A 56,240-nucleotide genomic window follows, 5' to 3' on the forward strand; every position below is an offset into this window, starting at 1 on the left:
AGGGCTTCATGGTTTTTGCTCCCCGGCCAGCCGATAACCGACGCTGCGCACCGAGACCAGATAACCGCAGGCGCCATGATCCGTCAGTTTCTTGCGCAGATTGGCGATATGTGTGTCGATGGTGCGCGCCAGCGCATCGCTTTCCGGCAGGCAGGCGTCGAGAATGTCGGCGCGCTGAAAGGCGTGAGTGGGACGGCGCGTCATATGGGCGAGGATCCGGAACTCGCTCAGCGTCAGGGGCAGAACGGCCCGCTCTCCACCATGGCAGACGGCCGCAACATAAGCTTCGGTGTCCACTTCGATGGCCCCGAAGCGCAAAACCCCGCCGGAGCCTGGCTGTCGCGTGCGTTTCAGCACGGCATTCACCCGGGCGATCAACTCATGCGGGTTGAAAGGTTTGACGATGTAATCGTCAGCGCCGAGGCGAAGGCCGGTCAGCTTGTCCATATCCTCCGCAAGAGAGGTGACCATGATGACGGGCGTTTCCCGTTCCCGCCGGATGCGGTTCAACACCTCGATGCCATCGAATTTCGGCAGGCGGATGTCGAGGAGAACCAGATCCGGCCTCAACATGGAGAAATGGGTCAGCGCCGTTTCTCCATCGCTGGCTCTGACGGTTCTGTATCCTTCGCGAATGAGATAGGCGTCCAGAATCTGAATGATATCAGGGTCGTCTTCGACGATCAGAATAAGCCCTTTGTCCATGCTGAACCCGCAAATTTATTCATATATAGGCTGTGGTGGTGGCGGGACGCTAAGCGGATGCGAAACGTCGGGCAAGAGCCTCTATCCTCTAATAAAGCCAATGCGCACCGCTTTCCTTGCAGTCTTGTGTCTTTCTCCGCAATGCCTTGACATTTCTGCGGAAGAGAACTGGTCATGCACCAGTCTCTCGCCAGTAAAACCCACCAAAAGAAGCGGAATTGGACCCGGCGGTCGAAATTTCGCGCAAACGCCGTCTTTGTCGTCCGTCAGGCATTTGCGAGTGCTTCCGGCAGCCCCTCTCTGCAGGCTCTGCTGGTCGCCTTTGCGATGATGATCGTCTTTACGATCAGGCCGGATATCGATCTTGAAGTGAGCCGGCAATTCTGGGCGGGCGGTTTCACCCTCGGTGAGGACGAGTTCCTGATTGCCGTCCGTGATCTGAACCGCATGCTTCCGGCGGTCTTGTTATCAGGACTTGCGGGCATGCTTTTCGCCATGCCATTTTCGCGCGGCTTGCCGCGGCTTTTACCGCCACATAAGCTACTGTTTATTATGGTCTTTTTTGCTGTTGGACCAGGAGCCACGGTGCATGCCCTGAAAAACCTGTTCGGCAGGGCAAGGCCGCGGCATCTCGCAGAGTTCGGGGGAGAGCTGGTTTTTACGCCGGTTCTTTCCCTCAATGGCAGCTGCGCCCGAAACTGCTCTTTTCCTTCCGGTGAAAGTGCTTCCGCAGTCGCCCTCCTGGCCTTCATCATCCTCCTGCCAGAGAAATTTCGCCTGATAGGCACCGCAATACTGGCGCCGTTTATCGTGATTGTCTCCCTGAACAGGGTGGCGATGGGGGCTCACTTCCTCTCCGATGTCCTGATTGCATGGCCCTTGATGCTCGTGGTGTTCCTTCTGCTCCAACGGCCGTTCATGAACAATCGGCAGGCGATAGACGCGGCCTTCTCGCCCAAGGTCGGCGGGTCGCGGCCCGCCGCAGGACCAAGGCCATTTGCCGAACACTAGAGTTCGCAGGACGTCCTGACACCAATACAGAAAGGGCAGCGGAAAACCGCTGCCCTTTCTGTTTCTTTTGGACCGGTTGCTGAGGCCTTATTTCACCTGTGCGACGACAAGCTTGCCTTCGGCGCGTTCTGCAATGAACTCGATATTGGCGCCTTCCTTGAGCCTGGCGAGGAGCGCATCGTCCTTGACGCGGAACACCATCGTCATGGCCGGCATGTCGAGGTTCTTCAGTTCTTCATGGATGATGGTGACCTTTTTGGCCGCAGCATCAACCTTCTTGACCGTTCCCTTGGTGAATTCCTCTGCGAATGCACTGAGGGGAGCGGTGAGCAGGAGTGCTGCTGCGACGGTGATTTTAACGATGGTCTTCATGGTCATATTCCTTTGTTGCTGGATTATTTTGCAGAAACTTTGAGATCGCCGCGCATGCCGGCCTCGTAATGTCCGGGTTTCAGGCAGGCGAATTCGAACATGCCGTCATTGGTGAATTTCCAGACGATTTCGCCGCTCTCGCCCGGCGCGAGGCTGATCGCGTTCGGATTGTCGTGTTCCATCTCCGGCGCCTTCTCCATGGCGGCCTTGTGCTCCAGATTGGCCTTCTGTTCATCGAGAATGAATTCATGGTCCAGTTCGCCGACATTCTTCACGACAAAGCGAACCGTCTTACCCTTCTTGAATTCGAACTTGGCGGGCGTGAACAGCATCTTGCCGTCGGGCGTTTCCTTCATCGTCACCTGAATGGTCTGGGTCACCTTGGCCTTGTCGCCGGGTTCGCCGATCGCCATCGCTGCATGGCCGCCGCCGTGGGTGCCCGATGCCAGGGCTGGCGTGGCGAGAGCGGTGAGAAGCAGTGCAAGTTTCAATTTGGTCATTCTGTATGTTCCTTGATTTTGATGGGGTCGTTGGTCTGCGCAATCAGCCGTGTTTCATCGGTTGCGGCGTGATCTGCGTTTTGGGGTCGGTGTTTTTCTGTGTATCCGGCAACTCGCCGGTCCATTCCCAGGCCTGGGTTCCGGGCGGGTTTTCGTACCAGCCGGGATCGGCGTAATCGCCCGCGGAGATGCCTTCACGAACCTTCACCACGGAGAACATGCCGCCCATCTCGATGGGGCCGTGCGGACCCCATCCCGTCATCATCGGAACGGTGTTCTCAGGGATCTCCATTTCCATCGCGCCCATATCGGCCATGCCGGCGGTGCCCATCGGCATATATTCCGGCCGGACCTTGCGGATCTTTTCGGTGACGGTCTTCTTGTCGACGCCGATGAAGGTCGGGACGTCATGGCCCATCGCGTTCATCGTGTGGTGCGACTTGTGGCAATGGATTGCCCAGTCACCGACATATTTGGCGTCGAATTCATAGGCGCGCATCGCACCCACGGGGATGTCGATGCTGATCTCCGGCCATCGCGCCTCGGGCCGCACCCAGCCGCCATCCGTGCAGGTCACTTCGAAATCGTAACCGTGCATGTGGATCGGGTGGTTGGTCATGGTCAGGTTGCCGACGCGCACGCGCACCCGGTCGTCCTTGGAAACCACCAGTGGATCGATGCCCGGAAACACCCGGCTGTTCCATGACCACAGATTGAAGTCGGTCATGGTCATGATCTTCGGCACATAGGAGCCGGGATCGATGTCGAAGGCATTGATGAGGAACACGAAGTCGCGATCCACGGGCATGAATGCCGGGTCCTTCGGGTGGATCACGAAAAAGCCCATCATGCCCATCGCCATCTGCACCATCTCGTCCGAATGCGGGTGGTACATGAAGGTGCCCGACTTCACGAGATCGAACTCGTAGACGAAGGTCTTGCCGACAGGGATATGCGGCTGCGACAGGCCGCCGACGCCGTCCATGCCCGACGGCAGGATCATGCCGTGCCAGTGGATCGTTGTATGTTCCGGCAGCTTGTTGGTGACGAAAATACGCACCCGGTCGCCTTCGACGGCTTCGATGGTCGGGCCCGGCGACTGGCCGTTATAGCCCCACAGCCGGGCGGTCATGCCCTCCGCCATTTCGCGCTCCACCGGCTCGGCGACAAGGTGGAATTCCTTGACGCCATTGTTCATCCGGAAGGGCAGGGTCCAGCCGTTGAGGGTAACGACCGGGTTGTAATCGGGGCCGGTGGTGGGCTTGACCGGAGCCTGGGTCGCGGCCGTTTCCATCACGGCTGCTTCCGGCAGGCTGCTATTCGATGTTTTCGCCCAGGCCGCCGTGGAGACCATAGCGGCGCCGACACCCAGAAAGTTTCTTCTATTGAACATGGTGATTTCCTTTCTCAATGTCCGCCACCGCCGCCAGCGGCGGCAACCTCGGTCTCCGCACCTGCCGCAGCACCTGTACCTCCGCCGTAGATGGCGGGAGCGAGGCCGGCCTCCGCGAGCCAGAAGTCGCGTTTGGCATTGATGGCCAGCAGGCTTGAATTGACCTTTTCCCGGCTGTCGGCGAGCAGTTCGAAGGTGTTGGTGATCATGCCGTTATAGGTCAGCAGCGACTGCTCCTCGATCTTGGTGCGCAGCGGCACCACGCTGTTGCGATAGTGCCGGGCGATGTCGTAATTCGAGCGATAGGCCTGATAGGCCGAGCGGGCTTCCGAGCGGACATTGACCGCCTTTTCCGCCAGCAGGTTTGCCGCGCGCATATAGGCAAGTTCGGATTCCCGCATGCGCGCCTGACCGGAATCGAAGATCGGAATGACGAATTCCAGCTCGGCATTGCCGGTCGTCTGTTTGTGTTTTTCGCCGTCTTCCAGCTCGCGTTCGGTCTCGAAGCCCGAGCGGATTTCGAGATCGGTCACGTATCGGGTGGCCTCGGTGAGCTTGAACGATCGTGCGGTGGCCTCCAGATCGAGCCTGGCCATTTGTAGGTCCACACGGCGCTGCAGCGCCTCGGCCTCGATCATGTCCCGTTTGTTAAGCGCCTTCGGAAGCGGGGGCAGGCGGTTGGGAATGGTATATTCGATATCCGCTCCCCACAGTCCCATCAGCCGTGTCAATTCCTCCTTGGCAAGACGGGCCTCAAGCCGTGCCTTGGCGATCTGGCCGGTCAGTTCGGCATAAAAGACCTGCTCGCGGGCCTGACCTTCCTTGTTGAGCGAGCCGGCTTCTCCAAGCTTGACGGCAAGTTCCGAGGCGGCATCCGCCGCGGTCTGTGCCTGCGCCAGCTGGCCGACATTTTCCCATGCTGCCACTGCGGTGATCCAGGCGCGGCGGGTATCCGACGCCAGTTGCAGCGTCTTCAGCGCGGCCGCGAGCTGCGCCTTGCGGAAACCGGTATCGGCGATCTCGACATTTTCCTTGAGGGTAGCGAGCGCCAGAATATTGGTGACGACGACACCTTCGATCGCCTTGTAGGCCCTGAGCCCCGGGGTGCCGATCCCCGTCAGCCCAATGCCGACCCGCGGATTGACCAGCATGGTGGATTGCCATGCGGTGGCGGCGGATTCGCCGAGATCGGCATAGGCCGCCTGAAGGCCCTTGTTGTTCAGGAGCGCAACCTGCACCGCCGTCTCGACATCAAGGGTCTTGCTGGTTGTCATCAGCGATTTGACGCGGGCCTGCGTCGCCTGCGCCTCGGCCCGGTTCTGCACCCAGACCGCCTGCTTGCCTGTTGCTTCGGATGTTCGGGCCGAAACATTGGTGAAACCGGCGTCGCGCGACGCATATTGGGCGGCTGTGACGCAGCCGCCGAGAAGAAACGGCAGGCAAAGGGTGGCCGCGAGTTTAGCGCCGAGCTTGAATGTGCGTGATGTCATGATGCATCTCCTTTCGGAGCCTGTGCATCGTTCTGGTTACGCCAGGGCTTCGGGTCCACCGGCGCGCGGTGCGTGTAACCCGCAACCGGGGTTTGATAGCGGATGGGCCCCGCGCCAAGCGTGGGGTTTGCCGCATCGTCATAGGAAGCGGCGTCGTTCATCAGGGATGTGGCTGTGCAGCCGCCCAGAAGCAGGGGCGCTGCAACCACAATATGAATCGGGTTCATGGATATTTTCCGAACAGGAGATGCAACGGCGCGACGGCGCTAAAGCCGCTCACGCACGGTCATTGCCCAAAGGCGGGCTTTGCCTGTTCAGATATTCGGGGGGCGGTGAAGCAGCGGGGTCTGGCCGAGCGCCTTGCTGTCGTCAAGGAAGGAACGGATGCTGTTGACGACGGGTCTGCCAGTGGTGTCGTGGCTGATCAGGACCGCCATGCCGAGACAGAAATCGCCGCAGCATTGGGGCTTTGCGGTTTTTTGGGCGCCGCTATCATGCTCGGCGGCCATATCTTTGTGATCATGACTGTCGGACATCATGGCTGAACCGCCATGGTCCATCATCGCGCCGTGATCCATCATGGCGGACTGATCGTGCTGCATTCCACCGGCTTCGGCAGGATGCATTGCGGCATTGACAGTGGAAACGCTATAGCCCGCCAGTGACAGGATCATCACCAGTCTGAACAACAGGGCCATCAATTTCGATGCTCGCAACATCTCACGCATGCTGGATAGAAAAGCTGCAGTCCTGTGATTTGTCAATGGATATCCCTCATAACCATCAACGAAAGCCTTTATGTCGCGCTTGATGCGGAGCCAAACCTTCCAGTCGAATGGCAGGGCGTGCAGTTTGTCCGCAGCTCACACGAAGTCGATGAAGGCATCATCGAGAATGAGAAGCTTGCGGGCCTGTGTGCGGGCATATTCCTCGTAAAAGCCCTGCGAGATCCAGAGCGCGGAACGGCCGCGCCGTCCGCTCCAGCCTATGCCGCCGATCAGTTCGGCCGCGGCAAGCTTGCGGCCGACATGGATGCGTGACACGGAGAGGGAGGTCGCCAGCTGTGTCACGGTTTCCACATCGGTCACACGTCTGCCCTGTTCGGGCGGTCTTTCCCAGTCGATCCCGGCGATAAGGCGGTCCATCAGCAGGCCGCCCGCATCGAACCAGTTGAAAATGATGGAAAGCGGGCCGGGGGAGCGCACCTCCGGATGTGACAGAAACGCCTGTGATACACGGGGGTGGATATGGGGAAGCAGGGCTTCCGATCGCCTGATGAAGCGCGATGCCCTGAAGCCCTCATCGAGCAGATCCAGCGCCTGAAAATGCACGTCGTACCATTGCGCGAGCATCGCCAGCGCAGGGGTTGAAGGCACCACCCCAGTGCCCGGCCCGTTGCCGGATTGGTCGACTGGGCGTGTCATTCCGCGTTTCAGCGCCTCTTTGAAGAAGGCATAGGCAACGCTGTGGCTGGCGAGCCCGTGCCGGAGCGCCAGATGGCCGAAATCTTCCCGTGTCAGGGCTGCTTCTCCCGTTGCCGTTTCACAGTCCCCGCATTTCTGAAAATAGAGCGCCAGAAGCGCATAGCAAAGAAGCCGGTTCTGGCGTGTTGCGAAGAGCGCGGTCATCTCGGGCGAGCCTTCGTAGAGGGCGATAAAGCTGCCCGATAGAAGCCGCAGCGCGGCCGCGAAGGGCTCTTTCTGCAGCATCGCCTCTATTTCGCAGGGTGCCGGACCGCGGCCATCGGCGACGACGGCCGGTAGTCGGGAAATCGCAAAGTCGAAAAAATTGGTCATGGGCCGCGCTCTGGAATGGGATGGTCTAGCGGCCTTACAGGAGCTGAAATGGCGCGTCTTCTCATTGCGCGCAGAGGTGAAATTTTAAGCCGACGGCATATCCGCAGCGCGGGCGTCACCGGGCGTCATGCCATAGGTGCTGGCGAACACGCGGTAAAATGTTGCAAGGCTGTCGAAGCCGCAGCCATAGGCGATCTGCGTGACCGGCAGAGCGGGGAATGCCAGCAGCAACCGCTTCGCTTCCTCGATCCGCATGGAGGAGAGCGTGCGGGAAAACGACAGTTCCGCACCCTCGAAAACCACATGCAATTGCCGCAGCGAAATGCCCAGTTCCTTCGCGACCGCGGCAGGGGTGAGGTTCTGCCGGGATTTTTTGCGCATCATGATGTCCTGGGCCGCATAACAGAGCCCGGTCCTGAGCGCGGCGCGCACCTCCGGCATGGCGGGTGAAAGCCGCCCGCGCGCCGTCATGGCAAGCCGGGCGATATGCGTGACATCGCGGGCGGGATCGATGAGCCTGCCGTGGTCAGCATTCAGCGCGTTGAAAAGGGCCCGGAAGGGCAGGGAGAAACTATTGTTTTCCGAATAACGCGTCGCAAACAGGTCATCGGTGGCCTGACCGAGCATGACCTCGTAGTCCACGGGGATTTTCAGCATCTTATAGTGAAAATCGGCCTCGTTTCCCGGTATCGCATCATAGGGCAAGTCGGAATAGTTGATGGTGATATCGCCGCCGCCGACGGCGTGAACCTGATCCCTGCCGGCATGCAGAAACCCCGAACCCTTGACCTGCAGGCCGATGCAGAGGCTGTTGCCGGCAATGCGGGCAATATCGGCTTCCGTGCGGTTTACCCGGTAAGAGGAAGCGCGCATTTCTGTTGCCACGGCGCCGGCGACGGCGCGCGCCTGAAACGAACCCTTGAAACTGTGGCGAAGATCCCGTGCAAGCTCGATCGTCACGCCAAACAGGCTTTTGCCGCGCACTTCGCGCCATTGGTCGAAGCGGTGTTCGGGCAAAAAATCGTCGGTTGCGAAGCGGACTATGGTGTTCGTGGCTTGATCCTCCCCGACGATCTCGGCGGCCTATTTTTCCGTTGCGCGAAATCGAAGATGAACGAGTGGATAGGGTCGCCCCTGTCCGTCCAGATCGGAGCGTCCGGTCGGTTCGAATCCCAGCCGACGATAAAAACCCATGGCCTCGCCGTTCTGTTCGTTGACGTCAGTGGTCAGCGCGGGATGAAGCGCAAGCGCCCTCTGCACCAGTGCCTTGCCGATGCCTTGGCCATGATGGTCCGGATCGATGAAAAGCGCCTCCATATGCCCTTCATGCAGAAACATGAAACCGAGGACATGGTCAGAAGCATCGACGGCCAGCGTCAGCGGCGCCTGTGGCAGGAAAGATTCGACTTCCTTCCCGATCGCGGCGCGATCCGCCGGCAGGAGGAACTGGTGGGTGGCGTCGACTGCTTTGCTCCATATGTCGAGGATGCGGGCAGCGTCGCGGCTCTCGGAGGGACGAAGTGCGATCATGTCTCACCCTTAGCAAGTGCGGAGTTTTCACGCCATTGGCCGATCCGATCTTTTCCGTGAGTGCGTGCGTATTCAATGAATTTCAGCATTGAAACCCGGCGATTCTGATCCCGCATGTGCCGCCCATCTCTCCTCTCGGAAATTTTTCTCGAAAAAAGTGCTTGCAAAAAGCAGCCCGAAAAAAATAGATAAAAAGAACTTCTATCTATTTATTTTGAGGGAACGATCGACAGATGGACCAGATTTTCACGCAAATCGACAGAAACCCAGCTCCGATTCCAGGTATTGGCAGCAGCTTGTCACTCGAAGAAGCAAAAATTATCTATAATTTGCCGTTTAACGATCTCCTGTTCCGCGCCCAGCAGGTGCATCGCTGTCATTTCGATCCCAATGCCATCCAGATGAGCCGGCTTTTATCCATCAAGACCGGCGGCTGCCCGGAGGATTGTGGTTATTGCAGCCAGTCCGCCCGCAACCCCACCGGCCTCAAGGCCTCCAAACTGATGGAAGTGGAGCGGGTGCTGACTGAGGCGCGCAAGGCGAAGGAAGGCGGGGCGACGCGCTATTGCATGGGGGCTGCCTGGCGTAATCCCAAGGAGCGCGACATGGAGGCGGTGGTGGCCATGGTCGAAGGCGTGAAGGCGCTCGGCATGGAAACCTGCATGACGCTCGGCATGCTGACCCCGGAACAATCCGAACGGCTGGCCGATGCCGGTCTCGACTACTACAATCACAACGTCGACACGTCCGAGCGGTTTTATTCGCAGATCATTACCACCCGTACCTTCGAGGACCGGCTGGAAACGCTTGCCAATGTCCGCGATGCCGGCATCAAGGTCTGCGCCGGCGGTATTCTCGGCATGGGGGAAACGGTGGAAGACCGAATTTCGATGCTGGTGACGCTCGCCAACCTGCCGGTTCCGCCGGAAAGCGTGCCGATCAACATGCTGATCCCGATCCCCGGCTCGAAGCTCGCCAATGCCGATCCCGTTGATCCCATCGATTTCATCCGCACCATCGCGCTGGCGCGTATCCTGATGCCGCGTTCGCATGTGCGGCTTTCGGCCGGGCGTACGGAGATGAGCGATGAGACACAGGCGCTCTGTTTCCTGGCCGGTGCCAATTCCATCTTCATCGGCGAGACGCTGCTGACAGCGGATAATCCGGGTGAGGACCACGATACGGCGCTTTTCCGCCGTCTGGGCCTGAAGCCGATGGAACTGCAGCGCACGGAATTGCAGTCTGGGGAGACGGGAGGGTGCCGGTGAATCTCACGGCGCTCTCCCCCTATGAGGCAAAGCTCGCCGGCCTGCAGCGCAAGTCGCGGCTGCGCGTGCTCGCTCCCCAGGAGGGGATCGATTTCACCTCCAACGACTATCTTGGCCTTGCCGATTCACCCCGGCTGAAGGAGGCATTTGCCGATGCCATCGGAAGGGGCGTGCCGGCAGGGGCCGGCGGCTCGCGGCTGCTGCGCGGCAACCACCGCGAACATGAGGCGCTGGAAGCGGAAGCAGCGGGGCTGTTCGGGGCTGAAAAAGCAATCTATTTCGGCAGCGGTTTTGCCGCCAATGTCGCGCTGTTCTCCACATTGCCGCTGCGGGAAGACCTCGTCCTTCACGACGCCCTGATCCATGCCAGCGTCCATGATGGTATCGCCGCCGGCAAGGCGAAGGTGATCGCCGTGCCGCATAATCAGGTCGAGGCATTCGAACGGGAAATAATCCGCTGGCGGCAGGAGGGTGGCCGGGGCCGCCCGTGGATCGCCGTCGAAAGCCTTTATTCCATGGATGGGGACCGTGCACCGCTTGCGGCCCTGGCTGATCTTGCCGAGAAACACGAAGGCTTCCTTGTCGTCGATGAGGCGCATGCGACCGGCGTGTTCGGCCCCGGCGGGCGCGGCCTTGCCGCGGAGCTGGAAGGCCACGGCAATGTGGTGGCGTTGCACACCTGCGGCAAGGCGCTCGGCCTTTCCGGCGCGCTTTTGAGCCTGCCTGCGGTTCTTGCCGATTACCTCGTCAACCGCGCCCGCGGTTTCATCTATTCGACCGCGCCTTCGCCGCTGATGGCGGCGGCGGTGCGGGAAGCCCTGCGTATCATCGTCGATGAGCCGTGGCGGCGTGTGCGGCTGGCGGAGCTGGTAAACTTTGCCGGCGAAGAGCTTCGCTCCCGGCTTGGCGTTGCCCCCGGCGGCTCGCAGATATTACCGGTGATGATCGGTGACAATGCCCGTTCGCTTCGTATCGCCGCGCATCTGCGGGAAGGCGGTTTCGATGTGCGCGCGATCCGCCCGCCGACGGTGCCGGAAGGCACGGCGCGCCTGCGCATCGCCATCACGCTCAACGTGGATGAGAGACAGATCGCCGATATGGTAGGGCTACTTGCCGTTTCGCTGGCGGAGGAGCGGAAATGAGCCCTCGTTTCGTCATTTCAGGCACCGACACGGGCATCGGCAAGACGGTTTTTTCCGCGGCGCTGACCCACGCCCTGCAGGCATATTACTGGAAGCCCGTGCAATCCGGGCTGGAGGAAGAAACAGACAGTGAGACGGTGGAACGGCTGGGGGGTGTGCCGCAGGCCCGTATCGTGCCGGAGGCCTATCGCCTGAAAATGCCGGCCTCGCCACATCTGTCGGCCCACCTTGAGAATGTAACGATCGATCCCGCGCTTCTGATGCCGCCGCAAACGGATGGACCTCTTGTCATCGAGGGGGCGGGCGGGCTTCTGGTGCCGCTGACAGACACATTACTGTTCGCCGATATTTTTGCCCGCTGGCAAATTCCGCTTGTGCTGTGCGCAAGGACCTCGCTCGGCACCATCAACCACACGCTGCTCTCGCTCGAGGCGTTGCGGCGCCGCGCCATTCCGGTGCAGGGCGTAGTCTTCATCGGCGACGAGAACCGGGAAAATGAGCGCGTCATCGCCAATGTCGGCGCTGTTCGCCTGCTTGGCCGTCTGCCGCGCCTGCCGGAGATGACATCAGAGGCGCTGCATCAGGCATTTGTCCGACACTTCAATCTCGCTGATTTTCTGGAGGCGCCGGCATGAGCCGTTCCCCTGTCTGGCATCCTTTCACCCAGCATGGGCTGGAACCGCCGATGAAACGCGTCGTATCAGCGGAAGGCGCATTTCTCATCGATGAGGACGGCAATCGCCTGTTCGACGGCATTTCCTCCTGGTGGGTCATCACCCACGGGCACCGGCACCCGGCGATCATGGCGGCCATCCGCGCCGCGACCGAGGCCTTCGACCAGGTCATTTTCGCCGAGTTCTCCCATGAACCCGCCGAAACGCTGGCGCGCGGGCTGATCGGGCTTGCACCCAACGGGCTAAGCCACGTGTTTTATTCCGATAGTGGCTCGACTGCGGTTGAGGTGGCGCTGAAAATGGCGCTCGGCTATTTCCACAATCGCGGGGAAAAGCGCGACCGTATCGTGGTGATGGAGCATGGTTATCACGGCGATACCATCGGCACCATGTCAACAGGTGAGCGCGGCGTATTCAATGCCGCTTACGAACCGTTACTCTTCGGCGTCGACCGGCTGGCTTTTCCGCAAGCGGGCGGTGAACAGCAGACATTGGACATGTTCGAGAGTTTCTGCCGTTCGGGCCGTATCGGCGCCTTGCTGATCGAGCCGCTGGTGCTCGGAGCCGGCGGAATGAAGATGTACGGTGCGGATATATTGGCCGGGCTGAAACAGATCGCCGAGCGCCATGGCTGTCTCGTCATCGCAGACGAAGTGATGACGGGCTGGGGCAGAACGGGAACCCTGTTCGCCTGCGAACAGGCAGGTATTTCGCTGGATATTCTGTGCACATCCAAAGGGCTTACGGGCGGCTCGCTGCCGCTCGCCGCAACGCTGTGCAGCGCGGAAATCTTCGATGCGCATTTTTCGACGGATCGCCGCAAGACCTTTTTCCATTCCAGTTCCTATACGGCCAATCCGATTGCCTGCGCTGCCGCTGTCGCCAATCTTCAGGTCTGGCGGGATGAGCCCGTGCTTCAGCGCATCGGGCAATTGCAACAGATGTTGCGCGACAATCTCCGGCGATTTGCGGATGACCGGCGTTTCACCGGCATCCGGCAAATGGGGACCATCGCGGCGCTCGACCTCGTGGTGCCTGCCGGTGGTTATCTCGCCGAGGCGGGCCCGCGCATGCGGCAATTGTTCCGCGAGCGCGGGTTCGTCATCCGCCCGCTCGGCAATGTGCTTTATCTGATGCCGCCCTATTGTTCGACGGGGGAAGATCTGACCAGCGCCTTTGACGCCATCGACGAGGTGGCCGGGATCGTCACCGAAACCGCATCGTTAAAATCGCATGCGGCCGGCATCGCGTGAAAACAGCGTACGGCCATGTTCAGCCTGTTCCAGAACCGTCTCCGAAAGCCCTGACAATGCAGACCCGTTCTTCCCGCATGGCCGGTTTTGGTCATGCCGTTCCGTCAAGATGTGTCGATAATGCCGAGATAGAGGCCAGCCTCGGGCTGGAGGCCGGCTGGATCGAGCGGCGCACCGGCATCCGCACGCGTTATTGGGCGCAAGAGGGTGACACGTTGAGCGGCCTTGCCGCAAGAGCCGGCCGCATGGCGCTGGAAGATGCGGAAATTGGCTCCGCCGAGATCGCGCTGACGCTGCTTGCAACTTCTACACCGGATCATCTTCTGCCACCCTCGGCGCCGCTGCTCGCACACCGGCTGGGCCTCGTCCGATCCGGCGCGATCGATCTCGCCGGAGCCTGTTCCGGCTTTCTTTATGCGCTCACCCTTGCCGATGGCTTTGTCCGCACCCACGGCCGCGCCGTCCTCGTCGTTGCCGCCAATATATTGAGCCGCCGTATCAATCCGGCGGAAAGGGCAAGTGCGGTCCTGTTCGCTGATGCCGCCGGCGCCGTTGTACTCAAGCCCTGCCGCGAGGCGCAACGCGGGCTTTTGTCAGCCGATCTTGTTGCGGATGGCGGCGGTTATGATCTGATCCAGATAGCGGCGGGAGGCAGTAGCCAGCCCTTCTCTGCCGATACATCCGCCGAAGAGGTGCTAATGACAATGCGCGATGGCCGCGAGGTCTTCTCCCGCGCCGTGATGCTGATGACAGAGACCTCGAAAAGGGTGCTGAACGAGGCCGGAATGACGGCAGCCGACATCGACCGTTTTGTACCCCATCAGGCCAATGCCCGCATGTTTGACGCCGTCTGCGGCAATCTCGGTATCAACAGGCAAAAGACGGTTCGCACCATAGAAAGCTTCGGCAATTCCTCCGCCGCAACCATTCCGCTTTCGCTGTCCATTACCAATGCCGAACGGCCCTTTGTGCAAGGCGAAACCCTGCTTTTAACGGCTGCGGGCGCGGGCATGTCTGGTGGAGCGGTCGTTTATCGCGTTTGAACAAGGCATCGCCATGACGCGTACCATTCCAAACTCAAGAACCTGATTTTACTTGGAGAAATTTGGCTGGGGAACCTGGATTCGAACCAAGATTAACGGAGTCAGAGTCCGTCGTTCTACCATTGAACTATTCCCCAAAAGCCTGAAGCAAGTTGCCGCGTTCGCTTTGGTGGGTCGTCATATAGATGATTTATTGCGGGGCGCAAGTCGAAAAAATCGAAAAATGCGTTTTATCCCTGTTTTGCGTTTCGTCTCAGGGGTCAGAGCCGTGCGCGGGTGGAGCGCGGGGTGGAGAGCAGGAGGCTGGTCTCGCTGCCGGTGATGCCGGGCACCAGGCGGATGCGGCGGAGCACCGCGTCGAAATCGCTGAGTGTGGCGGCGTTGAGTTCCACGATCAGGTCCCAGCGGCCGTTGGTGCTGTGGATTTCGGATATTTCCGGAAAACCGCCAAGGGTGCGGATGACACGATCAGTCACATGGCCTTCAATCTCGATCATCATGATGCCGCGGATCGCCGCCTCCACCGCGTCGGCGCGTAGAATGACGGTGTAACCGATGATGGTGCCGTCGTTCTCCATTCTTTCGATGCGCGAGCGCACCGTCGCGCGCGAGGTTTCCGTCTCGATTGCGAGATCAGAAATGCTGCGCCTGCCATTATGCCGCAAAAGGGTGATGAGCCGTTCGTCGAGATTATCCATGATGACCAGTTTGATAAATTAATTTTAGCAGATCGATAGCTTATTTCGATAATATTGCCAATATTTGATGTTCATTTCGCCAGGTCATTGTGTTGAACTGGGCTTGTTGGCAGGAAAGCGAGGACGGGAATGGATATCAGGTTGATCGGTGCGCCGCTGCAGATCGGGGCCGGGCAATTGGGATGCGAGATGGCCCCCAGCGCCTATCGCGTCGCGGGACTGGCTCACGCTCTCGAAGAACTGGGGCACCGCGTCGTTGATACCGGCAATGTGACGCCCGCGCCGTTGCGAGAATTCCACCATCCCAACCCGGCGGTGCATCATCTGGCTGAAACCGTGGCCTGGACGGAGGCGCTGACAGAGGCTGCCTATCGTGAAAGCGCCGGCGCCGTGCCGATCTTCCTCGGCGGCGATCATGCGATTTCTGCGGGGACGGTCGCCGGCATGGCGCGCCGGGTGGCCGAGACCGGCCGGCCGTTTTTTGTGCTCTGGCTTGATGCCCATACCGATTACCATACGCTGGAGACGACGCGCAGCGGCAATCTGCACGGCACGCCGGTTGCCTATTTCAGCGGGCGAAAGGGGTTTGCCGGTTATTTCCCGCCGCTTTCCCATGCGGTGCCTGAAGACAATATCGGCATGATTGGCATCCGCAGCGTTGATCCGGCCGAAAGGGCCGCACTGGAAGAGAGCGGCATCACCGTTCACGACATGCGTTCGATAGACGAGCACGGCGTTGCCGTTCTCCTGCGTCAATTTTTGGCGCGGGTTCAGGCGGCAAACGGGCTTTTGCATGTCAGTCTCGATGTCGATTTTCTTGAGCCGTCCATCGCGCCGGCCGTCGGCACCACGGTTCCGGGTGGCGCGACGTTCCGCGAGGCGCATCTCGTCATGGAAATGCTGCATGATAGCGGGCTGGTCTGCAGTCTTGATCTCGTGGAGCTCAACCCGTTTCTCGACGAGCGCGGCAGAACCGCGACCCTGATGGTCGATCTTGCCGCCAGCCTGCTGGGCAAGCGGGTCATGGACCGCCCGACACGGGCTGGCTGAAAGGGGTGATGTGATGACCGTGATACCGAACCTCAATATCGTGCCCTTCGTCAGCGTCGATCATATGATGAAGCTCGTGCTGCGCGTGGGTATCGATACCTTCCTGCGCGAGCTTGCCGATGTGGTGGAAGAGGATTTCCGCCGCTGGGAAAGCTTCGACAAGACTCCGCGCATCGCCTCGCATTCGAAGGAAGGTGTCATCGAACTGATGCCGACTAGCGATGGCACGCTTTACGGCTTCAAATATGTCAACGGCCATCCGAAGAACATGAAGGAAGGCCGCCAGACCGTGACGGCTTTCGGCGTGCTTTCCGATGTCGGCAATGGTTATCCGCTGCTCCTGACCGAGATGACGATCCTGACGGCGCTGCGCACCGCCGCAACATCAGCCGTCGCGGCGAAATATCTCGCCCGCAAAAATTCCCGCTCCATGGCCATCATCGGCAATGGCGCGCAGAGCGAATTCCAGGCGCGCGCCTTCAAGGCCATTCTCGGCATCGACACGTTGCGTCTTTTCGATATCGACCGGTCCGCCAGTGAAAAATGCGCCCGTAATCTCGCCGGGCAGGGTTTTGCCATCAAGAACTGCGAGAGCGCGCAGGAAGCGGTCGAAGGGGCTGACATCATCACAACAGTTACCGCTGACAAGCAATATGCGACGATCCTGACCGACAACATGGTCGGGCCCGGCATTCACATCAACGCCGTCGGCGGCGATTGCCCCGGTAAGACGGAGTTGCACCGGGATATTCTGTTGCGATCGGATATTTTCGTCGAATATCCGCCGCAGACGCGCATCGAAGGCGAAATCCAGCAATTGCCGGCGGACTATCCCGTTACCGAGCTCTGGCAGGTCACTACCGGGGAAAAGCAGGGGCGGGGGAACGACAGGCAGATCACGCTGTTCGACAGCGTCGGTTTCGCGACGGAAGATTTTTCGGCGCTGCGTTATGTGCGCTCGAAACTGCCATCCACCGGGCTTTATACGGAGCTTGATCTGCTGGCCGATCCGGATGAGCCGCGTGATCTGTTTGGGATGCTTCTGCGTTGCGAAGCGGCTCTCGTCTAGAGCATCTCCAGCGCCGGCAGGCCTAATTCGGTTCCTTCTTCACCATCTGGCGGTTCTTGCGGGCAACCACATGTTCCCGCCAGATGGTGAAGAGGCCGGCGGCAATAACGATTGTCGCACCGATGACCATGTTTGATGTCAAGACCTCGCCATAGACGGTGACGCCGATGATGGAGACGAGCACCAGCTGGTAATAGGAAAAGGGTTGCACGGAGGCGGCATCCGCCAGTTCGAACGCCTTTATCAGGCAATAGTGGCCGCTCATGCCGGTAATGCAGAGCGCCAGCATCCATCCCCAATCCTGCGGCGCGATGCTGACCCAATAAAACGGACCGACCAGCGTCAGGGCCGCCGCACCGGCCACGCCGGTGTAGAAGAAGCTTGTCATCGCCGAATCGCTTTTGCTGCCGAGGCGGGTCAGGACGCTGTAAAGCGCCAGCATGAAGGTCGCCGCGAAGGTGATCATCAGCCGGTTGTCGAAACCGTCGCCCTCTGGCTTGAGGATGACGAGAACGCCGATGAAGCCGACAAAAATGGCGCTCCAGCGCCGCCAGCCCACATGTTCTCCCAGCAAAGGCATGGACAGCGCCGCAACGATCAGCGGTGCGGAGGCAAGGATGGAATGGCTGTGCGCTAGCCCGACGACGGCGAAGGAGAAGATCGAAATGACGATCTGCACGGCGAGAAGCACGCCGCGGCCGATCTGCAGCCAGGGACGGTTGGCCATGACGGCGCCCCTGATGCCGCCCGCCGACCTTGCGGCCATCAAAAGAACGAAGACGGCAAAGGCCCAGTATCGCAGCATGGCGATAAAAACCGGCGGATAAGCGCTGCCCAGATGCTTCGAAATGCCATCCTGCGCCGCAAAGATCGTGAAAGCGACAAGCGCATAAACAAAGCCGGTCCTGGGTGATGGCATGAAAAAACCGCTATCCGACTGCCGCCGGCAAAAGAGTATTCGGGGTGAATGAGGTGGGTAACAGCCATATGTTATGACAGCACCTTGTCAGACAACCTTATTTTCCGAATAGCTGCCATGCAAGTCCGGAAGCTGCCTTCTCCAAGGTTGATTGCCGGAACGTGCTTTGCGGTGCTCTCCCCTCATCGGCGCGCTTGCCACAGGGATTTCAGCCAGCCCAAGTCATTGACCGAAAGGGATGCGTCCCGCGGCGTCGACGCGCATCGGCTGGATTCCCGTGACGAGCACAGGAGGACGGTGGGTGCGCTGGCCTGTTGTCAGATCTGAGAGGTGCGGCGCGATGCAGATCGACGTGGAGCCTGGATGATGTGGCCTGCTGCCGAGGGGCTTGGCACAGGCACGGCTGTCCGCCGTCAACAAGTGCGCGGCGGACAGAGGGTTCGGCAAGGCGCAGAGCGTCCCGATTGTGGCTTCAGCCGATCTTTACGGCCGCCTTCGAGGCGGTGGATTTCAGCGCAGCGTCGGCCAGCTTCAGCGCAACCAGCCCGTCCTTGATGGAAGGCGAGGGCGCGACATTGTTTTCGATGCTGTCGATGAAGGCGGTGATTTCCGCAGCATAGGCCGCCGTATAACGCGTCATGAAGAAGTCATGCAGCGGCGGTCGGGTGTAACCTTCCGCATTGGCGATTTCGATGGAAACCGGGCGCTGGTTTTCGGCTGCTGCCGAACCGAGCGAGCCGTGCACTTCGATGCGCTGGTCGTAACCATAGGTCGCGCGGCGAGAGTTCGAAATGACCGCCTGCCTGCCGCTTTTCGTCGTCAGGATGATGCTGGCGCTGTCAAAATCACCCAGCGCACCGATCTCCGGATTGACGAGAACCGAACCGGTTGCAAACACGCTTTCCACTTCCTCGCCGAGCAGGAAGCGGGCCATATCGAAATCATGAATGGTCATGTCGCGGAAGATGCCGCCGGAGACCTTGATATATTCGGCCGGCGGCGGGCCGGGGTCGCGGCTGGTGATGGTCACCATTTCCACCTTGCCGATGCGGCCATCTTCAATGGCCTTGTGCACGGCCTGGAAATGCGGGTCGAAACGGCGGTTGAAACCGAGCATCACCTTCGCACCGGTTTCCTCAACCACCTTCGCGCAGGCTTCCGCGCGGGCAACATCGAGATCGACGGGCTTTTCGCAGAAGATCGCCTTGCCGGCCCGGGCGAAACGCTCGATCAGGTCGGCATGGGTGTTGGTCGGCGTGCAGATGATGACGGCATCGATCGTCTTGTCGGCCAGAACCTCATCAATCGTGCTGACCTTGCACTGCGCTTCGCGGGCGATTGCTTCCGCAGCACCGGCCATGGCGTCCACAACGGCCACCAGCTGCGCACGGCTGTCGGTGGTGATCGCCTTGGCGTGGACCTTGCCGATCCGTCCAGCGCCGAGCAGTGCCAATTTCGTAACCATCTTTCCTCCGGTTTCTCACACCCGTCCCTCACTCCCGGAAAGACAGAATATGAATGCAAGCAATGTTTCGATATGGAATATATGTTCTATTTTGCTAGATCGACATCGCAGATGTGTCAAGCGTTTTGAGAGGGGACGGAACAGCGGAAACGGCATCGCCGAAAAGGCGCCCGCAACAAAGCGTCACCTCCGTCAGAAGGAGCCGTGCGGGGTGGAGCAAGGTGGGTGAAGGCGACCCGTTCAGTCGGAGATTATGTTCGTCTCTGGCGGAAGCGCGTAAACCTCGACCGGGGTTTCCAGTCCGCGCAGCAGCCATGGGCCGAGATTTTCGAGCTTTTCCTGATGTCCTGCCATGCGGACGAATTCTTCGGAGAAAAGCACGTTGCGCCCGGTCTCCTTGGTCAGTGTTTCCAGCCGCGAGGCGATGTTGACGGCGGGGCCGATGACGGTGAAATCGAGGCGGGTTTTCGAACCGATATTGCCGTACATGACATCACCGACATGTACGCCGATGCCGTAACCCAGGGAATCGTGGCCCTTCCGGCGATTGATTTCATTGAGCGCAACGAGGCTCTTCTGCGCGCTGGCGATGGCTTTCAACAGGTTTTCGCAGGCCTTGGGATCGCTGAGCGGGAAAATCGCCAGCAGCCCGTCGCCCATGAATTTCAGGATTTCGCCGCCGAATTCCTCGATGGGATCGCACATGGCGTCGAAATAACCGTTCAGAAGCTCGATGACATCGTCGCGCGGCCAGAGGTCGGAAATATGGGTGAAATTGCGCAGGTCGCAGATCAGGATCGCCGCGCCCACCGTCATGCCGCTGCCGCGCGTCGTTGCGCCATTGAGGATCTTTTCACCCGCATGCGGCCCCACATAGGTCTCCAGCAGGGTGCGCGTCATGCGGTTTTTCAGGCGTATTTCGCTGACCAGCGCGAGCGCCGGTAGCAGGTTTTTCAAGGCGAGGATTTCACTGTCGGAAAAACCGCCGGGCCGGTCACTGGAGAATGTGGCGACATGGCGCTTGCCGAAGGTGTGTTCGATCGGCCAGGCGCAATAATCCGTCAGCCCCTCGGCCCGCAGATCTTCGTAGATCGTATAGCCGGGTTCATCGATCTCCTCTCCGTTCAGTCGGTGGCGAACTTCGGTGGCGCCCTGATGAATGTCGTTGATGGGGCTGTTGAGATATTCGGGCGTATTTTCCGACCCGTAGCCATAGGTGGCGATCTCGGCGGAGGACAGGCCGGCTTTCCACAGAATGCGCGCGCCAAGCCATTGCGGATGGCGAATGCGGAAAGCGAGCACGCCCCGCGCCACGGAAATTCCGCTCGCCCGCAGCCTGCTGCAGAGCTCGACGAATATTTCGTCGATAAAGCGTTCGTCCTTGGTGCCGGTGATGAGCCAGTCGAGAATTTCCGTCTTTTCCGCTGGCCACAATTCATCCAGTGCTGAAGAAACGCGTTCTTCGGTGTCGAGACTTAGTGTCATGGCAGGATTCCGGAGGTTGTTGCTGCTCTCGCACGGGCAGGGCACATGTCGAACTCGGCCGAACATGGTCGCTCGTGAACCCCATGTGGTGCCGGATAACGAAAATGTTAAGAGAGGCGCGCGGAAAATGTTCCGGAAGGGATTGGCGGCATCGGGCCACGCGCGCCGCCCGGATGTTCCCGGGAACATTGTCCCCCGGCGGCGCTGAGATTTTTGGTGATCGCTAGAAGGATCAGATAACGGTTTCGACGGGAATATGCAGTGCGGCGGCAACGCGCCTGATGCGCAGCGGATCGCTGTCCGTGCCGTCTTCCAGGGCGCGTATTTCGCTGGCGGTCAGGCCGCAGGTCACGGCAAGCTGTTCGACCGTATATCCGGCGAGATTGCGAGCGGTGAGGACTTTTTTGGCGAAAGGAGCATCGGTTTCGTGATCGGAATCGGGTTGTGAGACTGAAATTGTCATTTGCATCTCCCTGATGGTGGACACTTAAATGCGGGCGGCAAAGAAAAGTTGCCGGGCCGAATGCGACCGCGTTGCCGGAGAAGAAATCGGTGTTGCAACGCAGCGAGGAACATAGCGGCTTCATCCACCTACGCAATAGTTAAATTTTGTTAAGATTCGTGATCGCTGCATTCTTGCGGCGCGTCTTGCCGGGAAAAGGCCGAAAAAATGCCGTTTTTCCGGGTTTCCGCGGGGTTAGGGCGGCTTTCGCTACAGCATGCCCCAGGCGCGAAACCGGCCACGACCCGTCACTTCCCGCAATTCCAGCTGGTTGGCGAGGCCGATCGCGCCCTGCGGCGTGGTGCCGAGTTCCTTGACGATCATCGCCGCCGAGACCACCGGCCGGGAGACGACAAGCTCCACGAGTTCAGGCAAACGCGAGGAGGAACGCCGGCCGGCCAGCTTGCGCATCATGCGCTCGCGCGCGTGAGTCAGCCGGTCATGTTCCTTCATGCCGGCCTGTGCCGCTTCGTAGAAGCTGTCGAGAAGGGCGATAAGGCGCTGCGTCTGGTGTCTCGCGTGCCGGCGCTCGCGTGGGATCGCGCGAAGACCGGCGCTCAGCGCCGGCAGATGATCGGGCGTGACGGCGCCGTCGCGCAGAAAAGCGGAGGCCAGAAGCCGGCCGAGCCAGGGGCTGCGTTGCAGCACCTCGATCATGTTCCAGGCGTCGAGCAGGATGGCGGTGCGAAGAATTGCGGGTAATTCCTCTGTGCGTGCATGCACCTCCCACCATTCTTTCAGTCTTTCATCCTCGTCCCAGTCGGGTTCGTTGATGATCGCATGGCTTTCCTCCCGGTGCATCGTCGGAAGCGCGTTGCCGGTGGTAATCGCATCGAGCGTTGCGGCGCTGCGTGCCAGAAGCGCGTCCAGCTCGGAAAAAGCGCCATCCAGCGATGTTTCCCCCTCCACGTCGGCTTCTTCATCAAGGGAGTGATCGAGCGTTTGTCCGGGGGGCGCTGCCTCTTCGGCAAGCGCGGCCCTGCCGCGGAGCCTCGAAAGACCCGGTGCGGTAAAGGCCCAGCCGGCGGCATTGGAAAAGATCAGCCGTCTTGAACGGAGAATCCGGTGTGCCGCCGTCATTTCATGGGTCGGCGCGCGCACATCCATATGCGCGTCATGCAGCACCAGATCTTCCATATGGACGAGTTCGCCATCCACCCACATGGAGGAAATGGCGTCGGTGAAATCCTGCCTTTCGATGAAGCCGTGTTTCATCGGTGACCGGTCGATCCGCTCGTCCAGCCGCGCCAGCGCCTCGCCGGCACGGGCGGCGGCAATGAGGAGCTTTTCGATCTGGATGTCCGATATATCGTAAATCATTGATATTTTTTAGTTTGAGCGCGGGCGGCTTACAAGGCGGATCACAGTCGCGGCGCTTTTTACTTTCTCGGTGTCTACCCAAAATCCCGACGAGAAGACTGGTGGTTAAAGGTCGGGAGCCACGAGGGTCTTGGAAGCCCTGACTGTTTCCTCGGCAATATTGCGATGCGGTATAAACTTGCGCACTGCAATATGACGGGTATATACCCCCATCGAGAGCGACAAATTATCACACCTTCCGTTCGCCCTTCCATCTCCAGACGAAGATGAATTGGAGTTTACCCGTGAATATTATGGCAAATGGTCCTGCCACGGCACCGGACCAGAAAACCCGTTTGAAATCCATTATCGGCGGATCGGCGGGCAACCTCGTCGAATGGTACGACTGGTACGTCTATTCGGCCTTCACCCTTTATTTCGCGCCGGTGTTTTTCCCTTCCGGAAACCAGACCGCCGAACTCCTGAGTACGGCCGCCGTTTTCGCTGTCGGATTTCTGATGCGGCCCATCGGGGCCTGGTTCATGGGCACCTATGCCGACCGCAAGGGCCGCAAGGCCGGCCTGACACTGTCCGTCACGCTGATGTGTCTCGGCTCGCTGCTGATCGCAATCACGCCCGGCCATGAGACGATCGGCATTGCCGCACCGGCCATTCTGGTTTTCGCCCGTCTTCTGCAGGGTATCAGCGTCGGTGGCGAATATGGCGCCAGCGCAACCTATCTCAGCGAAATGGCCGGAAAAAACCGCCGCGGTTTCTTCTCCAGCTTCCAGTATGTGACGCTGATTTCCGGTCAGCTTCTGGCGCTGGCGGTGCTTCTGGTGCTGCAGCGGGTTCTGACGCCGGAGCAGCTTGGCTCCTGGGGCTGGCGCATTCCCTTCTTCATCGGCGGCATTCTGGCGATCGCGGTATTCTATATCCGTCGCGGCCTTGCCGAGACGCAGTCCTTCGAAAACGCCAAGGCGGGTGAGGCCGACAAGCCGAAATCCAGCGGATGGGCGCTGTTCAAGCACTATCCGAGGGAAGCGCTGATGGTGATGGCGCTGACCTCAGGCGGCACGCTCGCCTTTTATGCCTACACGACCTATCTGCAGAAATTCCTCGTCAACACGTCAGGTTTCAGCAAGGAAAGCGCCACCGAAATCACCACGGCGGCACTCTTCGTCTTCATGCTGTGCCAACCGATTGCCGGCGCGCTTTCGGACAAGATCGGCCGCAAGCCGCTGATGGTGGGCTTCGGCATTCTTGGCACGCTGTTCACCTACGCAATCTTCAGCACGCTTTCGACGACGACCGATCCGATCATGGCTTTCGCCCTCGTGCTGGTCGGTCTGTTGATCGTTACCGGCTACACTTCCATCAATGCGGTGGTGAAGGCGGAAATGTTCCCCGCCCATATCCGCGCGCTTGGCGTGGCTCTGCCCTATGCGCTGGCAAACACCATATTCGGCGGAACGGCGGAATTCGTGGCCCTGAAGTTCAAGCAGATCGGCCACGAAAACTGGTTCTTCTGGTATGTGACGATCATGATCGCGTTGTCGCTGGTGGTTTATGTGAAGATGCGCGATACGCGCGATCACAGCCATATCCACGAGGATTGAGCCCCTCCGCTCTATCCGAACCGATAAAAGCTCCGCCTTCCCGGCGGGGTTTTTGTTTTCAGCGCATTCAGGCGGCTTCGACCGGAAGAACGATGCGGGCCTCAAAACCGTCCTGCCGGCCCGGCGCCGGAGAGGAAAGCACCAGTTCTCCGCCGGTCTGCTCCACCAGGCTTTTGACGATGGCAAGGCCAAGCCCGGTGCCGTCAGCCGCGGTCTGGCCGCGGGTAAACCGCGTCGTCAGCTTGGGCAGGAGCGCCCCGTCGATCGCCAGGCCGGAATTCACGACGCGGATCGTGCCGTCTGTTTCGGCGACAACCTGCACGGGGCTTTCCGGCGGGCTGTGGATCAGCGCGTTTTCGAGGAGGTTGCGGATGATGATACCGAAGGCATCCGCGCCTATCCTGCAGGACAGGCCGCTCTCGCAGCGATTGGTGAAACGGATGCGGGATGAGCCGATTGCCGTTCTCATCATATCGTCGATGACGAGTTCGAGAACGGGAATGAGATCGTTCGCCTTGTCGGTAACCCCGATCCTTGCTTCCGCCCGTGACATCTGAAGCAGTTTTTCGGCGAGATGGCCGAGATGCTGCAGGGATTTCTCGATATTTTCCACGCGCGGCGCGAGTTCCGGCGGAATATCGGCATGGAGCCGCTGCGCCTGCGCCAAGGCGCCGGCAATCGGCGTGCGCAATTCATGGGCGCTGTTGGCGGTGAATTCCCGTTCCGCCTCGATTGCCGATCGCAACCGCCCGAGCAGCAGATTGACCGAACGGGCGATGGGATGAAGTTCGGCCGGAAAGGGCTGTGTTGGCAGCGGTGCGAGATTGCCTCCATCCTTCTTGCCGATGTCGTCGCGCAGGGTCTGTATCGGTCGCAATGTCCTGCGCACCACGACGATGACGGCGAAAATGCTGGCGGGAATGAGGATGAGAACGGGAAGCAGCAGCGCGGTGCCCGCCTCTTCGATCGCCTCGCGGCGATTGGCGAAGGCATCGGCGACCTGCAGGAAATAATTGCCGTCCGGTGTCGCAACCGTAAAGATGCGCTGGGTCGCGGTTTCGGAAAAACCGGGTTCGAGCGAGACCTCGAAAGGCTCCGTCGAACTGTCATGCGAATGCAGCACCACCTGTCCTTCCCGGTCGCGAACCTGATAGGTCAGATACTCCGCCCGTTCCGACGTCTGGTTGAGCTTTTGCGCGGCAGGCGCGGTATTGTTTTCCCTGAGGTCGTCCACCAGCAGGGGCAGCAGCCTTTCGGCGGTTTCCTCAACACCGGCGTCGAAAATCTCGGCGAATTCGTCCTGCATCACCATGACGCCCAATCCGCAGGCGAGAAGCCAGGATATGGCGACAACGCTCGTCAGCGCTGTGACGAGTTTGCGGGTCATGCTGGTCGGTCTGGCCATATCTGCCTGCCTGCCGTTCTTACCTGATGGTGTAGCCGACGCCGCGCACGGTCTCGACGCGGTCATGGCCGATTTTCTTGCGCAGCCGGCTGATATAGACCTCGACCGTGTTGCTTTCTATTTCCGCGCCGAATTCGTAAAGCGTGTCGTGCAATTGCGCTTTCGAGACGACCGCGCCGGGATGTTCGACGAGTTTTTCGAGCACGGCCCATTCCCGGGCGCTCAGCGTCTGCGCCGTTCCGTCAACGGTGATATTGCGCGCCACCTGGTTGATCTCGATGCCGGGCAGGCGGATGACGGGGGCCGAGCGCCCTTCGTAACGGCGCGAGACCGCCAGCATGCGCGCTGAAAGCTCGTTGAGATCGAAGGGCTTGACCAGATAGTCGTCCGCCCCGGCATTCAGCCCGGCAATCCGGTCGGAGACCTGATCATGGGCAGTCAGAATGATGACAGGTGTAGCGTCGTCGCGCCTGCGCAGGGTTTGCAAAAGGGTGATGCCTTCGCCATCCGGCAAGCGCATGTCGAGCAGGATCAGGCCATAACCCATGGTCAGCGTCGCCGCCATGGCGTCGCCCAGCGTCTTGAACCAGTCAACAGCGTGACCCGCCGCGGCGACGTGGTCTCGCAGCGCTTCCCCCAGCACATGATCGTCTTCAACAAGCAGAACCCGCAAGACAGCTCCCTCTATCGCTTCGTCCTGCGTATCTCTTTCTCCGGATAAGCGTCAAGCACGGTGTTTCAGCTGTTCTGGCGCTGGGTGCAGCCGCCGAATACATCGAGCGAGGGATCGTAGACCGAAGTGGAGACGTTCATCATTCCAAGGATGCTGTGGAAATAATTGTCGTGCGAGCGCCCGCCCTCTGCCGCGCTTTTTGCCAGGCAGGCTTTATCCAGCCCCATGGATCTGGCGAAATCGTCATCGAACCAGACGAGAAACGGCACATGGGTCTGCTGGTCGGGCGCAAGCAGATAGGGCGCACCATGCAGGTAGACGCCGTTTTCGCCAAGCGATTCGCCGTGGTCGGACGCATAGATCATGCCCGTCGCCAGCCTGTCGGAACGGGCCTTCAGCTTGTCGATCACGGTCGAAAGGAAGTGGTCGGTATAAAGAAGCGTGTTGTCGTAGGAGTTGACAATCTCCGCATCGGAGCAGTTGCCAAGCTCGGCCGTGCGGCAATCCGGGGTGAATTTGCGGAACTCGTCGGTGTAGCGCAGATAATAGGTCGGCCCATGGCTGCCCATCTGGTGCAGCACGATGACGCTGTCCTTGGTGACGTTATTGAGCCAGGCGTCGAGCTTGTCGAAAAAGATATCGTCGCGGCATTCTCCGCCAGTGCAAAAGCGGCTGTCATTGGTGGAGGGCAGATCGAAATAGGCAATGCGGTCGGCGACATTCTTGCTGCCGGTATTGTTGTCCAGCCATGTGGCGCCAATGCCGGCATGGACGAGAACATCCATGACGTTTTCATTGGCGAGCGCCTTGTTGTGGCTATATTGCGAACGCGGGAATTTCGAGAACATGCAGGGAATGGAAATTGCCGTCGCGGTTCCGCAACTGGTGGTGTTCGGAAAATAGATCACGCCGCGTTTTGCGAGGTCGGGATTGGTGTCACGTCCATAACCGTTCAGGGAAAAGTTTGCGGCGCGCGCCGTCTCACCCGCAACGATAACGGTGATGCGGGGTTTGTGGACCCCGCCTAATGCCGGGAGAACCTTCGCATCCCTGCCGACCGGCGTGACCTGAATATCGACTTCCTTGCCGGCCAGTGTGAAGTAATGGATGGCCGACAGGATCGGCGACAATGGATTGACGCTTTTGACGATATCCTTGTGCTGGCGAACGGCGGTGGTGAACGTCTTGGAATTGGCGAAGCTGATGATGCCGGCGATGGTGAGACAGATCAGGATGCTGATCGTGTTCCACAAAAGCTTGTCGAGGATCGGCCGGTGTCTGATGCGGACGGCGACAATGACGAGGGACGGCACCAGTCCGTAAATCGCCATATGCCAGAGAAAGCCGGGCGTGATGAGATTGCCTGCCTCCGCCTGTGTCGTCTCCATGGCGTTGCGGATCATGTCGCTGTCGATGACGATGCCGTAACGATCCATGAACCAGGAAGCGGCCGCCGCGGCGAAGATCAGGAAGATCACAAACGGCTTGATGACATATTTGGCGGAAAAAATGATGATGAGCGCGCCGAGAAGGGCGGCCATGGCAACGTAAAGCGCGACGATGGCAACCGGATAGGCGGAAAGATAGGTGTGAACCTTCGACCAGAATGTCCGGTTCGTGAAAAACAGCAGATAGGCCGCCGTCAGCAGGCTGAGCGGCACGCTGCCGATCTCCGGACGATACGTTATTGTTCCCGTCGCTTTCGCGGTAAAAAGAGCCACTGCCAGATCCACCAGATTTCCGATAGGCCGGCGGCAACGAAAAAGGGGCGGGAACGCCGCTGTCCAAGCTGCCGCATGGGCCGATCAATGGCGGATGCTTCATTTTGCTGACATCAACCTGAAAGCTTGTCATGAAAGTGTCACACTCCTTGGTGGGCTTCTGGCGAGGGCTGCGTTTCAGATCGAGGAGATCAGCCGGCGATGGAGCGCTCAATTGAGCCCCAGAATGCCTGTGGCGGTGGTGCGGGTTGCAAATATGCGGGTGGCCCTGACCGGCAGCAGGCTGCCTGCGGGCAGGTTCTGGAAGGTCACCGTCGCGCCGGAAAGCAGGGTCAGGCAGAGATGACCACCATTGCCCACATAGATGGCCCGCGTGGGGGAAGGAAGCGGGTTCGTATCATCAGGAACAACCTCGAAAGCATGGGATGCCGGGGATTCGAGGCCTGCGGCGTGGTGTTCGTAAGTCTCAGCCATTGCTGTCTCCCGTAAATCGAAATCTGCCGCGATTATGCGGTGCGCCGCGGCCGCGGGGAAAAGCGGGAACAGAAAATATCTGGACGGGATTTAGGCCTTGCTTCCGGTTTGCCGAAAAGAGCGCCATTCTTTCCGTAATCTCATGTGGTTGCGTCGCTTGGCCTGTTGCCACCGATGCCGCGGAAACGGACGATGACGGGTTTTTCGTCCACGGGATCGGCAGCCGGGTCGTGGATATTCAGCGCATGGGCGGGTGCGGTCGCGTCAATTGCGGGTATGGAGAATGAAGGCCCTGACGGCGGGAGAGGCTTCCGTTTTCCGGTGGGCGATGGCGAGGTCGGAAGTCGTGGCGCTTGCTGCAAGCGGCACGTAGCGCACGCCGGGCAACCGCAGACAATCGAGCGAGCGCGGCACCAGCGCCACACCGAGGCCGATCGCCACCATGCTGGTAATGGTGGTGTAATCCCGGCCTTCCGGGCTTATCGTCGGCTGGAACCCGGCCTCATTGCAGGCTTCTATCGTATTGTAATGAAAGCCGACATCCGGCGGCTGCCTCGGCGTGATGAAGGTCTCGTCGGCAAGGTTCTTGAGATCGACCTGCAGCGCAAAGGCCAGCGGATGGTTTTCAGGAAGTGCGGCCACCAGCGGTTCGCGCAGAACCACATGGGTTGTGACACCTTCCGGAACGGGCGCAGGCGGGCGGATGAAGGCGAAATCCAGATTGCCGTCGGCGATCTTGGCGAGCTGCAGCCGCATTTCCATCTCGATGAGCTGCAGTTCCACATCGGGATGGGAGGCGCGGAAACTGGCGATGGACTGGATCATCAGGCCGGAATAGGCGGCCGAAGCGACATAACCGATGGAGATGCGGCCCGTCTCGCCGCGATCGACGCGTTTGAGCGCCGCAAGTGTCGCCTCGGCATTGGCGAGAATTTTGCGGGCGTCCTCATAAAGAAGCTGGCCGGGCGTGGTGAGCTTCACCGATCGCCTTGTCCGGTCAAGCAACGGCATGCCGACGATCTGCTCGAGCGCCATGATCTGTTGGCTCAAACCCGGCTGGGCAATGCCGAGGCGGGCGGCGGCGCGCTCGAAATTGCGCTCATCCACCAGCGTGGTGAAATAGCGCAGGTGCCGCAGCTCGAACGCGTCCGCCCGGTTTGCCGGTTTCCTGCCCATCATCACTGCCTTTCCTGACGGATTTGAATAATTCCAAGCTATTATCCGTAAGAATTTTCATAATCAGTAATTCTGAAAAAATCCAGTTTCACTTATTGGATCACAATCCGCTCCTTGCGTAATAAGATGACTTAAATTCTCCAGAAAAATAACCGTCTCATGGCGGCGCAGTTGATGAAGGGTCTTGGCGTGCAGGGAAAAACCAAACACATTTCCATTCTGGCGGGCGGTTGCGCTGCCATCGCCTATGTGGCGTTCGTGACCTCCGGCGTTGCCCTTGCGCAGGAAGCCGGAACGACGGTGCTGCAGACCATCACCGTGGACGGCGCGAAAAATCAGGACTCCAAGGCGCCGGTGAAGGGCTATGTGGCAAAAACCAGCGCCAGCGCCACCAAGACGGGGCGATCCCTCATCGAGACGCCGCAATCGGTTTCCGTCATCACCAGGGATCAGATGGATGCGCAGAATGTCCGCAATCTCAGCGAGGCGCTGAATTATGTGCCTGGCGTCGTCGCACAGCCGTTCGGGGCGGATCCACGTTTCGATGCGCCGCGCATTCGCGGCTTTCAGGGTAACCAGCTGCAGTTCCTCAACAGTCTGCGGCTGATGCGCACGGCCGGTGCGCCGTCTTATGAGGTCTACGGTCTGGAGCGGGTGGAAGTCATTCGCGGGCCGGCCTCGGTGCTTTACGGCCAGGGTAATCCCGGTGGCCTCATCAATCTCATCAGCAAGCGGCCGACTTTCGAGCGTTTCGGCGAAGTCGGAGCGCAGATCGGCAGCTTCGATTATTACCAATCGATGTTCGATATTGGTGGGCCGGTCGCGGATAGCGACAGTTTTGCCTATCGCCTGACCGGCCTTGCCCGCAACGCCCATCTTCAGACGGACAATCTGCAGAACGATCGTTATTTCATCGCCCCGGCGCTGACATGGCAGCCCGACGAGGATACGAAACTGACGGTTCTCGCCTCCTATCAGCACGACAATCCGAGTTCGCCGTCTGGCCTGCCGCCGGCGCTGACCTATCTGAGACCAGGCAATATGCTGGACCGCAGCTTTTATGTCGGCGATCCCTCTTTCGATACCTCAAGCCGCAAGTTCACCAATATCGGCTATGAGTTCGAGCACCGTTTCGACGAGACCTTCACCTTCCGGCAGAATGCGCGTTATTCCAATTTCGACTGGTCCTACCGGGCGCTCGGCATGTCTTCGACCAGCGGCGGCATGATCGGCAATCTCATCCGCCGCAATGCGACGTTCCAGGATGAATTGCTGAACACCTTCAACATCGACAACAGCCTGCAGGCGGAGTTCTCCACGGGACCAGTCGACCACACCCTGCTTGTCGGGCTGGATTACCGCTATTTCGACAATAACGTCAAAACCGAATTCTGGGCCGCAACGCCGCTCAATCCCGTCAATCCTGTTTATGGCGGGCCAATTAGTCTCACCTCGCGCACGCTTTATGCCGATGTGAAGACGGATATTTCCCAGATCGGTCTTTATGCGCAGGACGAGATGGCCTTTGAGAACTGGCGGGTCACCGCCGGTCTGCGGCAGGATTGGGCAAGCACCGGCGGCACGACGTTCAACGGAACGACCTACCGCACTCTCGACAAGGACGACCATAAGCTGACGGGCCGTGTCGGGGTCAGCTATCTCTTCGATGGCGGCATCGCGCCGTATGTCAGCTACGCGACCTCCTTCGAGCCGGTGCCGCAGCCGGCTGTCGGTGATGCGCCGAAACCGACCACGGGCGAACAATGGGAAGCGGGCATCAAATATCAGCCAGAGGGCTTTGACGGTTTCTTTTCCGCGGCGATCTACGATCTGAAACAGAAGAACGTCACGACGACGGTGGGCGGGGTGACGCAGCAGATGGACGAGGCGCATGTGAGGGGCCTCGAACTGGAAGGCGTCGCAAGCCTTGCAGACGGGCTCGACCTGCGCGCGGCCTATACCTACATGGACAGCGAGGTCTCCGGCCGTGTGAATAATGGCAAGGAACTGGATAGTACGCCCCGGCATGCCGCCAGCCTCTGGCTGGATTATACCTTCCCGGAAGATACGGCGCTTGAGGGCTTCGGTATCGGCGGCGGTGTCCGTTATGTCGGAAAACGTTATGGCGATGCCGCCAATGCCTTCGAGATGAAGGGCCTCGCCCTGCTCGATCTCGGCGTGCATTACGAGAAGAACGGCTACCGCGCTTCGCTTCTGGTGCAAAACTTGACTGATAAAGAATATATTTCTAGTTGCTCCACTTTCGGATGCTATTACGGTGACGGCAGGACCGTTATGGGCAAGCTGACCTACCGTTGGTAACGCCATATCAAAGTGAAGCAGCAGGGGCATGACGCGTAAGGATCGATGGATTTCCCCCCTCTGGGGGCGGCGGGAATTTTTAAGCCTGCTCGCCGCCTCGGCTCTTGCGGGCAAGGCGCGGGCAGCAGTGACGCCGCGCATCGCCGCCATCGACTGGGCCATGCTGGAAACATCTGTGGCGCTCGGCGTCATGCCGGTGGCGGCGACGGAACTCATCCAGTTCCGGGCCGGCGCGGTCGAGCCTGATATCCCTGAAACCGTCGCCGATCTCGGCCTGCGCGGCGCTCCGAATTTCGAGCTTCTGCAGCTCACCCGGCCAGAGCTCATTCTGATTTCGCCTTTCTACACACGTTATACCGGCAGGCTGGAAGCGATCGCCCCCGTCTTTTCGCTGCCCTTTTACGTGAAGGGTGAGCCGCCTTTCGAAAAGGCGCTGGCGGCGGTCACCGCGCTTGGTGAAAAGCTCGGGCGGGCCGAAGAGGCGCGCAAGGTTCTGGGTGAAACGGAAGCGGCACTGCAAGCCATGCGGACCCGTCTTGCCGGTTTTTCCGCACGGCCGACCTATGTCATCAACATAGGCGACGCCCGGCATTTTCGTGCCTTTGGTGCGGATAGCATGTTCGGGGATGTTCTTGGCCGTCTGGGGCTGACCAATGCCTGGGTGGATCGGTCGCAATTCACCTTCGCGGCCCCGGTGCCGCTTGAAAACCTCGCCGCCTCATCCGATGCGCGCATCGTCATCGTCTCCGATATTCCGGTGGAGGCGCGGGAAACTCTGCGCAACAGCGCCATCTGGCGCGCGCTGCCTGCCGTGCGCGAAAATCGGGTGGTGACGCTTGCCAATGTCGGCCCCTATGGCGGCATCACCGCCGGCATGCGTTTCGCGAGGCTTCTGACCGAGGCGCTCTCGGCACGGGGAGAAGCCCTGTGATGGTGCGGCCTCTCCCGCTTTTCTTCGGGCTTTTGTTCATTCTGGCCTGCGGTCTTTCCCTGCATGCCGGGCTGCTGCGGCTGCCTTTCGGTGCATGGCCCGGCCTGCCTTTTGATGCCGCCGCCATGTCGATGGATCAGGTCATCCTCGCTTTCAGCCTGATGCCGCGTGTGGCGGTCGCCATTCTGGCGGGCGCGATGCTGGGTCTCTCGGGCGCGCTTTTTCAGCAATTGCTGCGCAACCCGATCGCTGATCCCTCGACGCTCGGCATCTCGGCTGGCGCGCAACTGGCCATCGTCATCGCCACGCTGTTCTTTCCCTCGGTGCTGGATGGCAACCGCGCTTTGGTGGCGCTTGCCGGCGCTGCCGCTGCCGCCGGTATTGTCTTCCTGCTTGGCTGGCGACGCTCCTTCGAACCGGTAACCATGGTGGTGGCAGGGCTCCTGGTCGGCATCACCGCCGCATCCGTTTCCGCGGCGCTGACGCTCGCGCAGGGCGAATATCTGATGTCGCTCGTGGTCTGGAATGGCGGCTCGCTCAGTCAGCAGGATTGGTCGAACGCCCTGTCTCTCACCTTTCAGCTTCTCGTGGGGCTTGTCCTGACGGGCCTGCTGGTTAGGCCGCTGACGGTTCTCGGTCTCGGCGATTCCGGCGCGCGATCGCTCGGCGTATCGCTGTTTTCGATCAGGCTCGCTGTCGCCGCCGTCGCCGTCATGCTGGCCGCCTTCGTCGCTTCGGCGGTTGGCCTCGTCAGCTTCATCGGCCTTGCCGCCCCTGCGCTCACCCGGGCGCTTGGCGTGCGGCGCTCCTCTTCGGTGCTCTTCGTTTCCCCGCTTCTGGGCGGCCTGCTGCTCTGGTTCTGCGACGGTATCGTGCAACTTCTGGCAAACAAGACGGCGGAAGTTTTCCCGACCGGAGCGGTGACGGCCCTGATCGGCGGCCCGCTGCTTCTGTGGCTGCTGCCGAAAATCCGGCCGACCGACGTGCATCGCGGCGAAGGCGTCGATCTCGCGACAAGGCGCGGGTTTACGGCCCTGCTGCCGATGCTCATCGTCATGGCCGCGCTGATCTTTGCAGCACTCGCCATCGGCAGGGGGCCTCAGGGCTGGACGATGCTGGGGGCGGGTGACCTGCAAAGCCTTCTGCCCTTCCGCTGGCCCCGGCTGATGGCGGCCATCGCCGCCGGCGGTCTTCTCGCCATGGCGGGTGCTCTTTTGCAGCGGCTCACCGGCAATCCGATGGCAAGCCCGGAGGTCATCGGCGTCAGCGGCGGCGCGGGTCTCGGTTTTGCCGCCGCCATCACGATTTTCCCGGCGGCCGGTCTGTTCGAGCTGTTTTGCGGCGCCGGCATCGGCTCGGCGGCTGTCATGATCCTTGTGCTATTCTTTGCCGTGCGCCGGCATCTGGCGCCAGAAAAAATCCTGCTCGCCGGCATTGCTATCAGTTCGCTCTGCTCGGCGGTGCTTTCGGCGCTGCTTGCGATTGGTGACCAGCGGGCATGGCAGATTCTCGCCTGGCTCAGCGGCTCTGGTTCGACCGCGACACCGGCTTCGGCAATCTTTCTCGCCATTCTTTCCATCGTGCTTCTGGCGACTGCCCTGTCGGTGACGCGCTGGTTGACGATCCTGCCGCTTGGCCGGGATGTGCCGCTCTCGCTCGGGCTGCCGCTCGGCCTGGCGCGTATCGCCGTCATCGCGGTGGCGGGTATCGCCACGGGGGCCGCCTCGCTGCTCGTCGGTCCCTTGAGTTTCGTCGGGCTGATGGCGCCGCATATTGCGCTTCGCGCCGGCTTCACCACGCCGCGCGATCATCTGTTGGCTTCTTTCCTGTTCGGCGCGGTGCTGATGGCGCTTTCCGATCTCGGGGCGCGAACGGTGACCTTTCCCTATGAACTGCCGCTCGGGCTTTTTGCGGCTCTGGCCGGCGCGCCCTATCTGATCTGGCTTTCAGGCAGGCGCCAATGATTTATTTGAACATTTACGGAGATGAGAACCATGGGTGAGGCAGCACTTGCCGTCGATTACGACGATATCCCGCTTTTTTCTCTTGATGGCGTCACGATGGAGGTGCCGGGCAGGACATTGCTGCACCCGCTGACGGCAAGTTTTGTGACCGGCAAGACCATCGGTCTGATCGGTCATAACGGTTCGGGAAAATCGACGCTGCTCAAGATTCTCGCACGCATTCAGGAACCGACGGCGGGCAAGGTCTCGTTCGAGGGAAAATCGCTCGGCGCCTGGGGCAATCGCGAATTTGCGCGAAAGCTCGCCTATCTGCCGCAATATACGCCGGCTGCTTCCGGCATGCTGGCCAAGGAACTGGTGGCGCTCGGCCGTTATCCCTGGCACGGGGCGCTCGGGCAATTTAGCAAGGCGGATCGGGAGAAGGTGGACGAGGCGATCGAGCTTACCGATACCGTCGCTTTCCGCGACCGGCTGGTGGATACGCTTTCCGGCGGCGAGCGCCAGCGCGTGTGGCTTGCCATGCTGGTGGCCCAGAACGCCGAAAGCCTGCTTCTAGACGAGCCTATCTCCGCACTCGACATGGCGCACCAGATCGAAGTGCTTTCGCTGGTTCAGAGACTGTCGCGCGAAAAGGGTCTTGGCGTCATCGTGGTGCTGCATGACGTCAACATGGCAGCACGCTTCTGCGATGAGATCGTTGCGCTTCATTCCGGCCAGCTTATCGCACGGGGGACGCCGCAGGAGATCATGACGCCGGAGACGTTGCAGCGCATCTATGGCGTTCGCATGGATGTCATGACCCATGCCGCCACCGGCTTTCCCGTCGCTCTGCCGCTTTGAGTTGTTGCAGCAAAACAACGGCCGGCAACGCTGGCTGTTGATGGCGATTCCGCACGCATTTCCCGCCCTAACAATGTCTTAATGGCATCCTACCGCCATCAGACACTGTTAACCGTTCCGCTTTCATCGCCTCCAATTAAGTTGTTTTGGATCGATTTCAGGGAACAAACGTTAACAGTGCGGAATTCAATATCCGGAGAGGGCAAGAAGGGCTGCTGCGGGTAGGAATAAAACAGGAGAAAATCAGATGAAAAAGGCTGTTGCCGTAACTTTTGCCGCATTGACGATGGGCCTTGGCGGAACCGCATCCGCCCTCGCTGCCGACCTTGCAAGATATGAGCCGGCTCCGCAGGAGCAGGACGATCGCAACGGCGTCAAGATCGGTTACCTCACCTGCGATATCGGCGGTGGCGTCGGTTACGTTCTCGGCTCGGCCAAGGAACTGGATTGCACTTTCCAGTCCACCATGGGCGCCCGTCGCACCGACCATTACTCCGGCGCCATCCGCAAGATGGGCGTTGACCTCGGTTTCACCACGCAGGGCCGTCTGGTCTGGGCGGTTTTCGCCCCGACCGCCGGTTACCACCGCGGTTCGCTGGGCGGCCTTTATCAGGGCGCTACGGCTGAAGTCACCGTCGGTCTCGGCGTCGGCACCAACGTTCTCGTTGGCGGCACTTCCGGCTCCATCCAGCTGCAGACGGTCAGCGTGACCGGCCAGGTTGGCCTCAACCTCGCTGCCACCGGTACGTCCGTGACGCTGACGGCCATGAACTGATCGGCGAAATGCCCGGTGTTTTGACCGGGCATTCTGTCGCATGTCAAAAAACGCCCTCTTCGTTGTCAGACGGAGAGGGCGTTGTATTATCCGGACCATGATTTTCATGTCCCAACAAGCTGCTGCGGCGACCGCGTTTTTCCTCCTGCTTGCGTCGAGCGCCTTTGCCGAGGGCGATGCGGCCCATGGCGAGAAGGTCTTCAGCCGCTGCTCCACCTGCCACAGCGTTGACACGCCGCGCACCCGCATGGGGCCGCATCTGATGGGCGTGGTGGGCAGGCCGATGGCTTCCGTGGCTGATTACGGCCATTATTCGCAGGCGCTGAAGGATGCCGGTGCGGCTGACCGGGTATGGTCGGAGGAGGAGCTGCAAAAATTCCTTTCCAGCCCGAAGAAGGCTATCCCGGGAAATGCCATGCGCTTTTTCGGCCTCTGGAGCGAAACCGATATAGCCGATCTGATCGCCTATCTGAAAACCCATCCAATGCCGCAATAGGTGTCAGAGCGGTGCTTCGGCGATAATCTCCTCGGCCTCCTCCGCCGTCATCGCCATGACCTTTGAGCCAATCTCGAAGCCGAAACCGTTGCGGGCGAAGGCGGAAAACTCCTTCGATTTGCGTTTTTCATCGAGTTCGACACGACGGAAAGGTCCGAAGGCGCGCTTGCGTGCAAAGATGATGGCGGCGACCAGATCATTGGTTTCCTCAAGCGCGACTGCTGCCGTTTCCCGGGCGATACCCTTGATCTGAAGTTTCTGCGCGAGTCCGCGTTTCGACTTGCCGCTGCGCTGGCCGCTCCGCACGGCAATTTCCGCATAGGCGGTGTCGTCGAGTGCCTTGATGCCATAAGCAAAAGTGACGGCAAATTCGCCGAGCGCCTTCACCTGTGCGGTGCTGATATCCTCGAATTTTTCCCGCGCCTTGCGCGTGATGGCGTCGCGCAGCTGCTTTTCCGTCATCATGCGCTGTTCCAGCCGGTAGAGAGCGGAATTGCGCGCCCAGGACTGCATGCGGCTGGTGGGCTCAACGGCCGGCGTTTCACCATCCAGGGCCATATCGTCGGTCAGGAAGGGGCTGGAATCATCGTTCATTCCGCTTTTATAGCGCGGTGAAGCCGTCTTGCCAGTTCCCTCCCGGCCCGTGTCCTCCGGTTTTTCACCACCTCAAGGCGTTTGCGCGCCGGTTGCGGCGACATAGACCGAATAGAGCGATTTCGTTGCGGTGATGAAGAGGCGGTTCTTTTTCGGGCCGCCGAAGGTGAGGTTCGCGACGGTCTGCGGCACCTTGATCTTGCCAAGCAGCGTACCGTCAGGTGAAAAGCAGTGGACGCCGTCACCGGCACTGGTCCACAGGTTACCCGCCGTATCCAGACGGAAGCCGTCCGGCAGGCCATTGTCGAGATTGCAGAATTCCCGGCCATTGGCGAGCTTCACGCCGTCCACCACGTCGAAGACGCGGATATGGCGCGGGCGGGATACATCATGGCTGTAGGAGCTGTCGGCAACATAGAGCTTCGTTTCATCAGGCGAAAAAGCAAGGCCGTTCGGCTGCACGAAGTCGTCGATGGCGATCGTGATCTCTCCGGTTGCAGGATCGAGCCGGTAGACGTTGCGCGTCTTCTGCTCAGGCTCGGCCTTGTATCCCTCGTAATCGGACAGAATGCCGTAGGTGGGGTCGGTGAACCAGACGCTGCCATCGGATTTCACCACTACGTCGTTGGGTGAGTTCAGCCGCTTGCCGCCGTAGCTGTCGGCAAGAACCGTGATCGAACCGTCAACCTCGGTGCGGGTGACGCGCCGGCCGCCATGTTCGCAGGAAACCAGCCGTCCCTGCCGGTCGCGGGTATTGCCGTTGGCGAAGTTGGAGGGCTGGCGGAACACCGAGATCCCGCCATCCGGCACCCAGCGCAACATACGCTCATTGGGAATATCGCTGAACAGCAGGCAGTTCAGATCGGCAACCCACACCGGTCCTTCGGCCCAGCGGCAGCCGGAATAAAGCTCTTCCAGTTCCGCATTGCCGACGATCAGATGGCGGAAGCGGTCATCGTGGATTTCGTAAGGGGAGGTCTTGTCTGTGGTCATGAGCGTCGTCCGCTTGAGGGCTTGTCGTTCGGGGTTCAGCGCGTGGCCTTGGGGCCGCTTGCCAGAAGGATGACGGAGATGATGATGAGGCCGGTGAGGATAAGGCGGATACCCGCGCCGAAACCATAGGTATTCAGCATCGATACCACCAGGAACATGAAGAGCGAAGCGCCCCAGATGCCGGGAACGTTGGAATCGCCGCCCGCAACCGCCGTGCCGCCGATCACGACGACGGCAATGGACATCAGCAGATATTCCGATCCCATGTTGAGCGCCGCACCGCCGGAGAAGCTGGCGAGCAGATAACCGGCAATCGCCGCCAGCACCGCGCAGAGCACATAGGTGACGAAGCGGGTTCCATCCACGGGAATACCGGTCATGCGCGCGGCGAACGTGCTCTGGCCGATGGCGGAAATCCAGCGCCCGTAAAAGGTGCGGTCGAGCAGCAGCCAGGCAATGACCGACAGCAACAGTGCGACAAGCGCCACGTTCGGAATGCCGAAAGAACTTGATGTGGCGAAAGTGGCCAGTGTTTCCGGCGGCTTGATGCGCAGGCCGCGGTTGGACCAGATGGCGATGGACTGCACGATGAAGCTCATGGACAGCGTCGCAATGATCGGCGGGATGCGCAGGAGCTTGATCAGCGTGTAATTGCCGATGCCGATGGCGATGCCGATCAGGATGGCGATCAGCAATCCCGGCAGGATGAGACCATCGGACACATCCATGAATTTCAGCGCCAGCGTGCCTGATAGCGTCATCGTTGCGGGAACGCAGAGGTCGATATTACCCGGCCCGAGCGTGATGACGAACATCTGGCCGATACCGACGATCACGGAAAAGGCCGCGAAAGTGAGTGCTGCGTGCGACAGCCCGAAGGAGCTGGCGCCGCCGGTGAACATGACGGTCACGATCCACACCGCAGCCGTTGCGGCAAAGGACCAGATCCATGGTTTTTTCGAGAAGGACGAAAGCCCGTTCATTGGTTTTTCTCCCGCTTTTCGAGACGGTTGAGCAGGAGGCGCAAGGCGAGCACGATGATGAGGATCGCGCCCTGCGCGCCGATCTGCCAGTCCGGCGAAATGCGCATGAAGGACAGGAAGGAGCCGGCGAGCGTCAGCGTCAGCGCGCCGATGACGGCACCGATGGGTGAAACCCGACCGCCGACGAATTCGCCGCCACCCAGAATAACGCCGGCAATCGACAGCAGCGTGTAACGAAGCGCGATATTGGCGTCAGCCGATGTCGTCAGCCCGACAAGTGCGATGCCGGACAGCACTGCGAAGAAACCGGCCAGCGCAAAGGTGGCGGCACGTATGCCGATGACGGACCAGCCGGAGCGCTCGACGGAACGGAAGTTGCCACCGACGCCGCGCATCAGAACGCCGAAGGAGGAGCGCATGACGATGTAATGGGCGACGACCGCAATCACGATGCTGGCGACAATGGCAATCGGCACGAGCGGCGGTTTTGCCGTCATCAGTGCGCGGATGAAGGCGGGGGCCTGGCCGCCGGGCGAGGGCAAAATGAGAACGGCAAGGCCGCCCCAGACGAAACTCATGCCAAGCGTGACAACGATGGAGGGCAGGGCGCGGATATGGATGATGGCGCCAAGCAACGCATAAACCGCAATCGCACCGGCAAAGATCGCGATCCCAAGCAATGGAGTGGTTTGCAGGAAGGTGGCGGTGACGCAGGCGCAGAAGCTGACGAAGGTGCCCATCGACAGATCGAGATCGTTGACGGACATGATCAGCATCTGCGCAATGGTGGCAAGCGCGATCGGCACTGCCAGATTGAACAGCAGGTTGAGACCGTTATAGCTCATGGCGCGCGGCTGCATGTAGAATACGGCGGCGAGCAGGAAGGCGAGCGAGGCGGCGGGAATGATGAGGCGAAGGGCACTGGCGGAGAGTTTCATGCGTGGTCCTCTCCGGAAAAGGATGCGGCCAGCACATTCTGCTCGGTGATGTCCTTGCCCACCAGTTCGGCCTGAATGGCGCCGTCGCGGAAAACATAAACCCGGTCGCAAAGGCGGATTTCGTCCATTTCGGTGGAGTACCAGATGAAGGTGCGGCCGTGGGAGGCTTCGGTTCTCAAGATATCGTAGACTTCCTGTTTGGTGCCGATATCGACGCCGCGCATCGGGTCGTCCATCAGCACGGTACTGGCCGTGGTGGCGAGTGCGCGGGCGAATAGCACCTTCTGCTGGTTGCCGCCGGAGAGCGAAAGAATTTTGTTGCCCATGTCGGGCGTGCGGATTTCGATGCGCTTTTTCCATTGCGCGCCGAGTTCGCTCTCTTTGTTCCGGTCCACCATGCCTGCGGATGAAATGTCCCTCAGCGAGGTGATGGAAAGGTTCTTCAGGATGCTCCACAGCGGAAAGGTCCCGTTCAGGCTGCGGTCCCCCGCCACGAAGGCAATATCCGTCTTGCGCGCGGGCAGCCAACTGCTGTTGCGGGCAAGGTAGAGATCGAGAAGCGCTTCCGTCTGGCCGTGGCCTCCGAGACCGGCGAGGCCGATGATCTCGCCGCGGAAAGCCTCGAAGGCGAGGCCTTCGCCCCGGCGCGCCGGCATGGCAAGGACCTTCTCGCCCGCTTTGCGGTTTTCGCCCTTTTGCCTGTCCTGTTCCTTGACGACGCTGCCCATGGCTTCCACCAGCGTGCGTGTCGTGAACTCGGCCGCCGCCCGGTCAGCGACCACGCGGCCGTCCTTCATCACCACGATGCGGGTGGCTGTCGAAAGAATCTCGCCGAGAATATGCGAGATCAACAGAACGGAGCCGCCCGTGCGCACGAAACGGCGGACGTAATCCATCAATTGCTCGGCGAGACCGGCATCGAGCGAGGAGGTTGGCTCATCGAGGATGACAAGTCTCGGAGCATCCGGGGTTCGGCAGAAATTGATGGCTATTTCCACCATCTGCCGCTCGGCGATGGAAAGTTCGGCGATCGTCAGTTCGCAATCGATGCCGTGGCCGGGAAAAATCTCGTCCAGCGTATGCCGGATCATGGTGAGCGCGCGTCCACGCCAGTTCCGCCCGCTCATCGCGGCATGCATGATGCGGACGTTTTCGCTGATCGTCAGGTTGGGGCAGAGCGACAATTCCTGAAACACGCAGCGAACGCCGCTGGCGCGGGCGGCCGCGATGCCGTGACGGCCTTGCTCGCCGCGGTAGGAGATGGAACCCTCATGCGGTGTCAACCCGCCATTGATGACGTTGACGATGGTGGATTTTCCGGCGCCATTATGGCCTACGAGCCCAAGGCATTCCCCCGCGCGGATGACGAGATCGGCGCCATCCAGCGCCTTGACCGCGCCGAACACGACCTTCACGCCGCGCGCGGCGACGACTTCTTCCGTCTCGATGATGTCATTCATGAGCAATTACGCCAGTAATCTGAAATCGGATATTATCGATTGATGTTGCGGCGCTCGCTTGAGGAGCGCCGCAACTCATACTGTGACCCGATGAGGCCTACTTGGCCGATGCGATGGCCTTCTGGGCGTCTTCCTGCGAATATTCCACATTCGCCACGCCGCCCTTCTGGGTGTTCTTGAGGTTTTCCTCAAGATTGCCCTGGTCGATGCGCAGGAACGGAACGGTCAGGTCCTTCTTCACGTCCTTGCCGTCGAGGATTTGCTGCGCCACCCAGAAAGCGAGTGTCGAGACGCCGGGAGCGATGGAGACCGACATGGTCTCGTAGCCGCCCGCATCCTTCTGCTGTTTCCACCATTGCAGTTCGTCTTCACGGTTGCCCATGACGATGGTGGGTGTCGGGCGCTTGGCGGCGGCGAAAGCCTGTGCCGCACCGTAACCGTCACCGCCCTGCGTCACGACAGCCGCAACTTCGGGAAGGCTCGGCAGAATGCCGGCAACGGCGCGCTGGGCAACATCCTGCGCCCAGTCGCCGTTGACCGAACCGACGATCTTGAACTGTGGGTTTTTAGCGACGGCGTCGACGATGCCGGCATGGATTTCGTCATCGACCGAAACGCCGGCCAGACCGCGGATTTCGAGCAGGTTGCCGCCCTTCGGCATGGCCTTGGCGAGATAGTCGATCTGGCTTGCGCCCATCGCCTTGAAATCAACAGCGATGCGCCAGGCGCAGGGCTCGGTGACGATGCCGTCGAAGGACACGACGGTGATGCCGGCGTCACAGGCTTCCTTCACCGCGCCGTTGAGGGCGGTGGGTGAGGCGGCATTGATGACGATCGCGTCATAACCCTGAAGAATGAGGTTCTGAATCTGCGCCGCCTGTTCGGTTGCCTGGTTTTCGGCGGTCGTGAAGGCGTCTGCGGCGGCAACCTGCTTGTCGGCAACCGCCTGTTTGGTGATCTTGTCCCAGCTGGTCAGCATCGCCTGACGCCAGGAATTGCCAGCGTAATTGTTTGAAAGCGCGATTTTTTTGGCCGACGTGTCGGCATGAGCGGTGATCGGCAGAGCTGCGCATGCGACAGCGGCCGATGCCAAAAGCATCTTCCTGAAAGCCATTTGATTTCCTCCCTCGTGGCTTGCCCTTTTCGAGCCCGGAATCCTTGCGCGCCGCAAATCTCCTCGGCGGCAGGCGGAATTCCTTTGCACTGGAGCTCCTTTCCCCAGTAGAAGCGAGAATGACCAAGAAGATTTGGCTTGTATAGGCGGATCGCGGCAATCTTCCTGCGGGTTTCCGCAGAAAGCTTGCGGGAACCCGCAGGACGAAACGCCACTGCCGGGCGCAGAATGAATGATGCGGCACCCAATGGGTTCAAACTTCGCCGCAGAGGTCGAAGGCAGACGCTTGGGAGGGCGTCCGCACATGCTGGATACGCCGAAAAGCGCTCTTTTTCACCATTATATGGGCATTTCGCGGCTGCTTGCCGGGCAGCTGGAATTTAATGCCATCATCCAGGCGGTCGCCACGGAGATCAGCCATATCATCCCGCATGACCATATGGATGTCTGCATCAAGCAGCTGGATGACAAATATCATATCGCCTATGAGAGCGGTCTCGTCAGCGCCTGGAGCCGGCAGCCGCCCGCCCTTCTCACCGGCAGCCCGATCCGTTCGCTGCTGTCAGGCGAGGTCGAGCACCTGTTAAGCGGTGACGCCTGCTCCGATCCTCGCTTCCACTTCGAAGGGGCGTTTTCCAGCCCGATCATCGAACTTAATCTGCATAGCCGTCTGCATGTGCCGATGAAGGTGCATGGCGACATCATTGGCGCGCTCAGTTGCTCGTCGCACCAGTCGAGCGCCTATACGGTGGAGGATGTGACGAACGCCCGCGCGGTTGCGGATCTGCTGGCGCCCTATTTCTACGCCATCCGCGCTGCCGAACAGGCCAAACGCTCTGCCATCGAGGAGGCGCGCGCCAATGCCCGCGAGGAGGGCCTGCGCCTTGGCGCGCTGCAATTGACCGAGGCTCTGGAGGCCGAGCGGCAGCGTATCGGCATGGATTTGCACGACCAGACGCTGGCGGACCTGACCCGGCTTGCACGGCGCATCGAACGCATGAGCCATACCCCCGACGTTTCGGGCGAAATGCTGGAGCCGGTGGTGCGCAGCCTGCAGCATTGCATGCAGGATCTGCGCGAGATCATCGAGGAGGCGAAACCCTCCATCCTGCAATTGTTCGGCGTTGTCGAGGCCATCGAGACCTATGTAGACCGCTCCGTGCGCGACAGCGGGTCGGCAATCGACTGGTCGGTGAGCGATGAGACGGAAGGGCTGGTGGAAAGGCTCGACAAGACGGTGGCGATATCGCTGTTCCGCATCGTACAGGAGGCAGTGAACAATGCCATTCGCCATGCCCAGCCGGAAACCATTGCCGTAACGCTTGTCGCCATCGATGGCGGCTTGCGGGTGACGGTGAGTGATGACGGCAGCGGCGGCGGCGAAGGCGGGGCCTCCGGCGGCCTCGGCATCGGCAACATGAAGACGCGGGCGCGGCTGATTTCAGCCAGGTTCGATATTGGCGGCAATGGCAAGGGGGCGGGAACCCGCATCACAGTGACCTTGCCGGCGGATGCTTTCGACCGGCGGGAGGAGTTATGACATGGACGTGCTGATCGTCGAGGACGATGCGCTGCACCGCGCCTATCTGAACGAGGCGGTGAGAGCCGCCCTGCCGGAATGCGACAATGTGCTGGAGGCGGCCAACGGCAGAACCGGCGAAAAGCTCGCGCGGGAAAATCGCGCCGCCCACATCGTCATGGATTTGCAGATGAACGAGCGCAACGGCATAGAGGCGGCGCGCACCATCTGGAAGGAGCGGCCGGACACCCGCATCCTGTTCTGGTCCAACTATTCCGACGAGGCCTATGTGCGTGGTGTCTCCCGCATCGTGCCGGAGGGCGCCGCTTACGGTTACGTGCTGAAATCGGCATCCGATGACCGTCTGCGGCTGGCCTTGCGCAGCATCTTTATCGAGGCGCAATGCGTGATCGACCGGGAAGTGCGCGGCCTTCAGGAAAAGAGCCTCGGCAAGGCGCATGGCTTTACCGATTCCGAATATGAAATCCTTGTCGATGTCGCGCTCGGCCTCACCGACAAGGCGATTGCGCGCCGCCGCAACCTGTCGCTGCGCAGCGTGCAGAACCGCCTGCAAAGCCTCTACGAGAAGCTTAACGTGCATCAGGCGGCTGGCGATGACGACGCGGAAGGGCGGTATAATCTTCGAACCCGCGCTGTCACTGTCGCCTTCCTGCGCAAGCTTTTGAATTACAGCGCGCTGGAAAGGGCCGAGCGCGAACTGGCGGAATGGGCGGGAAACCGCTGACCCTCAGGGCAGGAAGGCCAGCAGCCGTCTTTCATCCGCCCTGAGGCCGGAGACGGGTTTTGCCCCGACCTTCAGGATGCGGCCAAGCTTCTTCCGCGCTTTCTCCTCCGTGGCGATATCGAGAACGGTGGGATGCACATAGCTCTTGCGGCAGATGGCGGGCGTATTGGAAAGCTCGACCGCCGCCGCCTGGCACATGCCTTTTATGCTCGGTTTTTCACCTGAAGCCACATGCTCCATCGCGTTGCAGAAGGCCGCGAGCGTTCCGCCCCAGGTGCGGAAGGTCTTGGCGGAAATGCCGGTGCCGCCGATGCGCGAGAGGTAGGCATTGAGATCGCTGGAATCGACCGAATGCACCCGGTTTTCGCTATCCTGCCAGACGAAGAGTTCCTTGCCGGGCAGATCGGCGATCTCCTCGAGGATTTTTTGCAGGCGCGGGTGGCGCAATTGCCGTCTCACCTTTTGCCCGCCCTTGGCGGCGAAGCGGAGTTCGATGGTTTCACCGAAGGAAACGTGGCGCTTGAGCAATGTCGTTGCGCCATAGGTGCCGTTGGTTTCGAGATAGGAGCGGTTGCCGACGCGCAGATAGGCGGCATCGAGCAGCAGCGTGAGCGCGGCAAGCGTCATCTCCTGCCCGTGATCCTGTTTTTCGATATCGGCGATGGCGCGGCGGCGGATGGCGGGCAGCGCCTTGCCGAAGCTTTTGAGCTGAAAGAACTTCGTTTCGCCCCTGAGCGCGTGCCAGTCGGGGTGATAGCGATACTGTTTTCGCCCGCGTGCATCAAAGCCGGTTGCCTGCAAATGCCCTGATGGGTCGATGCAGATCCAGACGTCCCTATAGGCGGGCGGCACACCGAGCGATTTGATGCGTTTCAGTTCGACGCTGTCGGAGAGAAGCTCGCCGCCCGGCAGGCGGTAACAGAAACCGCGCCCGCGTTTTTCGCGGGAAATACCCGGTTCCTGATCGTTGACATAGGCAAGTCCGATTTTTGCAAGAAGGCGGGTGGCTGGTTGTGGCATCGTTTTTTCCGGCAGGTTTCACGCTGCGGCAAACGAAAAACAGGCCGCCTTCGTTCCGGCGGCCTGTCGTTCCGGTCGTTAGTTTTCTCAGCCGGCCTTGGCGATCCGCACAATCTGCGATTCACCACCGCCGCGCTCCTCGGTCACGGCATAAACCGCGCCGTCAGGCCCGACCTTCACGTCGCGGATACGCGCCTCAAGGGGAAGACGGCTTTCGGTCGCAACCTTGTCGCCGTCGATGTGCAGGATGACGAGGCCCTGGCTCACCAGACCGCCGACGATGAAGGCGCCCTTCCATTCGGGAATAAGGTCGCCATCATAATAGGCCATGCCGGAGGGACCGATGACCGGGTCCCAATAATAGACCGGCTGCTCCATGCCTTCTTTGGCGGTAGCGCCTTCGCCAACCGAGCGGCCGCTATATTCGACGCCGTAGGTGATGACCGGCCAGCCGTAGTTCAGGCCCGCTTTGGGCAGGTTCAGCTCATCGCCGCCCTTTGGCCCGTGTTCCACGGTCCAGAGCCTGCCCTGGCCATCAAGTGCCGCGGCCTGCAGGTTGCGGTGGCCATAGCTCCATATTTCAGGAAGGGCGTTCTGCTGGCCGGCGAAGGGGTTGCCTTCAAAGGCCTTGCCTTCAGCATTGATGCGGAAGACCTTGCCGAGCCCGCTCGACAGATCCTGCGCCTGCACGCGCGGCTTTGAATCCGAACGCTCGCCGACGGTGACATAAAGCTCGTTGTCAGGTCCGAAGACGAGGCGCGAGCCGAAATGCTTGTCGCCGTCATAGGTCGGCATCTGGCGGAAAATCACCGAGACATTTTCCAGTTTCGCCGCGCCGCCATCTTCGGTCAGCTTGGCCGACGCGACGGAGGTGCCGTTGCCGCCATCGCGCGGTTCGGAAAAGGAGAAGAAGATGGTGCGCGATGTTTCGAAATCGGGCGCGAGCGCGATGTCGAGAAGTCCGCCCTGTCCGTCGGACGCCACCTCCGGTACGCCGGCAATCGCCGGGCCGGCCTTGCCGTCGGCGACGATATGCATGGCCCCTTCCTTGGCGGCGACAAGCATGCGGCCATCCGGCAGGAATTCCATGGACCACAGGTGCGGCAGCCCCTCGGCGACGATGGTTTTTTCGACATTCGGCTGGGAGGCGGCCTGCGGCGCGCGTGTCTGGCCCTCAAAAGCCGGCTTCTGATCCGGCGCATTCGGCCGTTTCGTTTCGGCAGCCGGGGCGGTCTGGGCGTGTGCAGCGCCGGCAAAGGGCACGGCGAGCAGCGCACACAGGATCGTCGAACTCAGAAATCGGTTGTTGTGGAACATGGGTCTCCCTTCCATCGTTACATCAGGCAGAGAACCATTTGGGGAGGATTTCGTTTCCTGCGATAGTTTCAAGAAAACTTGATCAGTCCGTGTGCAGGCTGCACGCTCTTTTCTCATCCATGCGAATTCATAGGGAACCGCAAGGCGTGAGCGACGTTTGGCCTCTGTTATGAGGAGGGCGCCATGCAGATCATCGACAACAAGACCATAGACGGCAACAGAACCAGACCGATCCTGAACGTTGCGGAATTCTGCCGGCGGTACCGACTGGACAAGGCGGAGGAGACCCGGCTCAGAAAGCTGTTCGGCGAGTTCGCCTCGCGGCACGAGCTTTTGATGAATGCGCAGCGCAAGCCGAGCTTTCGCTGATTATTCCTCCTCGTCGAGAGATTTTCCGAAGATCATGAAGACATCATAACGGGTGTTCTTGCCCATTATCTGATGCGAAGGCTTGCGAATGCCCGGCATCGGCTCGGCGCGCAGGGGCCATTTCAGGACCACCCGCTTTGTCGCATTCTCCAGTGCAGCCTCCATCAACTCCACCTGGTCCGGGTCGGCGCCAACCAGTTCTCTCAGCACCCGCATTTCCTTTTTTACCAGCGCCGTGTTGTGGCGCGGGGGATGCATGGGGTCGACAATCACCACCTCGGGTGAAAGCTCCTTCAGCAGATAGCGTGAATCGCCGTTGAGCAGCGTCATGCGCGCTGCCGCCTCGGCATAGGCGCCGCCCGCTTCCAGGGCGCGGCGAATGCCATCGGCGAGATGGGCATGCATTTCCGGCGAGCGTTCGATGAGGGTGACGTCAGCTCCGAGGGATGCGAGCAGGAAGGCATCCCGCCCCAGCCCCGCCGTGGCATCAACGATCTTTGGCGTGCGGCCTTTGGTGAAACCCGCGGCCTTGGGCAGGGCCTGTCCGCGCCCTTCGCCGGAACGGAAACGGTGTCCGACTGCACCGCCGACAAAATCCACCACGAAGCTTTCGTTTTGTTCCTTCATCTGCGTCCTCAGAACGGGCAGGGCACGGTATAGGTGACGTCACGCCCATCCGGATGGCGGAAGCCAACCTCTTGCGCATGCAGCATCAGGCGCGGTGCGGCAGCGAGCGCCTTACCCTCGGCATAAAACTCATCGCCGAGAATGGGGTGGCCAAGCGCCTTCATATGCACCCGCAATTGGTGGGTGCGGCCGGTGAGGGGTGTCAGCGCCAGCCGCGTTGCCGGAAGCGGTAATCGTTCCAGCACCCGCCAAAGGCTTTGTGCCGGCTTGCCGTTTTCGTGGTCGACCCGATGGCGGGGCTTGTTTTCGGGATCGATGGCGAGTGGCAGGTTCACTTCTCCCGCCTCTCCGGCAACCTCCCCCCAGACAATGGCGACATAGGATTTGCGCGTCTGGCGGTTTTCAAACTGCGACGCAATCGCCGCATGCGCCCTGCGGTTCAGGGACATCAACACGATGCCTGACGTATCCTTGTCCAGACGGTTGATCATCAGTGCTTTCGGGAACTGCTTCTGCACACGCGTCATCAGGCTGTCGGAAAGTGCCGGATCGCGCCCCGGCACCGAGAGAAGTCCGCTCGGCTTGTCCAGCACCAGCAGGTCCTCGTCGCGGTGCACGATGGTGAGCCAGGGGTCGAGTGGCGGATTATAGACGGGGTTGGAAAGCTCGGATGACATGTCGCTTCCTTAGCACGAATTGCACATTCGGACAGGCCGCTAGTCGGGAATATGGAGATTGACGCGCCCGCTGGTCAGGTCGCTCAGAAGCCGGGTGAGCCGTTCGGCTTCCTCGACCGGAACCGAGAGCAGTATATCCGCGCCGGTGCCGGTGAAATCTTCCCTTTCCATCCGCAGGTTCTGCGTGGCGGACAGGCGTGATTTCACCAGCGCCAGATCGGAGAAGGGGCAGCTCAGCGTGGCGCTGACATAAGCGATGACCGGTAACGTCTCGCCTAACCGCAGGCAGGCCGCCGCCGTGCCGCCATAGGCGCGCATGAGCCCGCCGCTGCCGAGGAGAATGCCGCCGAACCAGCGGATGACGAGAACCGCGACATTATCCAGCGCCTGGCCGTCGATGGCCTGAAGGATCGGTTTCCCGGCCGTTCCCGAGGGTTCGCCGTCATCGCTGAAACGATAGGTCTGGCCGCTTCGCCATGCCCAGCAATTATGGTTCGCGTCGGGATCGGAATGCGCCGCGAGGAAGTTCTTCGCATCCTCTTCGCCCGTCACCGGCGCGGCAAAGGCGATGAAGCGGCTTTTCTTGATATCCTGCGAAAAGGAAACGGGGCGGTCGAGCGTGAACATGGGCGTTTCAATAACGCATATATTCGCATGCGGAAATCGGTATAAGGCTCGGAATGGCGAAGATGGCGATGGAGAAGGTTTTGAGCAAGGCGAGGCAGGTTGCTGTTATCGGCGGCGGGCCGGCGGGACTGATGGCGGCCGAGGTGCTTTCGGCCGCGGGCCATGCCGTGACGGTGTTCGAAGCGATGCCGACCGTGGCGCGCAAATTGCTGATGGCCGGAAAATCCGGCCTCAACATCACCCATGCCGAAGACTACGACAGTTTCCGTCAGCGGTTTGGCGAGGCGGAACCACGGCTGCGTGCCGCCCTCGATGATTTCACCCCCGATATGTTGCGCGACTGGGCGCAGGGGCTGGGGCAGGAGACCTTTGTCGGCACCTCGGGCCGGGTGTTTCCCACGGTCATGAAGGCCTCACCGCTGCTGCGGGCATGGCTCGCCCGGCTGGAGGCGCAGGGCGTAACCATCAGGACGCGGCATCGATGGACGGGTTTTTCCGGCGAGCACCTGGTTTTTTCGACCCCGGAGGGCGAGATCACTATCAAAGCCGATGCCGTGCTGCTGGCGCTGGGCGGTGCCAGCTGGCCGCGTCTCGGCTCCGATGCCGCATGGGTTCCGGCGCTTGCGGCCAAAGGCGTCGAGCTCTCCCCGTTCCGCCCGGCCAATTGCGGTTTCGACGTTGACTGGAGTGATGTCTTCCGTGAGCGTTTTGCGGGTGAAGCGGTGAAATCCACGGTCACCATTTCGCCGGCAGGAGCCTTTCAGGGCGAATTCGTGATAACAAAGCATGGCATTGAGGGCAGCGTGATCTATGCCCATTCCGCCGCCCTGCGCGACCGGCTGGAACAGGCGGGCAAAGTATCGCTCGCGATTGATCTTGCACCGGCACGTACGGTGGAACGTCTCAGCCTCGATCTGGGGAAGCTCGGCCGGAAGGAGAGTTTTGCAAACCGCATGCGCAAGGCGGCCGGCTTATCGGCTGTGAAGGTCGGGCTTCTGCGGGAAATATTTCCCGATATCGCCGCCATGCCGGACGAGTTTGTCGCCGCGAGAATAAAACATGCGGAGATACCGCTTTTGCAGGCGAGACCGATTGCCGAGGCGATTTCGTCCGCCGGCGGTATTGCCTGGAGCGGCCTTGATGAAAGCTACATGCTGGAAAGGCTCCCCGGCATATTCGCTGCCGGGGAAATGCTGGATTGGGAAGCGCCGACCGGCGGTTATCTGCTCACCGCCTGTTTCGCCACCGGCAAGGCCGCCGCGAAGGGCATGGCCGGGTGGCTTGAAGGCTCAGCCTGAGAGCCGTTCCGCCGCGCCCGCTTCTTCACCCGAGGCGGTCCTGACGAGGCAGCGCATGATGGCGTCGGTGGTGACGGCGCCGAGCGCCTTGCCATTTTCTCCAACGACCGTGGCGCTGCTGACATTTTCCCGGACGAGCGCGCGCAGGCCCTCTTCAACCGTCATATCCGCATCGAGCTGAAGCCGCGACTGGCCGGAAAACTCCGGCTGCACGATGGCGCCGAGGCGAATGACCCTGCCGCGATTGACCTCCTCGACGAAGGCCTCGATATAACTGTCGGCCGGCGACATGACGATTTCGGCTGCCGTGCCCTGCTGGATGATTTCGCCATCGCGCAGGATGGCGATCTTGTCGCCCAGCCGCAGCGCCTCGTCGAGATCGTGGGTGATGAAGACCACGGTCTTTTTCAACTCCTTCTGCAGTTCCAGAAGCACCGTCTGCATGTCGACACGGATGAGCGGATCGAGCGCCGAATAGGCTTCGTCCATCAAAAGGATTTCGGCATTATTGGTGAGCGCCCGCGCCAGACCCACACGCTGCTGCATGCCGCCGGAAAGCTGGTTGGGATAATGGTTGGAGAAGCCTTCCAGCCCCACGCGCCTGATCCAGACTTCCGCCCTTTCCTCCCGTTCGCGCTTGTCGACGCCCTGCACTTCGAGGCCATAGACGACATTCTGCAGCACGTTGCGGTGCGGCAAGAGGCCGAATTTCTGGAACACCATCGCCGTCTTGTGGCGGCGAAATTCCAGCAGGTCCGCTTCGTTGAGGCGACAGACATCGGTGCCGCCATAGAGGATTTCGCCGGCGGTCGGGTCGATTAGCCGGTTGACGTGGCGGATAAGCGTCGATTTGCCGGAGCCGGAAAGGCCCATGATAACGGTGATCTGTCCGCCCGGCATGGTGATGTTGATATCACGCAGGCCGAGCACGTGGCCATGTTTGGCATTGAGATCCGCCTTGGACATTCCGGCCTTGACGGGGTCGACATAGTCGGCCGCCTTGGGGCCGAAAATCTTGTAGAGGCTGCGAATTTCGATCGATTGACTAGCCATGCGCCACTTCCCGGTGTTTTTGCAGGCGAAGGCCATAGGCCTGGCTGATGCGGTCGAAGATGATGGCGATGCCGACGATGGCAAGCCCGTTGAATACGCCGAGCGTGAAATACTGGTTGGCGATGGCCTTCAGCACCGGCTGGCCAAGACCCTGCACGCCGATCATCGAGGCAATGACGACCATGGCGAGCGCCATCATGATGGTCTGGTTGATGCCGGCCATGATGGTGGGGAGTGCGAGCGGCAGCTGCACCTTGAAAAGCTTCTGGCGCTTCGATGAGCCGAAGGCATCGGCAGCCTCCAGCACGTCGTGGTCGACCATGCGGATGCCGAGATTGGTGAGCCGGATCATCGGCGGAATGGCATAGATGACGACGGCGATGACGCCAGGCACGCGGCCGATGCCGAGCAGCATGACGACGGGAATGAGATAGACGAAACTCGGCATCGTCTGCATCACGTCGAGAACGGGATTGACCACGCTCTGCAGGCGGTTGGAGCGCGCCATGGCGATGCCGATAGGCAGGCCGACGACGATGGACAGCACCGCACAGACGAAGATCATCGAGACCGTCTTCATCGTGTCTTCCCACATGCCGAACCAGCCGATGGCGAAGAGAATGCCGCAACACAGCGAAACAATGGTGGCGCTGCGGCTGCCGAACCAGGCGAGCGCGGCGACAATAAGAATAACGACCGGCCAGGGGGCGCCGATCAAAAGCCTTTCCGCCCAGATGAGGAAGCTCTGAAGGGGGGTAAACAGCCCCTCGATTGCGCCGCCATAGGTTCGGGTAAAAGCCCGGAACCCCTCGTCGATGACTTTTTTCAGCGCGCGCAGAGCATCGTCATTCATGGTCGGAAATTTGAAAAGCCATTCCATATCCTGTTCTCCATGACGAACCGGAGGCGGGGATCGATGTCCTCCGCGCTCCGGGAGCAAAATCGCCAGAGCGCCGCGCATCCTTCAGGACGCAAGGCGGAACGCTCTGTTGAACCGGCGCATCGCCACCGAAAGCCTTGGGCATTTCGGAGCCGGTGCGGGCGCGGCGTCGCCGCTGGCGAACGCCGGTTGCCGGGCAGATATGTAAGGACCGGCTTTTAAAGGGCGGCCTTGACCTTTTCCGCGACCTCCGGAGAAACCCAGCCCGTCCAGAGAGCTTCGTTTTCCTTCAGGAACTGCTTGGCGCCATCTTCGCCGGTCGCCTGGTTATCCGTCATCCAGGCGATCAGCTTGTTGACGGTCGCGTTGGTCCAGGCGCGTTTGTTGAGATAGTCCATGGCGGGGCCGGCACGATCGGCAAAGGACTTGCTGACCAGCGTCTGCACGTCGTCCACCTGCCATGCGTTCGGCTTCGGGTCCGGACAATCGGCAACCGAGGTGCAGCGCTTCCATTCTGCCGCATCATAGTCCGTGCCGAATTCGAGCTTTACCATCTCGTATTTGCCGAGCAGCGAGGTGGGCGCCCAATAATAGCCGACCCATGGCTGCTTGGCTTCGTAAGCCTTGGCGATGGAACCGTCGAGACCTGCGGCGGAGCCGGTGTCAACGAGGGTGAAGCCGGCCTTTTCACCGCCGAAAGCCTTGAACAGCTGCGCGGTGACGACAGTGCCGCCCCAGCCCTGCGGGCCGTTGAACACGGCGCCCTTCGACTTGTCTTCCGGCGACGGGAAGAGCTCGGGATGTTTGAAGAGGTCCGGAATGGTCTTGAGATCGGGATTGGCATCTGCGAGGTATTTCGGGATCCACCAGCCCTGAACAGCGCCATCGGAAAGAATTTTTGCGGCCGCGACCACTTTGCCGCCTTCCAGACCCTGCTTGACGATTTCCGGCTGCAGGCTGACCCATGCCTCGGGGGCAATATCCGGCTGGCCTTTTTCGGCCATGGAGGTCAGTGTCGGCACGGTGTCGCCGGTCACGATTTCGGCGGAGCATCCATAGCCCTTTTCAAGAATGAACTTGTCCAGGTTGGCGGCAACTTCGGCGGATTGCCAGTTCATGCTGGCGATTGTCACGTTTCCGCAGTCGGCAGCATAGGCTGCGCCGCCTGAAAAGGCGAAGCCGGCGGAAAGAATTGTGGCACCCAAAAGTATTTTCATTTTTGTTCCCTCTGGTCGCGGTGTGGCGAAGACCCGGGTGCTGACGGCACCGCGACCGCCAGCGCCTTTATTGAGGCTTAATAATTGCTTTCTGGCCGTTCCGTTTGCGGCAGATTCTGGCGTATTGAGGATGGCAATTATCAATCAATTATCCGGTCCCGCGAACGCGAGCCTGAAATCCGTGGTGTGGAGACACCGAATTCGCCGCGCCCCTGCGCTGGCGCATCCCAATATTTCGGAAGAGTGGAACTTTTTCAGTATTTGAAGAAACCCGGGGGAACAATAAACGGAAGTTTCTGTTTTCTTGGACTTTTATCTTGTTCTGTATTACGGGAGATTTCCTCTCGGTTTTTGTGGTGATGTTGAATGACCAATCTTCGTGCTGCCCCGGTATGGCCGATCGGTGGTGGTGAAACGGGTGAGCTTGTGCGCCGCTTCGACTGGTCGAAGACATCGCTCGGTCCTATTTGCGAATGGCCGCAAAATCTGAGGCAAAAGGCTAATTCCGTCGTCAATTCCCCCATTCCGCAGGTGCTGATGTGGGGCAGGGATCACGTGATGATCTACAATGACGGCTATGCGGAGATCGCCGGCAATTATCACCCGCGGGCGCTGGGCGGAACGGTGCCCGGCATCTGGCCGGAAATATGGGACTGGAACAGCCGTATTCTGGAGGCCGGTTTTCGCGGTGAGGTCATGGCCTATCGCGACCAGCCGATGACGCTGATGCGACATGGCCTGCCGGAAGAGGTGATCTTCGATCTGTTCTACACGCCGATCTACAATGAGAGCGGCACGGTGGACGGCGTTTTGTGTACCGTGCTCGAAAATACCGACAAGGTGAAGGCCGTGGAGGCGCTGGAGCAGAGCCGCAAGGAACTAAGCCGGCTCACCAATGCCCTGCCCATTCTGGTCGGGTATGTCGATCGTGATTACGTTTATAAATTCGCCAATGACGGCTACCTGGAATGGTTCGGCCGCCGTGCCGAGGAGGTGATCGGCCGCAGCGTTCCCGAAATCGTCGGCGAGGCGTTTTTTGAGGCGCGCAGGGCCTATCTGGATCGTGCGCTCGCCGGCGAGAAGATCGTTTCCGACACCGTGATCCGCAGGCCCGACGGCACCATGCGCGCCGCCGAAATCCGCTATGTGCCGCGCTATATTACGGATGGCTCCATCGATGGCATCTATGTGCTGATCATCGATATCGAGGACCGCAAGCGCTCAGAACAGGAAATCCTCATCAGCAACAACCGTTTCCGTGCGGCGGTGGATGCGGTGCACGGCGTGCTGTGGACCAACAGCGCCGATGGCAGGATGCTGGGCGAGCAGCCTGCCTGGGCGGCGCTGACGGGCCAGACTCCGGAAGAATATCAGGGCTTTGGCTGGGCGGACGCCGTCCACCCGGAGGACAGGCAGGGGTCTGTCGAAAGCTGGAACAGCGCGGTCGCGGAAAAGTCGACCTATGTCTGGGAACACCGCGTGCGCCGTCACGACGGCGTCTACCGCACTTTTTTGATCCGCGGCGTGCCGATTTTCGACAAGTCCAGCGCCATTACCGAATGGGTCGGCGTTCACACTGACATAACCGAGCAGCGGCGGGCCGAAGACACCCTCAAGGAACATGCCAGCAATCTCGAGCGCGAAATTCGCCACCGCATCCGGGCGGAAGAGCAGCTTCGGCAATTGAACGAAAGCCTTGAAGCCCGTGTCGAGGCGGAAATGGCGGAGCGCCGCCAGACCGAAAAGGCT

The 56,240-nt window shown here is 60.4% G+C and carries 57 protein-coding genes and 1 tRNA gene (2 of these 58 cut by a window edge); 21 read left to right on the top strand and 37 right to left on the bottom strand.

Going from position 1 to position 56,240, the window contains the following annotated elements; all coding sequences use genetic code 11:
- Positions 1-10: the 5' portion of an ATP-binding protein gene (locus tag V6S97_RS19880; RefSeq protein ID WP_060723768.1), read on the bottom strand. The gene continues 1,148 nt to the left of window position 1, outside the view; 10 of the gene's 1,158 nt are visible here — the first part of the coding sequence; it begins with the start codon at positions 8-10; its stop codon lies off the left edge, out of view.
- Positions 7-705: a response regulator gene (locus V6S97_RS19885; protein WP_020010098.1), complete on the bottom strand. Its 699-nt coding sequence runs from the start codon at positions 703-705 to the stop codon at positions 7-9. Before V6S97_RS19885 ends, V6S97_RS19880 begins: the two co-directional genes overlap by 4 nt.
- A gap of 174 nt (positions 706-879) precedes the next feature.
- On the opposite strand from V6S97_RS19885, the gene V6S97_RS19890 reads away from it, so the two are divergent.
- Complete coding sequence (locus V6S97_RS19890; protein ID WP_112356972.1) at positions 880-1,716, top strand: phosphatase PAP2 family protein; 837 nt, start codon at positions 880-882, stop codon at positions 1,714-1,716.
- A gap of 87 nt (positions 1,717-1,803) precedes the next feature.
- Here V6S97_RS19890 and V6S97_RS19895 read toward each other — a convergent pair whose 3' ends face one another.
- The 9 genes from V6S97_RS19895 to V6S97_RS19935 form a co-directional block, all read right to left on the bottom strand.
- Positions 1,804-2,088, bottom strand: coding sequence for a copper-binding protein (locus V6S97_RS19895; protein ID WP_003508362.1), 285 nt, complete (start codon positions 2,086-2,088; stop codon positions 1,804-1,806).
- A 23-nt stretch (positions 2,089-2,111) separates the two neighbouring features.
- Complete coding sequence (locus tag V6S97_RS19900; protein WP_003508363.1) at positions 2,112-2,588, bottom strand: cupredoxin domain-containing protein; 477 nt, start codon at positions 2,586-2,588, stop codon at positions 2,112-2,114.
- Between the two features lie 43 nt (positions 2,589-2,631).
- The gene (locus V6S97_RS19905) at positions 2,632-3,981 is read right to left on the bottom strand and encodes a multicopper oxidase family protein (RefSeq protein WP_112356973.1); all 1,350 of its coding nucleotides are present in this window, start codon (positions 3,979-3,981) and stop codon (positions 2,632-2,634) included.
- A 14-nt stretch (positions 3,982-3,995) separates the two neighbouring features.
- Positions 3,996-5,471 carry a TolC family protein gene (locus V6S97_RS19910; protein ID WP_060727539.1) on the bottom strand — a complete coding sequence of 492 codons (1,476 nt, stop codon included), beginning with the start codon at positions 5,469-5,471 and terminating at the stop codon, positions 3,996-3,998.
- Positions 5,468-5,698 carry a hypothetical protein gene (locus V6S97_RS19915; protein WP_334427662.1) on the bottom strand — a complete coding sequence of 77 codons (231 nt, stop codon included), beginning with the start codon at positions 5,696-5,698 and terminating at the stop codon, positions 5,468-5,470. Before V6S97_RS19915 ends, V6S97_RS19910 begins: the two co-directional genes overlap by 4 nt.
- Before the next feature lie 87 nt (positions 5,699-5,785).
- Positions 5,786-6,169, bottom strand: a complete 384-nt coding sequence (locus V6S97_RS19920) for a hypothetical protein (protein ID WP_060723772.1) — start codon at positions 6,167-6,169, stop codon at positions 5,786-5,788.
- Positions 6,170-6,334: 165 nt separating this feature from the next.
- On the bottom strand, positions 6,335-7,267 hold the full coding sequence (locus V6S97_RS19925; protein ID WP_334427663.1) for a hypothetical protein: 933 nt from the start codon (positions 7,265-7,267) through the stop codon (positions 6,335-6,337).
- Positions 7,268-7,351: 84 nt separating this feature from the next.
- A complete protein-coding gene (locus V6S97_RS19930) occupies positions 7,352-8,251 on the bottom strand; it encodes a helix-turn-helix transcriptional regulator (RefSeq protein WP_161974243.1) in 900 nt (299 codons plus the stop codon).
- 99 nt (positions 8,252-8,350) lie between these two features.
- The gene (locus tag V6S97_RS19935) at positions 8,351-8,797 is read right to left on the bottom strand and encodes an acetyltransferase (protein ID WP_020810257.1); all 447 of its coding nucleotides are present in this window, start codon (positions 8,795-8,797) and stop codon (positions 8,351-8,353) included.
- Positions 8,798-9,030: 233 nt separating this feature from the next.
- On the opposite strand from V6S97_RS19935, the gene bioB reads away from it, so the two are divergent.
- From bioB to V6S97_RS19960, 5 genes are read left to right on the top strand one after another with little or no spacing between them, the layout of a single operon-like run.
- Entirely contained in the window at positions 9,031-10,065 is a 1,035-nt protein-coding gene (bioB, locus tag V6S97_RS19940) for a biotin synthase BioB (RefSeq protein WP_112356976.1), read from the top strand.
- Positions 10,062-11,207, top strand: coding sequence for an 8-amino-7-oxononanoate synthase (locus V6S97_RS19945; RefSeq protein WP_112356997.1), 1,146 nt, complete (start codon positions 10,062-10,064; stop codon positions 11,205-11,207). Before bioB ends, V6S97_RS19945 begins: the two co-directional genes overlap by 4 nt.
- Positions 11,204-11,842: a dethiobiotin synthase gene (gene bioD, locus V6S97_RS19950; protein ID WP_080867051.1), complete on the top strand. Its 639-nt coding sequence runs from the start codon at positions 11,204-11,206 to the stop codon at positions 11,840-11,842. The genes V6S97_RS19945 and bioD overlap by 4 nt, the downstream gene beginning before the upstream one ends.
- Positions 11,839-13,134, top strand: coding sequence for an adenosylmethionine--8-amino-7-oxononanoate transaminase (locus V6S97_RS19955; RefSeq protein WP_112356977.1), 1,296 nt, complete (start codon positions 11,839-11,841; stop codon positions 13,132-13,134). The genes bioD and V6S97_RS19955 overlap by 4 nt, the downstream gene beginning before the upstream one ends.
- A gap of 56 nt (positions 13,135-13,190) precedes the next feature.
- Positions 13,191-14,177: a beta-ketoacyl-ACP synthase III gene (locus V6S97_RS19960; protein WP_112356978.1), complete on the top strand. Its 987-nt coding sequence runs from the start codon at positions 13,191-13,193 to the stop codon at positions 14,175-14,177.
- Positions 14,178-14,240: 63 nt separating this feature from the next.
- Here the strand turns inward: V6S97_RS19960 and V6S97_RS19965 are convergent.
- A tRNA-Gln gene (locus V6S97_RS19965) sits at positions 14,241-14,314 on the bottom strand.
- A 123-nt stretch (positions 14,315-14,437) separates the two neighbouring features.
- Positions 14,438-14,875 carry an Lrp/AsnC family transcriptional regulator gene (locus V6S97_RS19970; RefSeq protein ID WP_003508428.1) on the bottom strand — a complete coding sequence of 146 codons (438 nt, stop codon included), beginning with the start codon at positions 14,873-14,875 and terminating at the stop codon, positions 14,438-14,440.
- A gap of 129 nt (positions 14,876-15,004) precedes the next feature.
- Between V6S97_RS19970 and rocF the strand changes: the two genes are divergently transcribed.
- Together rocF and V6S97_RS19980 are read left to right on the top strand one after the other, a co-directional pair.
- A complete protein-coding gene (rocF, locus tag V6S97_RS19975; RefSeq protein WP_112356979.1) occupies positions 15,005-15,925 on the top strand; it encodes an arginase in 921 nt (306 codons plus the stop codon).
- 13 nt (positions 15,926-15,938) lie between these two features.
- Positions 15,939-16,994, top strand: a complete 1,056-nt coding sequence (locus V6S97_RS19980) for an ornithine cyclodeaminase (protein WP_334427664.1) — start codon at positions 15,939-15,941, stop codon at positions 16,992-16,994.
- Positions 16,995-17,016: 22 nt separating this feature from the next.
- Here V6S97_RS19980 and V6S97_RS19985 read toward each other — a convergent pair whose 3' ends face one another.
- The 5 genes from V6S97_RS19985 to V6S97_RS20005 form a co-directional block, all read right to left on the bottom strand.
- A complete protein-coding gene (locus V6S97_RS19985; protein WP_020010080.1) occupies positions 17,017-17,913 on the bottom strand; it encodes a DMT family transporter in 897 nt (298 codons plus the stop codon).
- Between the two features lie 472 nt (positions 17,914-18,385).
- Positions 18,386-19,378 carry an inositol 2-dehydrogenase gene (gene iolG / locus V6S97_RS19990; protein ID WP_026363582.1) on the bottom strand — a complete coding sequence of 331 codons (993 nt, stop codon included), beginning with the start codon at positions 19,376-19,378 and terminating at the stop codon, positions 18,386-18,388.
- Positions 19,379-19,618: 240 nt separating this feature from the next.
- Complete coding sequence (locus V6S97_RS19995) at positions 19,619-20,863, bottom strand: adenylate/guanylate cyclase domain-containing protein (RefSeq protein WP_003508438.1); 1,245 nt, start codon at positions 20,861-20,863, stop codon at positions 19,619-19,621.
- A 232-nt stretch (positions 20,864-21,095) separates the two neighbouring features.
- On the bottom strand, positions 21,096-21,326 hold the full coding sequence (locus V6S97_RS20000) for a helix-turn-helix domain-containing protein (protein WP_003508440.1): 231 nt from the start codon (positions 21,324-21,326) through the stop codon (positions 21,096-21,098).
- Positions 21,327-21,575: 249 nt separating this feature from the next.
- On the bottom strand, positions 21,576-22,685 hold the full coding sequence (locus V6S97_RS20005) for an RHE_PE00001 family protein (RefSeq protein WP_111782207.1): 1,110 nt from the start codon (positions 22,683-22,685) through the stop codon (positions 21,576-21,578).
- A 293-nt stretch (positions 22,686-22,978) separates the two neighbouring features.
- On the opposite strand from V6S97_RS20005, the gene V6S97_RS20010 reads away from it, so the two are divergent.
- On the top strand, positions 22,979-24,283 hold the full coding sequence (locus tag V6S97_RS20010; RefSeq protein WP_334427670.1) for an MFS transporter: 1,305 nt from the start codon (positions 22,979-22,981) through the stop codon (positions 24,281-24,283).
- Positions 24,284-24,350: 67 nt separating this feature from the next.
- Here the strand turns inward: V6S97_RS20010 and V6S97_RS20015 are convergent, their stop codons facing one another.
- From V6S97_RS20015 to V6S97_RS20035, 5 genes are all read right to left on the bottom strand, one after another.
- Entirely contained in the window at positions 24,351-25,688 is a 1,338-nt protein-coding gene (locus tag V6S97_RS20015) for a sensor histidine kinase (protein ID WP_112356982.1), read from the bottom strand.
- A gap of 19 nt (positions 25,689-25,707) precedes the next feature.
- The gene (locus tag V6S97_RS20020) at positions 25,708-26,361 is read right to left on the bottom strand and encodes a response regulator (RefSeq protein WP_020809211.1); all 654 of its coding nucleotides are present in this window, start codon (positions 26,359-26,361) and stop codon (positions 25,708-25,710) included.
- Between the two features lie 65 nt (positions 26,362-26,426).
- On the bottom strand, positions 26,427-28,094 hold the full coding sequence (locus tag V6S97_RS20025) for a phosphoethanolamine transferase (protein WP_112356983.1): 1,668 nt from the start codon (positions 28,092-28,094) through the stop codon (positions 26,427-26,429).
- Positions 28,095-28,292: 198 nt separating this feature from the next.
- Positions 28,293-28,556, bottom strand: a complete 264-nt coding sequence (locus V6S97_RS20030) for a spike base protein, RCAP_Rcc01079 family (protein WP_003508451.1) — start codon at positions 28,554-28,556, stop codon at positions 28,293-28,295.
- 264 nt (positions 28,557-28,820) lie between these two features.
- Positions 28,821-29,735: a LysR family transcriptional regulator gene (locus V6S97_RS20035; RefSeq protein ID WP_004431656.1), complete on the bottom strand. Its 915-nt coding sequence runs from the start codon at positions 29,733-29,735 to the stop codon at positions 28,821-28,823.
- Between the two features lie 156 nt (positions 29,736-29,891).
- On the opposite strand from V6S97_RS20035, the gene V6S97_RS20040 reads away from it, so the two are divergent.
- The 6 genes from V6S97_RS20040 (at position 29,892) to V6S97_RS20065 (ending at position 37,060) form a co-directional block, all read left to right on the top strand.
- Entirely contained in the window at positions 29,892-32,054 is a 2,163-nt protein-coding gene (locus tag V6S97_RS20040) for a TonB-dependent siderophore receptor (protein ID WP_162697147.1), read from the top strand.
- Between the two features lie 28 nt (positions 32,055-32,082).
- Complete coding sequence (locus V6S97_RS20045) at positions 32,083-32,985, top strand: iron-siderophore ABC transporter substrate-binding protein (protein ID WP_020809213.1); 903 nt, start codon at positions 32,083-32,085, stop codon at positions 32,983-32,985.
- Entirely contained in the window at positions 32,982-34,949 is a 1,968-nt protein-coding gene (gene fhuB, locus V6S97_RS20050; RefSeq protein WP_112356984.1) for a Fe(3+)-hydroxamate ABC transporter permease FhuB, read from the top strand. The genes V6S97_RS20045 and fhuB overlap by 4 nt, the downstream gene beginning before the upstream one ends.
- A gap of 30 nt (positions 34,950-34,979) precedes the next feature.
- On the top strand, positions 34,980-35,789 hold the full coding sequence (locus tag V6S97_RS20055) for an ATP-binding cassette domain-containing protein (protein WP_112356985.1): 810 nt from the start codon (positions 34,980-34,982) through the stop codon (positions 35,787-35,789).
- Positions 35,790-36,036: 247 nt separating this feature from the next.
- Positions 36,037-36,564, top strand: a complete 528-nt coding sequence (locus V6S97_RS20060) for a DUF992 domain-containing protein (protein WP_080864623.1) — start codon at positions 36,037-36,039, stop codon at positions 36,562-36,564.
- A gap of 97 nt (positions 36,565-36,661) precedes the next feature.
- Entirely contained in the window at positions 36,662-37,060 is a 399-nt protein-coding gene (locus V6S97_RS20065) for a c-type cytochrome (protein ID WP_003508465.1), read from the top strand.
- A gap of 3 nt (positions 37,061-37,063) precedes the next feature.
- Here the strand turns inward: V6S97_RS20065 and recX are convergent, their stop codons facing one another.
- From recX to V6S97_RS20095, 6 genes are all read right to left on the bottom strand, one after another.
- The gene (recX, locus tag V6S97_RS20070; protein ID WP_112356986.1) at positions 37,064-37,654 is read right to left on the bottom strand and encodes a recombination regulator RecX; all 591 of its coding nucleotides are present in this window, start codon (positions 37,652-37,654) and stop codon (positions 37,064-37,066) included.
- A gap of 72 nt (positions 37,655-37,726) precedes the next feature.
- A complete protein-coding gene (locus V6S97_RS20075) occupies positions 37,727-38,647 on the bottom strand; it encodes an SMP-30/gluconolactonase/LRE family protein (RefSeq protein WP_112356987.1) in 921 nt (306 codons plus the stop codon).
- A gap of 35 nt (positions 38,648-38,682) precedes the next feature.
- Positions 38,683-39,630 carry an ABC transporter permease gene (locus tag V6S97_RS20080; RefSeq protein WP_003508471.1) on the bottom strand — a complete coding sequence of 316 codons (948 nt, stop codon included), beginning with the start codon at positions 39,628-39,630 and terminating at the stop codon, positions 38,683-38,685.
- Positions 39,627-40,568, bottom strand: coding sequence for an ABC transporter permease (locus tag V6S97_RS20085; RefSeq protein ID WP_112356988.1), 942 nt, complete (start codon positions 40,566-40,568; stop codon positions 39,627-39,629). The genes V6S97_RS20080 and V6S97_RS20085 overlap by 4 nt, the downstream gene beginning before the upstream one ends.
- Positions 40,565-42,028: an ATP-binding cassette domain-containing protein gene (locus tag V6S97_RS20090; protein WP_112356989.1), complete on the bottom strand. Its 1,464-nt coding sequence runs from the start codon at positions 42,026-42,028 to the stop codon at positions 40,565-40,567. The genes V6S97_RS20085 and V6S97_RS20090 overlap by 4 nt, the downstream gene beginning before the upstream one ends.
- Before the next feature lie 97 nt (positions 42,029-42,125).
- Positions 42,126-43,142 carry an ABC transporter substrate-binding protein gene (locus tag V6S97_RS20095; protein WP_107677772.1) on the bottom strand — a complete coding sequence of 339 codons (1,017 nt, stop codon included), beginning with the start codon at positions 43,140-43,142 and terminating at the stop codon, positions 42,126-42,128.
- A 304-nt stretch (positions 43,143-43,446) separates the two neighbouring features.
- On the opposite strand from V6S97_RS20095, the gene V6S97_RS20100 reads away from it, so the two are divergent.
- Together V6S97_RS20100 and V6S97_RS20105 are read left to right on the top strand one after the other, a co-directional pair.
- Positions 43,447-44,682, top strand: coding sequence for a GAF domain-containing sensor histidine kinase (locus V6S97_RS20100; protein ID WP_112356999.1), 1,236 nt, complete (start codon positions 43,447-43,449; stop codon positions 44,680-44,682).
- 1 nt (position 44,683) lies between these two features.
- Positions 44,684-45,406 (top strand): response regulator transcription factor, encoded by a 723-nt coding sequence (locus V6S97_RS20105; protein WP_020010058.1) that lies wholly within the window; start codon positions 44,684-44,686, stop codon positions 45,404-45,406.
- A 3-nt stretch (positions 45,407-45,409) separates the two neighbouring features.
- Here V6S97_RS20105 and V6S97_RS20110 read toward each other — a convergent pair whose 3' ends face one another.
- The gene (locus V6S97_RS20110) at positions 45,410-46,426 is read right to left on the bottom strand and encodes a DNA topoisomerase IB (RefSeq protein ID WP_112356990.1); all 1,017 of its coding nucleotides are present in this window, start codon (positions 46,424-46,426) and stop codon (positions 45,410-45,412) included.
- Between the two features lie 87 nt (positions 46,427-46,513).
- The gene (locus tag V6S97_RS20115) at positions 46,514-47,743 is read right to left on the bottom strand and encodes a PQQ-dependent sugar dehydrogenase (RefSeq protein ID WP_080867071.1); all 1,230 of its coding nucleotides are present in this window, start codon (positions 47,741-47,743) and stop codon (positions 46,514-46,516) included.
- Between the two features lie 183 nt (positions 47,744-47,926).
- Between V6S97_RS20115 and V6S97_RS20120 the strand changes: the two genes are divergently transcribed.
- Positions 47,927-48,112: a hypothetical protein gene (locus V6S97_RS20120; RefSeq protein ID WP_020812967.1), complete on the top strand. Its 186-nt coding sequence runs from the start codon at positions 47,927-47,929 to the stop codon at positions 48,110-48,112.
- Here V6S97_RS20120 and V6S97_RS20125 read toward each other — a convergent pair whose 3' ends face one another.
- From V6S97_RS20125 to V6S97_RS20135, 3 genes are read right to left on the bottom strand one after another with little or no spacing between them, the layout of a single operon-like run.
- Positions 48,113-48,739 carry a class I SAM-dependent methyltransferase gene (locus tag V6S97_RS20125; protein WP_020812968.1) on the bottom strand — a complete coding sequence of 209 codons (627 nt, stop codon included), beginning with the start codon at positions 48,737-48,739 and terminating at the stop codon, positions 48,113-48,115.
- Positions 48,740-48,747: 8 nt separating this feature from the next.
- A complete protein-coding gene (locus V6S97_RS20130) occupies positions 48,748-49,416 on the bottom strand; it encodes a pseudouridine synthase (protein WP_112356991.1) in 669 nt (222 codons plus the stop codon).
- 39 nt (positions 49,417-49,455) lie between these two features.
- Positions 49,456-50,043 carry an IMPACT family protein gene (locus V6S97_RS20135; protein WP_112356992.1) on the bottom strand — a complete coding sequence of 196 codons (588 nt, stop codon included), beginning with the start codon at positions 50,041-50,043 and terminating at the stop codon, positions 49,456-49,458.
- A gap of 53 nt (positions 50,044-50,096) precedes the next feature.
- On the opposite strand from V6S97_RS20135, the gene V6S97_RS20140 reads away from it, so the two are divergent.
- Positions 50,097-51,341 (top strand): TIGR03862 family flavoprotein, encoded by a 1,245-nt coding sequence (locus V6S97_RS20140; RefSeq protein ID WP_087746361.1) that lies wholly within the window; start codon positions 50,097-50,099, stop codon positions 51,339-51,341.
- Here the strand turns inward: V6S97_RS20140 and V6S97_RS20145 are convergent.
- The 3 genes from V6S97_RS20145 to V6S97_RS20155 form a co-directional block, all read right to left on the bottom strand.
- Positions 51,333-52,394 carry a quaternary amine ABC transporter ATP-binding protein gene (locus V6S97_RS20145; protein WP_003508494.1) on the bottom strand — a complete coding sequence of 354 codons (1,062 nt, stop codon included), beginning with the start codon at positions 52,392-52,394 and terminating at the stop codon, positions 51,333-51,335. The genes V6S97_RS20140 and V6S97_RS20145 overlap by 9 nt on opposite strands.
- Positions 52,387-53,274, bottom strand: a complete 888-nt coding sequence (locus V6S97_RS20150) for an ABC transporter permease (protein ID WP_060723802.1) — start codon at positions 53,272-53,274, stop codon at positions 52,387-52,389. The genes V6S97_RS20145 and V6S97_RS20150 overlap by 8 nt, the downstream gene beginning before the upstream one ends.
- A gap of 218 nt (positions 53,275-53,492) precedes the next feature.
- Entirely contained in the window at positions 53,493-54,491 is a 999-nt protein-coding gene (locus V6S97_RS20155; RefSeq protein ID WP_060723803.1) for an ABC transporter substrate-binding protein, read from the bottom strand.
- On the opposite strand from V6S97_RS20155, the gene V6S97_RS20160 reads away from it, so the two are divergent.
- Both V6S97_RS20160 and V6S97_RS20165 read left to right on the top strand, forming a co-directional pair.
- Positions 54,469-54,756, top strand: coding sequence for a hypothetical protein (locus V6S97_RS20160; RefSeq protein WP_128286937.1), 288 nt, complete (start codon positions 54,469-54,471; stop codon positions 54,754-54,756). The genes V6S97_RS20155 and V6S97_RS20160 overlap by 23 nt on opposite strands.
- A 101-nt stretch (positions 54,757-54,857) precedes the next feature.
- On the top strand, positions 54,858-56,240 hold the 5' end (the start) of the coding sequence (locus V6S97_RS20165) for a PAS domain-containing protein (RefSeq protein WP_334427665.1). 1,593 nt of this gene lie beyond the right edge of the window; only the first 1,383 of its 2,976 coding nucleotides appear in the window; it begins with the start codon at positions 54,858-54,860; the stop codon falls past the right edge of the window.

Origin of the sequence: Agrobacterium sp. CCNWLW155 (genome assembly GCF_036888815.1) — a bacterium.
GTDB lineage: Bacteria > Pseudomonadota > Alphaproteobacteria > Rhizobiales > Rhizobiaceae > Agrobacterium > Agrobacterium radiobacter.

Coding starts and splice junctions, on each gene's coding strand:
- V6S97_RS19885 (WP_020010098.1), bottom strand. CDS start 705: ATGGACAAAGGGCTTATTCTGATCGTCGAAGACGACCCTGATATCATT.
- V6S97_RS19890 (WP_112356972.1), top strand. CDS start 880: ATGCACCAGTCTCTCGCCAGTAAAACCCACCAAAAGAAGCGGAATTGG.
- V6S97_RS19895 (WP_003508362.1), bottom strand. CDS start 2,088: ATGAAGACCATCGTTAAAATCACCGTCGCAGCAGCACTCCTGCTCACC.
- V6S97_RS19900 (WP_003508363.1), bottom strand. CDS start 2,588: ATGACCAAATTGAAACTTGCACTGCTTCTCACCGCTCTCGCCACGCCA.
- V6S97_RS19905 (WP_112356973.1), bottom strand. CDS start 3,981: ATGTTCAATAGAAGAAACTTTCTGGGTGTCGGCGCCGCTATGGTCTCC.
- V6S97_RS19910 (WP_060727539.1), bottom strand. CDS start 5,471: ATGACATCACGCACATTCAAGCTCGGCGCTAAACTCGCGGCCACCCTT.
- V6S97_RS19915 (WP_334427662.1), bottom strand. CDS start 5,698: ATGAACCCGATTCATATTGTGGTTGCAGCGCCCCTGCTTCTGGGCGGC.
- V6S97_RS19920 (WP_060723772.1), bottom strand. CDS start 6,169: ATGGCCCTGTTGTTCAGACTGGTGATGATCCTGTCACTGGCGGGCTAT.
- V6S97_RS19925 (WP_334427663.1), bottom strand. CDS start 7,267: ATGACCAATTTTTTCGACTTTGCGATTTCCCGACTACCGGCCGTCGTC.
- V6S97_RS19935 (WP_020810257.1), bottom strand. CDS start 8,797: ATGATCGCACTTCGTCCCTCCGAGAGCCGCGACGCTGCCCGCATCCTC.
- bioB (WP_112356976.1), top strand. CDS start 9,031: ATGGACCAGATTTTCACGCAAATCGACAGAAACCCAGCTCCGATTCCA.
- bioD (WP_080867051.1), top strand. CDS start 11,204: ATGAGCCCTCGTTTCGTCATTTCAGGCACCGACACGGGCATCGGCAAG.
- V6S97_RS19955 (WP_112356977.1), top strand. CDS start 11,839: ATGAGCCGTTCCCCTGTCTGGCATCCTTTCACCCAGCATGGGCTGGAA.
- V6S97_RS19960 (WP_112356978.1), top strand. CDS start 13,191: ATGCAGACCCGTTCTTCCCGCATGGCCGGTTTTGGTCATGCCGTTCCG.
- V6S97_RS19970 (WP_003508428.1), bottom strand. CDS start 14,875: ATGGATAATCTCGACGAACGGCTCATCACCCTTTTGCGGCATAATGGC.
- rocF (WP_112356979.1), top strand. CDS start 15,005: ATGGATATCAGGTTGATCGGTGCGCCGCTGCAGATCGGGGCCGGGCAA.
- V6S97_RS19980 (WP_334427664.1), top strand. CDS start 15,939: ATGACCGTGATACCGAACCTCAATATCGTGCCCTTCGTCAGCGTCGAT.
- V6S97_RS19985 (WP_020010080.1), bottom strand. CDS start 17,913: ATGCCATCACCCAGGACCGGCTTTGTTTATGCGCTTGTCGCTTTCACG.
- iolG (WP_026363582.1), bottom strand. CDS start 19,378: ATGGTTACGAAATTGGCACTGCTCGGCGCTGGACGGATCGGCAAGGTC.
- V6S97_RS19995 (WP_003508438.1), bottom strand. CDS start 20,863: ATGACACTAAGTCTCGACACCGAAGAACGCGTTTCTTCAGCACTGGAT.
- V6S97_RS20000 (WP_003508440.1), bottom strand. CDS start 21,326: ATGACAATTTCAGTCTCACAACCCGATTCCGATCACGAAACCGATGCT.
- V6S97_RS20005 (WP_111782207.1), bottom strand. CDS start 22,685: ATGATTTACGATATATCGGACATCCAGATCGAAAAGCTCCTCATTGCC.
- V6S97_RS20010 (WP_334427670.1), top strand. CDS start 22,979: ATGGCAAATGGTCCTGCCACGGCACCGGACCAGAAAACCCGTTTGAAA.
- V6S97_RS20015 (WP_112356982.1), bottom strand. CDS start 25,688: ATGGCCAGACCGACCAGCATGACCCGCAAACTCGTCACAGCGCTGACG.
- V6S97_RS20030 (WP_003508451.1), bottom strand. CDS start 28,556: ATGGCTGAGACTTACGAACACCACGCCGCAGGCCTCGAATCCCCGGCA.
- V6S97_RS20035 (WP_004431656.1), bottom strand. CDS start 29,735: ATGATGGGCAGGAAACCGGCAAACCGGGCGGACGCGTTCGAGCTGCGG.
- V6S97_RS20040 (WP_162697147.1), top strand. CDS start 29,892: ATGGCGGCGCAGTTGATGAAGGGTCTTGGCGTGCAGGGAAAAACCAAA.
- V6S97_RS20045 (WP_020809213.1), top strand. CDS start 32,083: ATGACGCGTAAGGATCGATGGATTTCCCCCCTCTGGGGGCGGCGGGAA.
- V6S97_RS20055 (WP_112356985.1), top strand. CDS start 34,980: ATGGGTGAGGCAGCACTTGCCGTCGATTACGACGATATCCCGCTTTTT.
- V6S97_RS20060 (WP_080864623.1), top strand. CDS start 36,037: ATGAAAAAGGCTGTTGCCGTAACTTTTGCCGCATTGACGATGGGCCTT.
- V6S97_RS20065 (WP_003508465.1), top strand. CDS start 36,662: ATGATTTTCATGTCCCAACAAGCTGCTGCGGCGACCGCGTTTTTCCTC.
- recX (WP_112356986.1), bottom strand. CDS start 37,654: ATGAACGATGATTCCAGCCCCTTCCTGACCGACGATATGGCCCTGGAT.
- V6S97_RS20075 (WP_112356987.1), bottom strand. CDS start 38,647: ATGACCACAGACAAGACCTCCCCTTACGAAATCCACGATGACCGCTTC.
- V6S97_RS20080 (WP_003508471.1), bottom strand. CDS start 39,630: ATGAACGGGCTTTCGTCCTTCTCGAAAAAACCATGGATCTGGTCCTTT.
- V6S97_RS20085 (WP_112356988.1), bottom strand. CDS start 40,568: ATGAAACTCTCCGCCAGTGCCCTTCGCCTCATCATTCCCGCCGCCTCG.
- V6S97_RS20090 (WP_112356989.1), bottom strand. CDS start 42,028: ATGAATGACATCATCGAGACGGAAGAAGTCGTCGCCGCGCGCGGCGTG.
- V6S97_RS20095 (WP_107677772.1), bottom strand. CDS start 43,142: ATGGCTTTCAGGAAGATGCTTTTGGCATCGGCCGCTGTCGCATGCGCA.
- V6S97_RS20100 (WP_112356999.1), top strand. CDS start 43,447: ATGCTGGATACGCCGAAAAGCGCTCTTTTTCACCATTATATGGGCATT.
- V6S97_RS20105 (WP_020010058.1), top strand. CDS start 44,684: ATGGACGTGCTGATCGTCGAGGACGATGCGCTGCACCGCGCCTATCTG.
- V6S97_RS20110 (WP_112356990.1), bottom strand. CDS start 46,426: ATGCCACAACCAGCCACCCGCCTTCTTGCAAAAATCGGACTTGCCTAT.
- V6S97_RS20115 (WP_080867071.1), bottom strand. CDS start 47,743: ATGTTCCACAACAACCGATTTCTGAGTTCGACGATCCTGTGTGCGCTG.
- V6S97_RS20120 (WP_020812967.1), top strand. CDS start 47,927: ATGCAGATCATCGACAACAAGACCATAGACGGCAACAGAACCAGACCG.
- V6S97_RS20125 (WP_020812968.1), bottom strand. CDS start 48,739: ATGAAGGAACAAAACGAAAGCTTCGTGGTGGATTTTGTCGGCGGTGCA.
- V6S97_RS20130 (WP_112356991.1), bottom strand. CDS start 49,416: ATGTCATCCGAGCTTTCCAACCCCGTCTATAATCCGCCACTCGACCCC.
- V6S97_RS20135 (WP_112356992.1), bottom strand. CDS start 50,043: ATGTTCACGCTCGACCGCCCCGTTTCCTTTTCGCAGGATATCAAGAAA.
- V6S97_RS20140 (WP_087746361.1), top strand. CDS start 50,097: ATGGCGAAGATGGCGATGGAGAAGGTTTTGAGCAAGGCGAGGCAGGTT.
- V6S97_RS20145 (WP_003508494.1), bottom strand. CDS start 52,394: ATGGCTAGTCAATCGATCGAAATTCGCAGCCTCTACAAGATTTTCGGC.
- V6S97_RS20150 (WP_060723802.1), bottom strand. CDS start 53,274: ATGGAATGGCTTTTCAAATTTCCGACCATGAATGACGATGCTCTGCGC.
- V6S97_RS20155 (WP_060723803.1), bottom strand. CDS start 54,491: ATGAAAATACTTTTGGGTGCCACAATTCTTTCCGCCGGCTTCGCCTTT.